The organism is Granulicatella sp. 20925_1_45, assembly GCF_041433555.1.
GTDB lineage: Bacteria > Bacillota > Bacilli > Lactobacillales > Aerococcaceae > Granulicatella.
In genome coordinates, this window is the sequence record NZ_JAPWBR010000002.1 from 57672 (window position 1) to 114965 (window position 57294).

The 57294-nt window shown below is 39.0% G+C and carries 65 protein-coding genes (2 of these 65 running past the window's edge); 11 read left to right on the forward strand and 54 right to left on the reverse strand.

The annotated features are described in order from the left end of the window. Window positions 1-722, reverse strand: the start of a protein-coding gene (locus tag O3798_RS01185) for a helicase HerA-like domain-containing protein (RefSeq protein ID WP_371462637.1). Its footprint begins 856 nt before the window's first position; 722 of the gene's 1578 nt are visible here — the first part of the coding sequence; the start codon lies at window positions 720-722; its stop codon lies off the left edge, out of view. Window positions 723-875: 153 nt separating this feature from the next. Here O3798_RS01185 and O3798_RS01190 point away from each other — a divergent pair, with 153 nt between their 5' ends. Then, the gene (locus O3798_RS01190; RefSeq protein WP_371462639.1) at window positions 876-1718 is read left to right on the forward strand and encodes a DegV family protein; all 843 of its coding nucleotides are present in this window, start codon (window positions 876-878) and stop codon (window positions 1716-1718) included. A 57-nt stretch (window positions 1719-1775) separates the two neighbouring features. Here the strand turns inward: O3798_RS01190 and O3798_RS01195 are convergent, their stop codons facing one another. After that, a complete protein-coding gene (locus tag O3798_RS01195; protein ID WP_371462641.1) occupies window positions 1776-3350 on the reverse strand; it encodes a peptide chain release factor 3 in 1575 nt (524 codons plus the stop codon). 138 nt (window positions 3351-3488) lie between these two features. Between O3798_RS01195 and nrdI the strand changes: the two genes are divergently transcribed. Then, a complete protein-coding gene (gene nrdI / locus O3798_RS01200) occupies window positions 3489-3944 on the forward strand; it encodes a class Ib ribonucleoside-diphosphate reductase assembly flavoprotein NrdI (RefSeq protein ID WP_048712524.1) in 456 nt (151 codons plus the stop codon). 43 nt (window positions 3945-3987) lie between these two features. Here nrdI and pip read toward each other — a convergent pair whose 3' ends face one another. The 10 genes from pip to sufC form a co-directional block, all read right to left on the reverse strand. Then, window positions 3988-4944, reverse strand: coding sequence for a prolyl aminopeptidase (gene pip / locus O3798_RS01205; protein WP_371462644.1), 957 nt, complete (start codon window positions 4942-4944; stop codon window positions 3988-3990). Continuing rightward, window positions 4941-5534: a uracil-DNA glycosylase family protein gene (locus O3798_RS01210; protein ID WP_048712529.1), complete on the reverse strand. Its 594-nt coding sequence runs from the start codon at window positions 5532-5534 to the stop codon at window positions 4941-4943. The genes pip and O3798_RS01210 overlap by 4 nt, the downstream gene beginning before the upstream one ends. A 116-nt stretch (window positions 5535-5650) precedes the next feature. After that, window positions 5651-6751 carry a hypothetical protein gene (locus tag O3798_RS01215; protein WP_048712532.1) on the reverse strand — a complete coding sequence of 367 codons (1101 nt, stop codon included), beginning with the start codon at window positions 6749-6751 and terminating at the stop codon, window positions 5651-5653. 2 nt (window positions 6752-6753) lie between these two features. Further along, window positions 6754-7647 carry an SPFH domain-containing protein gene (locus O3798_RS01220; RefSeq protein ID WP_048712535.1) on the reverse strand — a complete coding sequence of 298 codons (894 nt, stop codon included), beginning with the start codon at window positions 7645-7647 and terminating at the stop codon, window positions 6754-6756. Between the two features lie 17 nt (window positions 7648-7664). After that, entirely contained in the window at window positions 7665-8060 is a 396-nt protein-coding gene (locus O3798_RS01225; protein ID WP_048712538.1) for a hypothetical protein, read from the reverse strand. Between the two features lie 293 nt (window positions 8061-8353). Further along, window positions 8354-9748: a Fe-S cluster assembly protein SufB gene (gene sufB, locus O3798_RS01230; RefSeq protein ID WP_371462647.1), complete on the reverse strand. Its 1395-nt coding sequence runs from the start codon at window positions 9746-9748 to the stop codon at window positions 8354-8356. Window positions 9749-9763: 15 nt separating this feature from the next. Further along, window positions 9764-10204, reverse strand: a complete 441-nt coding sequence (gene sufU / locus O3798_RS01235; protein ID WP_048709563.1) for a Fe-S cluster assembly sulfur transfer protein SufU — start codon at window positions 10202-10204, stop codon at window positions 9764-9766. Beyond that, the gene (locus O3798_RS01240; protein ID WP_048709561.1) at window positions 10191-11423 is read right to left on the reverse strand and encodes a cysteine desulfurase; all 1233 of its coding nucleotides are present in this window, start codon (window positions 11421-11423) and stop codon (window positions 10191-10193) included. Before O3798_RS01240 ends, sufU begins: the two co-directional genes overlap by 14 nt. After that, a complete protein-coding gene (gene sufD / locus O3798_RS01245; protein WP_048709558.1) occupies window positions 11416-12708 on the reverse strand; it encodes a Fe-S cluster assembly protein SufD in 1293 nt (430 codons plus the stop codon). Before sufD ends, O3798_RS01240 begins: the two co-directional genes overlap by 8 nt. Window positions 12709-12718: 10 nt before the next feature. Then, window positions 12719-13489: a Fe-S cluster assembly ATPase SufC gene (gene sufC / locus O3798_RS01250; protein ID WP_371462650.1), complete on the reverse strand. Its 771-nt coding sequence runs from the start codon at window positions 13487-13489 to the stop codon at window positions 12719-12721. 157 nt (window positions 13490-13646) lie between these two features. Between sufC and O3798_RS01255 the strand changes: the two genes are divergently transcribed. Continuing rightward, the gene (locus tag O3798_RS01255; protein ID WP_048709574.1) at window positions 13647-14390 is read left to right on the forward strand and encodes a gamma-glutamyl-gamma-aminobutyrate hydrolase family protein; all 744 of its coding nucleotides are present in this window, start codon (window positions 13647-13649) and stop codon (window positions 14388-14390) included. 48 nt (window positions 14391-14438) lie between these two features. Here the strand turns inward: O3798_RS01255 and O3798_RS01260 are convergent, their stop codons facing one another. From O3798_RS01260 to O3798_RS01340, 17 genes are all read right to left on the reverse strand, one after another. After that, complete coding sequence (locus tag O3798_RS01260; protein ID WP_048709552.1) at window positions 14439-15452, reverse strand: acyltransferase; 1014 nt, start codon at window positions 15450-15452, stop codon at window positions 14439-14441. A gap of 170 nt (window positions 15453-15622) precedes the next feature. After that, window positions 15623-15988 (reverse strand): glycine cleavage system protein H, encoded by a 366-nt coding sequence (locus O3798_RS01265; RefSeq protein ID WP_048709550.1) that lies wholly within the window; start codon window positions 15986-15988, stop codon window positions 15623-15625. 1 nt (window position 15989) lies between these two features. Next, complete coding sequence (locus O3798_RS01270; protein WP_048709548.1) at window positions 15990-16343, reverse strand: arsenate reductase family protein; 354 nt, start codon at window positions 16341-16343, stop codon at window positions 15990-15992. After that, window positions 16340-17587, reverse strand: coding sequence for an FtsW/RodA/SpoVE family cell cycle protein (locus O3798_RS01275; protein WP_371462654.1), 1248 nt, complete (start codon window positions 17585-17587; stop codon window positions 16340-16342). The genes O3798_RS01270 and O3798_RS01275 overlap by 4 nt, the downstream gene beginning before the upstream one ends. Beyond that, window positions 17562-18443 (reverse strand): YihY/virulence factor BrkB family protein, encoded by an 882-nt coding sequence (locus O3798_RS01280; RefSeq protein ID WP_371462656.1) that lies wholly within the window; start codon window positions 18441-18443, stop codon window positions 17562-17564. Before O3798_RS01280 ends, O3798_RS01275 begins: the two co-directional genes overlap by 26 nt. Window positions 18444-18675: 232 nt before the next feature. Further along, window positions 18676-20034 carry an FAD-dependent oxidoreductase gene (locus tag O3798_RS01285; RefSeq protein ID WP_048709539.1) on the reverse strand — a complete coding sequence of 453 codons (1359 nt, stop codon included), beginning with the start codon at window positions 20032-20034 and terminating at the stop codon, window positions 18676-18678. A 268-nt stretch (window positions 20035-20302) separates the two neighbouring features. After that, on the reverse strand, window positions 20303-21634 hold the full coding sequence (locus O3798_RS01290; RefSeq protein WP_371462658.1) for a DUF2130 domain-containing protein: 1332 nt from the start codon (window positions 21632-21634) through the stop codon (window positions 20303-20305). A gap of 156 nt (window positions 21635-21790) precedes the next feature. Then, window positions 21791-22132 carry a thioredoxin domain-containing protein gene (locus O3798_RS01295; RefSeq protein ID WP_208451452.1) on the reverse strand — a complete coding sequence of 114 codons (342 nt, stop codon included), beginning with the start codon at window positions 22130-22132 and terminating at the stop codon, window positions 21791-21793. A gap of 64 nt (window positions 22133-22196) precedes the next feature. Next, window positions 22197-22409 (reverse strand): hypothetical protein, encoded by a 213-nt coding sequence (locus O3798_RS01300; RefSeq protein ID WP_048710992.1) that lies wholly within the window; start codon window positions 22407-22409, stop codon window positions 22197-22199. Window positions 22410-22418: 9 nt separating this feature from the next. Then, window positions 22419-22940, reverse strand: a complete 522-nt coding sequence (locus tag O3798_RS01305; RefSeq protein ID WP_175814909.1) for an isochorismatase family cysteine hydrolase — start codon at window positions 22938-22940, stop codon at window positions 22419-22421. 10 nt (window positions 22941-22950) lie between these two features. Continuing rightward, on the reverse strand, window positions 22951-23610 hold the full coding sequence (locus tag O3798_RS01310; RefSeq protein ID WP_371462660.1) for a YoaK family protein: 660 nt from the start codon (window positions 23608-23610) through the stop codon (window positions 22951-22953). Window positions 23611-23615: 5 nt separating this feature from the next. After that, window positions 23616-23897 (reverse strand): DUF1294 domain-containing protein, encoded by a 282-nt coding sequence (locus O3798_RS01315; RefSeq protein WP_371462662.1) that lies wholly within the window; start codon window positions 23895-23897, stop codon window positions 23616-23618. Continuing rightward, window positions 23897-24160 (reverse strand): glutaredoxin, encoded by a 264-nt coding sequence (locus O3798_RS01320; protein WP_371462663.1) that lies wholly within the window; start codon window positions 24158-24160, stop codon window positions 23897-23899. The genes O3798_RS01315 and O3798_RS01320 overlap by 1 nt, the downstream gene beginning before the upstream one ends. Before the next feature lie 15 nt (window positions 24161-24175). Further along, window positions 24176-24598, reverse strand: a complete 423-nt coding sequence (locus O3798_RS01325; protein WP_371462665.1) for a ribonuclease HI family protein — start codon at window positions 24596-24598, stop codon at window positions 24176-24178. Next, complete coding sequence (locus tag O3798_RS01330) at window positions 24573-24785, reverse strand: cold-shock protein (RefSeq protein WP_371462667.1); 213 nt, start codon at window positions 24783-24785, stop codon at window positions 24573-24575. The genes O3798_RS01325 and O3798_RS01330 overlap by 26 nt, the downstream gene beginning before the upstream one ends. Window positions 24786-24843: 58 nt before the next feature. Next, window positions 24844-25737, reverse strand: coding sequence for a hypothetical protein (locus O3798_RS01335; RefSeq protein ID WP_371462669.1), 894 nt, complete (start codon window positions 25735-25737; stop codon window positions 24844-24846). A 105-nt stretch (window positions 25738-25842) separates the two neighbouring features. Next, window positions 25843-26187, reverse strand: coding sequence for a DUF2187 domain-containing protein (locus O3798_RS01340; RefSeq protein WP_371462671.1), 345 nt, complete (start codon window positions 26185-26187; stop codon window positions 25843-25845). 263 nt (window positions 26188-26450) lie between these two features. On the opposite strand from O3798_RS01340, the gene O3798_RS01345 reads away from it, so the two are divergent. Further along, the gene (locus tag O3798_RS01345; RefSeq protein WP_048710985.1) at window positions 26451-26726 is read left to right on the forward strand and encodes a hypothetical protein; all 276 of its coding nucleotides are present in this window, start codon (window positions 26451-26453) and stop codon (window positions 26724-26726) included. 66 nt (window positions 26727-26792) lie between these two features. On the opposite strand, the gene O3798_RS01350 is transcribed toward O3798_RS01345, so the two are convergent. The 9 genes from O3798_RS01350 to rpsP form a co-directional block, all read right to left on the reverse strand. Further along, complete coding sequence (locus tag O3798_RS01350; RefSeq protein ID WP_371462672.1) at window positions 26793-28826, reverse strand: heavy metal translocating P-type ATPase; 2034 nt, start codon at window positions 28824-28826, stop codon at window positions 26793-26795. A 141-nt stretch (window positions 28827-28967) separates the two neighbouring features. Next, window positions 28968-29315 carry a 50S ribosomal protein L19 gene (gene rplS, locus O3798_RS01355; protein WP_048784034.1) on the reverse strand — a complete coding sequence of 116 codons (348 nt, stop codon included), beginning with the start codon at window positions 29313-29315 and terminating at the stop codon, window positions 28968-28970. Between the two features lie 166 nt (window positions 29316-29481). Beyond that, the gene (locus O3798_RS01360; protein ID WP_285252058.1) at window positions 29482-29829 is read right to left on the reverse strand and encodes a helix-turn-helix transcriptional regulator; all 348 of its coding nucleotides are present in this window, start codon (window positions 29827-29829) and stop codon (window positions 29482-29484) included. Beyond that, a complete protein-coding gene (gene trmD / locus O3798_RS01365; RefSeq protein WP_371462675.1) occupies window positions 29830-30570 on the reverse strand; it encodes a tRNA (guanosine(37)-N1)-methyltransferase TrmD in 741 nt (246 codons plus the stop codon). Between the two features lies 1 nt (window position 30571). Next, window positions 30572-31087, reverse strand: coding sequence for a ribosome maturation factor RimM (gene rimM / locus O3798_RS01370; RefSeq protein ID WP_005606733.1), 516 nt, complete (start codon window positions 31085-31087; stop codon window positions 30572-30574). Window positions 31088-31099: 12 nt separating this feature from the next. Further along, window positions 31100-31441 carry a hypothetical protein gene (locus O3798_RS01375; RefSeq protein WP_371462677.1) on the reverse strand — a complete coding sequence of 114 codons (342 nt, stop codon included), beginning with the start codon at window positions 31439-31441 and terminating at the stop codon, window positions 31100-31102. Continuing rightward, window positions 31441-32703 (reverse strand): DUF1576 domain-containing protein, encoded by a 1263-nt coding sequence (locus tag O3798_RS01380; RefSeq protein ID WP_371462679.1) that lies wholly within the window; start codon window positions 32701-32703, stop codon window positions 31441-31443. The genes O3798_RS01375 and O3798_RS01380 overlap by 1 nt, the downstream gene beginning before the upstream one ends. Before the next feature lie 652 nt (window positions 32704-33355). Further along, complete coding sequence (locus O3798_RS01385; RefSeq protein WP_048784039.1) at window positions 33356-33601, reverse strand: KH domain-containing protein; 246 nt, start codon at window positions 33599-33601, stop codon at window positions 33356-33358. Window positions 33602-33640: 39 nt separating this feature from the next. Continuing rightward, a complete protein-coding gene (gene rpsP / locus O3798_RS01390) occupies window positions 33641-33913 on the reverse strand; it encodes a 30S ribosomal protein S16 (RefSeq protein ID WP_048711556.1) in 273 nt (90 codons plus the stop codon). 200 nt (window positions 33914-34113) lie between these two features. Here rpsP and O3798_RS01395 point away from each other — a divergent pair, with 200 nt between their 5' ends. After that, window positions 34114-36648: a transglycosylase domain-containing protein gene (locus tag O3798_RS01395; RefSeq protein WP_371462684.1), complete on the forward strand. Its 2535-nt coding sequence runs from the start codon at window positions 34114-34116 to the stop codon at window positions 36646-36648. Window positions 36649-36755: 107 nt separating this feature from the next. Here O3798_RS01395 and ccpA read toward each other — a convergent pair whose 3' ends face one another. Next, on the reverse strand, window positions 36756-37757 hold the full coding sequence (gene ccpA, locus O3798_RS01400; RefSeq protein ID WP_371462686.1) for a catabolite control protein A: 1002 nt from the start codon (window positions 37755-37757) through the stop codon (window positions 36756-36758). Window positions 37758-37933: 176 nt separating this feature from the next. Between ccpA and O3798_RS01405 the strand changes: the two genes are divergently transcribed. Beyond that, window positions 37934-39016: an aminopeptidase P family protein gene (locus O3798_RS01405; protein ID WP_371462689.1), complete on the forward strand. Its 1083-nt coding sequence runs from the start codon at window positions 37934-37936 to the stop codon at window positions 39014-39016. Window positions 39017-39071: 55 nt separating this feature from the next. Here the strand turns inward: O3798_RS01405 and O3798_RS01410 are convergent, their stop codons facing one another. Together O3798_RS01410 and O3798_RS01415 are read right to left on the reverse strand one after the other, a co-directional pair. Continuing rightward, the gene (locus O3798_RS01410; RefSeq protein WP_371462692.1) at window positions 39072-39566 is read right to left on the reverse strand and encodes a YtxH domain-containing protein; all 495 of its coding nucleotides are present in this window, start codon (window positions 39564-39566) and stop codon (window positions 39072-39074) included. Between the two features lie 18 nt (window positions 39567-39584). Then, a complete protein-coding gene (locus O3798_RS01415; protein ID WP_371462694.1) occupies window positions 39585-39989 on the reverse strand; it encodes a DUF948 domain-containing protein in 405 nt (134 codons plus the stop codon). 147 nt (window positions 39990-40136) lie between these two features. On the opposite strand from O3798_RS01415, the gene O3798_RS01420 reads away from it, so the two are divergent. Then, window positions 40137-41006, forward strand: a complete 870-nt coding sequence (locus tag O3798_RS01420; RefSeq protein WP_371462696.1) for a mechanosensitive ion channel family protein — start codon at window positions 40137-40139, stop codon at window positions 41004-41006. A 318-nt stretch (window positions 41007-41324) separates the two neighbouring features. Here the strand turns inward: O3798_RS01420 and cbpB are convergent, their stop codons facing one another. The 10 genes from cbpB to zapA form a co-directional block, all read right to left on the reverse strand. Continuing rightward, window positions 41325-41801: a cyclic-di-AMP-binding protein CbpB gene (gene cbpB / locus O3798_RS01425; RefSeq protein WP_371462698.1), complete on the reverse strand. Its 477-nt coding sequence runs from the start codon at window positions 41799-41801 to the stop codon at window positions 41325-41327. Then, on the reverse strand, window positions 41791-42339 hold the full coding sequence (locus O3798_RS01430; RefSeq protein WP_371462700.1) for a YfcE family phosphodiesterase: 549 nt from the start codon (window positions 42337-42339) through the stop codon (window positions 41791-41793). Before O3798_RS01430 ends, cbpB begins: the two co-directional genes overlap by 11 nt. Further along, window positions 42336-43784 carry a glutamate racemase gene (gene racE / locus O3798_RS01435; protein ID WP_371462702.1) on the reverse strand — a complete coding sequence of 483 codons (1449 nt, stop codon included), beginning with the start codon at window positions 43782-43784 and terminating at the stop codon, window positions 42336-42338. The genes O3798_RS01430 and racE overlap by 4 nt, the downstream gene beginning before the upstream one ends. 482 nt (window positions 43785-44266) lie before the next feature. Next, complete coding sequence (locus tag O3798_RS01440) at window positions 44267-44992, reverse strand: hypothetical protein (protein ID WP_371462704.1); 726 nt, start codon at window positions 44990-44992, stop codon at window positions 44267-44269. A gap of 1 nt (window position 44993) precedes the next feature. Next, window positions 44994-45845 carry an ATP-binding cassette domain-containing protein gene (locus O3798_RS01445; RefSeq protein ID WP_371462706.1) on the reverse strand — a complete coding sequence of 284 codons (852 nt, stop codon included), beginning with the start codon at window positions 45843-45845 and terminating at the stop codon, window positions 44994-44996. Then, the gene (locus O3798_RS01450) at window positions 45845-46210 is read right to left on the reverse strand and encodes a GntR family transcriptional regulator (RefSeq protein WP_371462708.1); all 366 of its coding nucleotides are present in this window, start codon (window positions 46208-46210) and stop codon (window positions 45845-45847) included. Before O3798_RS01450 ends, O3798_RS01445 begins: the two co-directional genes overlap by 1 nt. Window positions 46211-46390: 180 nt before the next feature. Further along, window positions 46391-46702, reverse strand: a complete 312-nt coding sequence (gene trxA, locus O3798_RS01455) for a thioredoxin (protein WP_048713665.1) — start codon at window positions 46700-46702, stop codon at window positions 46391-46393. Between the two features lie 76 nt (window positions 46703-46778). Beyond that, window positions 46779-49136, reverse strand: coding sequence for an endonuclease MutS2 (locus tag O3798_RS01460; protein ID WP_371462710.1), 2358 nt, complete (start codon window positions 49134-49136; stop codon window positions 46779-46781). A 55-nt stretch (window positions 49137-49191) separates the two neighbouring features. After that, window positions 49192-49728, reverse strand: coding sequence for a CvpA family protein (locus O3798_RS01465; protein ID WP_371446431.1), 537 nt, complete (start codon window positions 49726-49728; stop codon window positions 49192-49194). Window positions 49729-49734: 6 nt separating this feature from the next. Further along, the gene (gene zapA, locus O3798_RS01470; protein ID WP_285252341.1) at window positions 49735-50091 is read right to left on the reverse strand and encodes a cell division protein ZapA; all 357 of its coding nucleotides are present in this window, start codon (window positions 50089-50091) and stop codon (window positions 49735-49737) included. 138 nt (window positions 50092-50229) lie between these two features. Between zapA and rnhC the strand changes: the two genes are divergently transcribed. Beyond that, on the forward strand, window positions 50230-51144 hold the full coding sequence (rnhC, locus tag O3798_RS01475) for a ribonuclease HIII (protein ID WP_371446432.1): 915 nt from the start codon (window positions 50230-50232) through the stop codon (window positions 51142-51144). 357 nt (window positions 51145-51501) lie between these two features. Here the strand turns inward: rnhC and O3798_RS01480 are convergent, their stop codons facing one another. From O3798_RS01480 to O3798_RS01490, 3 genes are all read right to left on the reverse strand, one after another. Further along, window positions 51502-52404 (reverse strand): magnesium transporter CorA family protein, encoded by a 903-nt coding sequence (locus O3798_RS01480; protein WP_371446434.1) that lies wholly within the window; start codon window positions 52402-52404, stop codon window positions 51502-51504. 121 nt (window positions 52405-52525) lie between these two features. Beyond that, entirely contained in the window at window positions 52526-54796 is a 2271-nt protein-coding gene (locus O3798_RS01485; protein WP_371462712.1) for a pneumococcal-type histidine triad protein, read from the reverse strand. A 135-nt stretch (window positions 54797-54931) separates the two neighbouring features. Then, window positions 54932-55972 (reverse strand): M42 family metallopeptidase, encoded by a 1041-nt coding sequence (locus O3798_RS01490; RefSeq protein WP_371446437.1) that lies wholly within the window; start codon window positions 55970-55972, stop codon window positions 54932-54934. A gap of 166 nt (window positions 55973-56138) precedes the next feature. Here O3798_RS01490 and O3798_RS01495 point away from each other — a divergent pair, with 166 nt between their 5' ends. From O3798_RS01495 to O3798_RS01505, 3 genes are all read left to right on the forward strand, one after another. Further along, window positions 56139-56579: a DUF1307 domain-containing protein gene (locus tag O3798_RS01495; RefSeq protein WP_371462714.1), complete on the forward strand. Its 441-nt coding sequence runs from the start codon at window positions 56139-56141 to the stop codon at window positions 56577-56579. A 99-nt stretch (window positions 56580-56678) separates the two neighbouring features. Further along, the gene (locus O3798_RS01500; protein WP_371462716.1) at window positions 56679-57122 is read left to right on the forward strand and encodes a DUF1307 domain-containing protein; all 444 of its coding nucleotides are present in this window, start codon (window positions 56679-56681) and stop codon (window positions 57120-57122) included. A gap of 78 nt (window positions 57123-57200) precedes the next feature. Continuing rightward, on the forward strand, window positions 57201-57294 hold the 5' end (the start) of the coding sequence (locus O3798_RS01505) for a DUF1307 domain-containing protein (RefSeq protein ID WP_371462718.1). 494 nt of this gene lie beyond the right edge of the window; only the first 94 of its 588 coding nucleotides appear in the window; the start codon lies at window positions 57201-57203; its stop codon lies off the right edge, out of view.

Genomic DNA, 57294 nt, shown 5'->3' on the forward strand with positions numbered 1-57294 from the left:
AACCATAGTAAGAATGTTGCGTATAATTTTGGTGTTTGGAATAATTTTTCAGACGCTAAAATATTGATGACCCCACGGCCATTTTGGTCTTGTTTAAATAAGTCATTGATTTCAAACGCTGGTTCACCGAAGAATTGGTCTCCACCTTGTTGTTCTAATACGAGTAAGCTACGTAAAATAGAACCAATTGATTGTTGTGCGATATTTCCGTATAAGTTACGTAATTCCCCAGCATGTGCGCCAACGTAATTTAACATTGCACGTAAGTCTTTAATGTCGATTAATAATAATCCTTGGTCGTCCGCTACTTTAAACGCAATGTTTAAAATACCTTCTTGAGTTTCGTTTAAACCTAATAATTGAGCTAATAAAATTGGTCCCATTTCTGAGATTGTAGTACGGATATTAATTCCGTTTTCCCCAAAGACATCCCAGAAAGCAACAGGATATGAGCTTGGTTCGAAGTCTTCTACATGAACTTTTGCCAAGCGTTCTGCAATCTTCTCAGTTACTTCGCCTTTTTCAGCAAGGCTTGCTAAATCCCCTTTAATATCTGATAAGAATACAGGAACTCCTGCTTCACTTAATTGCTCCGCTAATACTTTTAACGTTACAGTTTTACCTGTACCTGTAGCCCCTGCAATGACACCGTGACGGTTTAGTTTATTCGCCATAAATTGTGCTGGTTTTGAACCATATCCGAAAGAAATAGTTTGAGTCATAAAACTCCTCCTTTTATTTTTACACTTCTACAATATTACAGAAAGCGCTAAAATGCTACTAAAATGAAAGGAAAAATCTAGATTATTTGACTTGTTTTGATATTCAAAGTATATTTATTTAGAATAGAAATATAATTCAAAGGAGAACCCATGATGAAATGGAAAATTATTGCAGATTCTGGTTGTGATTTACGCGAAATCGAGAATCTTGCTCCAGATACACAGTACATTAACGTACCACTAACAGTTCAAGTTGGTGACAAACACTATACAGATGATGCCTCTTTAGATATCGATGCTATGATGATTGAAATGTATCAATCGAAAGACCAAACAGCTTCAGCTTGCCCTAGCCCAGATGCATTCCTTGAAGCTTACAAAGGTGCAGAAAATGTCATCGTCATTACGATTACGGGTGGCTTATCAGGAAGCCAAAACAGTGCGCAACTCGCAAAAAACATGCTTTTAGAAGAAGCACCTGAAACAAATATCGAAGTGTTCGATAGCCTTTCAGCAAGTAGTGAGATGGTTCTTTTCGTACAAAAAGCCAACGAACTCATCTCTCAAGGCCTCTCTTACGAAGAAGTCGTAGCTGCATTAAAAGATTATTTAGCAAGCACAAAACTATTATTTGTCCTTGCACGTGTCGATAACTTAGTGAAAAATGGTCGCTTAAACAAATTAGTCGGCGCCGTAATCGGAATGCTCAATATCCACTTAGTCGGAAATGCATCTCCAGAAGGAACTTTAAACCTTCTTCACAAAGCAAAAGGTCAAAAGAAAGCTGTCCAAGCACTTTGGGCTGAAATGAAGAAAAATGGTTACAAAGGTGGCCGAGTGGTCATTAGCCACTGCAGTAATCCAGAAATCTGCGGCTTAATTCAATCAGCCATTCATGGTGAATTCCCAGAAGCGGACGTTTCAAGCATTCATACAAGCGGTATCTGCAGCTATTATGCAGAACAAGGCGGAATCCTAATGGGATACGAGGCTTAAACTAAATAAATTCGAAAAGACTCTCTAATCACTCGATTAGAGAGTCTCTTATTTTTATTAAAACAATGCTTTTAATTCTACATCTGGATGTTTATCTTTGAACCAGTTTAAGGCAAATTGGTTTTCGAATAAGAAGACTGGTTGGTCAAAACGGTCGCGACATAATAAGTTTCGACTTGATGACATATTTGGATCCAGTTGTTCTTCGTCAATCCATCTGGCAATCTTGCTTCCAATTGGAGTCAAGATTACTTCGGCATTGTATTCATTTAATAAGCGGTATTGGAACACTTCGAATTGCAGTTGACCAACGGCACCAAGGATATATTCTCCTGTATGGTAAGTCTTGTACAATTGGATAGCTCCTTCTTGTACTAACTGCTCGATTCCTTTATGGAATGATTTTTGCTTCATCACGTTTTTTGCAGAAACTTTATTAAAGAGCTCTGGCGTAAATTGTGGTAGTGGTTCGAACTGCACAGCGTTCTTCCCTGAGTAAATCGTATCTCCGATTTGGAAGTTCCCTGTATCGTAGAGTCCAATGATATCGCCTGCTACGGCTGCTTTAACTGTTTCACGGCTATCGGCCATGAATTGCGTTGTATGTGATAATTTCATTTTCTTTTGCGAACGGTTCACGGTAATATCCATCCCTGGAGTAAATTCTCCTGAACAGATACGTACAAATGCGATACGGTCGCGGTGGGCTGGGTTCATGTTTGCTTGAATTTTGAAAATGAATCCAGTGAATTGTTCTTGTAGTGGGTCTACCAATTCTCCTGATTCAGTTTTCTTGGCAGATGGACTTGGCGCAAAATCAACGAATGCATCTAAGAATGTTTGAACCCCAAATCCTGTTAACGCCGACCCGAAGAATACTGGTGTTAATTTACCAGCCGCAATCTTCTCTTCATCGAATGCATTTCCTGCTTCTAATAAGAGTTGTGCATCTTCGATTGCTTGGCTATAAAGCGTAGATTGTTTGAAAGCATAATCGCCGTCCACTTCGCCATCTTCATTCAATGGTAAGAAGTCATTATCATCATTCTCTTCTGGATGCATCAATTCTACACGTTTGTTGTAAATGTCATATAACCCTAAGAATGTTTTTCCCATCCCCATTGGCCAGTTCATTGGATACGCGTCAATGCCTAATACTTCTTCTAGTTCCGCGATTAATTCTAGCGGTTCACGTCCATCACGGTCTAATTTATTGATGAATGTAAAGATTGGAATTCCACGCATACTACAAACTTCGAATAATTTCTTCGTTTGCGGCTCAATCCCTTTAGCACTGTCGATGACCATCACAGCACTATCCACGGCCATTAATGTACGGTACGTATCTTCTGAGAAGTCCTCGTGCCCTGGTGTGTCCACGATATTAATATGGTTTCCATCGTATTCCACTTGCATTACTGAACTCGTAACAGAAATCCCACGTTGTTTTTCGATTTCCATCCAGTCAGATTTTGCAAACTTCCCTGTTTTCTTCCCTTTTACGGTACCGGCCTGACGAATCGCACCCCCGTATAAGAGTAATTGTTCTGTAATCGTTGTTTTCCCAGCATCCGGGTGGGAAATAATCGCAAAGGTCTTGCGAGATTGTACTTCTTCTTTTAAGTGTGACATGAGTATCTCCTTCGTATTTATTCTCAAGTATTATAGCCGATTTTTACGATTTTTAAAAGTTTAAAAACACCCTCTAGAAGGATTTGAGAAAGTGCGGTATACTTATAGACAGTAAAATGTCTTTCAGGAGGTCGCTCAATGTCGAAAGAATTACCCATTATTTATATTAGTTTAACTGGAAATACACACAACTTTGTCACTCGTTTAAAAGACCATTTACGCTTTTTGGACCCCTCTTTAAACGTGACACTAACGAATGTGAAAGACCTTGTCAAAGGCCAAGAAGACTACTTTAAAGTAGGAAAACCATTCGTTGCGTTTCTTCCAACTTACTTAGAGGGTGGAAATGGCGTGGACAATGGAGACGTCGAAGTCTTAACGAATCCTCTAGGCGATTTCTTAGCCTATGAACATAATTACGCACATTGCTTTGGCGTCATTGGTAGCGGAAATCGTAACTTCAATAAGCAATTCTGCCTCACTGCTCGTCAATATTCTGAGCGTTTTGGCTTTCCAGTGCTCGATGAATTTGAGCTACGTGGAAGTAACCGCGATGTAGAGCGCATTGCTGCAATGCTTCTTGAAAAAATCTAAACACTTAAATAGGCCCGCAGAAAATTTCTGCGAGCCTTTCTTTTTATTTAAAATAGGTTTTGCATTTCTCACTAAAACCAACTAACGCTTCAATGGTTGCTGGTTCCATCGCGGTATGTCCTGCAGCTTGCGCAAAGATGAGTTCTGCGCCGTCGACTGCTTGAGCGAGTTCAAACGCAGCACTAGGCAAGCAATCCACATCATAACGACCATGGACAATATGCATTGGAATCCCCTTGAAGGCATCTGCATGATTCAAGATGTAATTATCATCCTCCACAAAGCAATGATGGTAGAAGAAATGACATTCCATTCGCGCAATCGTCAGTGCTCCGCGAATCCCCGCTTCATCCCAGACAATCAGCTCATACGGAATCAATTTCACGAGGCCATGTTCCCACTCTGCCCAAGCACGTGCAGCTTCAAGACAAATCGATTCATCCTCTGAAGTCAGACGTTTGTAGTACGCATTCACCAGTTCTCCTTGTTCTTCAACAGGAATCGATGCTTTAAACTTCTCGAAGTTCTCTGGATAAAAATGAGATGCTCCATCTTGGTATAACCAATCTACATCGCTTTGACGACCAAGGAAAATCCCACGAAGCATTAATCCTACGACGCGTTCACGATGTGCAATCGTGTAATGTAAGGCCAGCGTTGTCCCCCAGCTACCACCAAAGACAAGCCATTTTTCAATCCCTAGTGCTGTGCGGATTTTCTCCATATCGGCCACTAAATCATGCGTGGTGTTTTCTTCTAAAGACGCAAACGGCGTACTTTTTCCACATCCACGTTGGTCGAATTGGATGATGCGATAGAACTCTGGATCAAAAAATTGACGATTCGCTGGAGACGATGCCCCTCCTGGTCCGCCGTGTAAGACAACGACTGGATGTCCTAATGGGTTCCCTGACTCTTCTACATAAATCGTATGCAAGTCACTCACTGGAATCATGTGTTCCTTGTAGATTTCGATTTCTGGATATAATTCTGTTCTCATTTCTTGGCTCCTTTAATCACTTCTTGTACTCTCTTTTGAAATTCAGGTAAGACTTCTTTTTCAAACCATGGATTTTTGGCCATCCATCTACGGTTTAGAGGTGACGGATGTACGAGCGGAAACATCTTTGGTAAATATTCTTTATACGCCTTGACCGTTTCCGTTAAGTTTTTCTTCTTTGTCTCTTTTAAATAATAATCTTGTGCGTATTTCCCTACAAGAATAATAAGTTCAATATCTGGCATTAAGGCTAGCGTTTCTTCATGCCATTTCTCAGCAAAACCCTTGCGCGGTGGAAGGTCTCCAGATTTACCTTTTCCTGGATAATAGTAATCCATTGGAACCACTGCAAATAAATCGGATTGATAGAAGAAATCTCGAGTTACGCCCATCCAGCTTCTTAAGTTGTCGCCACTTTGGTCATTCCAAAACAAGCGACTCTCTTGCGCTTTAATACCAGGCGCTTGCCCTACAATCAGAATTTTCGCTTTTCGTGGTGCAGAAAATAAAGGCGCTATGCCTTCTTTTGTATACTCTGCATTTTGAGGATCTGCTTCAATTTTTTTGATTAATTCATCTAATTTCGTCATATAAATTCCACCCTTCTCACTTAGCATACTCCGATAGTACTTCTTGTGCAAATGCTTCACGACTTCATGCAAAAAAACACCTAACCTCACGTGTGAGATTAGGTGCTTCCACGATTTTATTTTAAGCGCGGTGTTTTCAAAGTACGAGGGAGTGTTTTGCTTGAAAGCACTCGTGGTAATGTGTGTGATTTTTCTTTTGATGCTGGACGGTATGAAACCGGTCTTGTAGCACGTGTATCAACATACATTTCTCTTGAAGTATTTGAACGACCTGAAGCCGATTGTAGCGCTTTTTTTGTTGCTTGTTTTTTCTCTTGTGAGCGAAGTTTTGGATCTGAAACTTTATTTCGCGGACGATATACACGTTGCGGTACAGCTTCTGTAGCGACTACTGGAGTGCTTGTGCCTTGTGCTCTAGCTGCAGGAGCATTCGCCCCATTTCTTTGAGCAGAACGCGTATTTCCAGTTCGAGCTCTACGATTATTCTTGCGCGCCTTATTTTGTTTTCCTTTAATTCCGAAGAAAACAGCGATGATAAGGACGATATAAAATATTCCCTTACCGAGTCCTTCACCAATTTTGTCCGTATCTAGTTGATCAAAGAAGTTATCAATCTGATCAAAGATATCTTTGCTTTCAGAGCCTTTTGAGTTCCCTTTCGAGTCACTCGCGTTTGAACTCTTTTCGTTTGAGTTTGTAGCTTTCTCAGCCGTAGTAGTTTCCACTTTGTCCTTGGCATTTGCTAAGTCTTCTAAAAATTTTGTTCGTTCTTTGTCAGTTGCCGTGAATTGAAACGCTTTTGTGACTTTCCCATCTTCGACATGAAGTAGATCATAATAGATAACATTGTGGTCTTCAATGGTCTCAACAAATGATTGAACTATGAGGCTATTATCTGTATCTTGATATACGTAAAGTCGAATACCGCCCTTCCCTGTTGGAAGGTTTTTAATTTGAACGGGAACTTTAATCTCTTTATATTGAGGATTATTATAAGTCAACTTAATCGTCACTGTCGCATTATAATCTTCCCCATCCACAAAGTTGATTTTTTGTTCAAAGGCGCCTTGTATCTTCATCTTTGTGGTGTCTACTGGTGGTGGAGTTTCAGCATTGACTGTTGAAACACGTGCAAAGGTTCCTACTAACAATAAAGTGGCAATCAGTACCGCAAGCCATTTCAACCCAAAGAAAGATTTGTTAGCTTGTTGTTTCATGATTATTTACCTGCTTCGTCCCAAACTTTACGACCTGATGCTAATGAAGCAATGTTTTCAGCAATTTTTGCGTTGCTTTGTCCATCCATTAATACAACTGTATTGTTTGGACCTTCAGCAAGAGCTTTTTTAGCGTCGATTGCTAAGTATTCTAACGCAGCAGCATTTAAGTTAGATTCGTTTAACGCATTGTTGATAGCTGTTAATTGAGCAACAGTTGCTTGAGTATCAATTGCGATTTTTTCAGCATGTGCACGAGCATCTGCTAATAATTTGTTGTTTTGAGTTCTAGTATCCATTTCAACTGTTTTTTGACGAGCGTCAGCAGCGATTAACGCAGCATCACGTTCACGGTCAGCAGTGATTTGTTTGTTCATCGCTTCAACGATGCTTTGTGGAGGAATTACTTCACCGATGTTTACACGGTCAATTGTAACCCCGTAAGAGTCTGTTTTACCGAATACACGTTGGTTTAAATCTGTGTTGATTTTGTTTGTACCACCAAGAATTTCAGCCATTGTCATAGTACCGATAATGTCACGTAATTCGTTTTGGATATCTAAAAGTAATAATCCTTCTGGGTTTGTGTTTCCATATAAGTATTCTTCAAGATTATCAACGTGGTATTTAGCTGAAGCGTCAATTGTTAAATTAACGTTGTCTTTTGTGATGATTTCTTGAGGATCTAAGTCTAATGAACGTTGACGCATATCTACAATGTAAGCAATGTTACGAATAATTGGTGTTACAAAGTGTAATCCTGGTCCTAATTCTCCAACATAACGTCCAAATGATTGAACAGCAGCTTTGTGTCCTTGTTGAACGATACGAATTGATTTGAACGCAATGATTAATAAGAGTAATACTACGGCGATAATTAAGATTGTTACTGGCATTTTAAATTTCCTTCTTTCTAAATAGTTACATATACTAATTTTTCTGGATTGATTTCCTCAATCACTTTTACATATACCAACCCATCCTCGTAGTCAATAACTTCAAGTGGTTGTCCTTCTTCGACTGACATAACATCCAAAATTTTATATGGATAGTTCCGTCCTCGGTAATTAAACGTTCCGAAGACTTGTTCGGAGAACGCCTTAAACTGTCCATGCAACAATGTTTTAATTGCATCGGGCCAGTTTTCAACTTTTTTCTGATGACTTTCGACTTCATTTTCGATGACCGACCGGAAATAAGTTGATACGTCTGTTGAGATAATCTTCAAAAATGCTTCTTTCAAAGAAGGCTCAATCGTAAAGTTAATCCGTTCAGTCTTATTTTCGTTCGACCATAGTTGTTTTCTCATACCCATTCTCCTTTCTTTATATCTCTTGATGAACATATTATAACACGTTCTGAATATAATACAAGTGTAATATCTCGTAAAATGTAAAATTTTCACCTAAAGTGCATTTTTGTTCAAAAACATTGATATATCAAGGATTATTTTATATGAAAATATCCAAAAATCTGAGCAAATAATATTAAGAAACTATAAAATTCCAAAAACATAATATATTTTGTGTTGTTTACCTATAATTTTCTTTTAGAAAAAAAGCCAAGAAACATAGATTTATGTTTCTTGGCTTCTATTATTTTCTATCCAACTGACCCTTCCATCTCGTACGCGATTAAACGATTTAGTTCAACAGCATATTCCATTGGAAGTTCTTTTGTAAATGGTTCAACGAATCCCATAACGATCATCTCTGTTGCTTCTGACTCGCTAATTCCGCGACTCATCAAGTAGAACAATTGCTCTTCTGATATTTTTGACACTTTCGCTTCATGCTCAAGTGCAACTTTATCATTATGAATTTCGTTAAATGGAATCGTGTCTGATTTCGACTTGTCATCCATAATAATCGTGTCACATTCGATATGCGAAATAGAATAATCTGATTTCTTCCCAAAGGTTACTTGACCACGGTAGTTTACCGCTCCACCATCTTTCGCAATCGATTTTGAAACGATTGAACTTGAAGTATGTGGCGCATTATGAATCATCTTCGCACCTGTGTCTTGGTGTTGGCCTTCTCCTGCAAATGCAATTGATAACATTGTACCCTTCGCGTATGGTCCTTCTAGGAAGACGGATGGATATTTCATCGTTGTCTTCGCTCCAAGGTTTCCATCGATCCACTCAACAGTTGCATGAGCAGCAGCTTTGGCACGTTTCGTTACTAAGTTATACACGTTATCCGACCAGTTTTGAATCGTTGTATAACGGCAGTAGCCACCCTCTTCAACGAAGATTTCTACGATGGCTGCATGCAAGCTGTTTGAAGAATACGTTGGTGCTGTACATCCTTCAACGTAGTGCACGCTCGCTCCTTCGTCTACGATGATAAGCGTACGTTCGAATTGTCCCATGTTTTGGTCGTTGATACGGAAGTACGTTTGAAGCGGCACATCACATTTCACACCTTTTGGCACATAGATGAACGTTCCACCAGACCATACAGCTGAGTTTAACGCAGCTAATTTGTTGTCTGTTGGTGGTACTAGTTTTGCAAAATACTTTTTGAATAATTCAGGATACTCTTTTAACGCTGAGTCTGTATCTGTAAAGATGATTCCAAGTTTATCGAACTCTTCTTTCATATTATGGTAAACCACTTCAGACTCGAATTGCGCAGAAGCTCCAGCTAAATACGCACGCTCTGCTTCTGGAATTCCGATTTTCTCGAAAGTATCTTTAATCTTCTCAGGAACATCATCCCAAGAACGTGCTGGCTTATCGCTGGCACGTTTGAAGTACGTAATCGCATCAAAATCAATGTCTGATAGGTCCGCACCCCATGTTTGCATTGGCATATTTTCGAATGTCTTCAATGATTTTAATCGGAAATCAAGCATCCATTGTGGCTCGTTTTTCACTTGTGAAATCGTACGAACGACTTCTTCGCTTAATCCCATTCCTGTTTCATAAACAGGTGTTACATCCTCATGAAAGCCATATTTGTAATCGGCTAATTCAGGAACTCCACTCATTTTGTCACCACTTTCTTATGCTTTTTCATTTTCTACGGCACGTTCTAATGCTTTCCACGCAAGAGTGGCACATTTAATACGTGCTGGGAATTTTTGAACACCGGCAAGTAACGCCGCATCCCCTAAAGGTTCTTCATCCACAGTTTCACCCTGCACTAGACTTGAGAAATCTTCTGCTAGAGCGACTGCTTCGTCAACTGTCTTTCCAATAATGGCATCACTCATCATGCTGGCACTCGCCATACTAATCGTACAGCCATGTCCGTCAAAGTGAACATCTTCAATCACGCCTTTGTCATTTACAATCAGTTGCAATTGCAACACATCTCCACACGTTGGATTATTAAATTCAATCGTTGGAATGCTCGCATCATCTACTAATCCTTTATGGTGTGGATGAGACGAATGATCCAGAATCACCTGACGATAAAGCTGATCTAATTTAGATAAGGCCATATTGGAAAAACTCCTTTACTTTTTCTAATGCTTCTAAAAACTGTTCTGCTTCTTGAAGCGTGTTATAAATATAAAAACTTGCACGGCATGTTGCCGGTACATCGAGCCATCGCATCAAAGGTTGCGCGCAATGATGTCCTGCGCGAACCGCAAAGCCTTCCATATCAAGCGCCGTTGCGACGTCGTGTGGATGGATGCCATCGATTGTAAAACTAATGACTCCAGAATGTTTTTCTGGGTCACTTGGCCCATATACCGTCACACCTTGCATCTCTTGCATTTTCGGTAAGAGATAGTCGACAATTTCTTGTTCGTGCTGATGGATATTCTCCATCCCAATTTCTTCTAAATAATCAATGGCAGCAGCCAGTCCAATGGCCCCTGCGATATTTGGAGTGCCTGCTTCGAATTTCCACGGCAATACATTCCATGTACTCTCTTGGTCGTACACAAAATCAATCATTTCACCGCCGAATTCTACAGGGTTCATCTCTTGAAGAAGTGCTTCTTTTCCATATAAGACGCCAATGCCTGTTGGAGCAAGCATCTTATGTCCACTAAAGGCATAGAAGTCACAGTCTAACTCTTGGACATTCACTCTTTGGTGTGGCGCTGCTTGAGCACCATCCACAACAAGGATGCCTCCTACTGCGTGAACCATTTCAGCTACACGCTTCACATCTGTTACTGTTCCTAGCACGTTTGAAGCATGGTTTATTGAAACGATTTTTGCCTTTTCGGTTAAAGATGATTCGGCTGCTTCAAGGTCTAATTCGCCCTCTTTCGTTAACGAAAAATAACGTAAGACGGCTCCTGTTTGTTTGGCCACTTGTTGCCAAGGCACCACATTCGAATGATGCTCAGCAGGGCTAATCCAAATTTCGTCTCCTTCTTGGAGGCGATTCGGCGCAAATCCTTGCGCAACCCAGTTTAAGCTAGTTGTCGTTCCACGCGTAAAGAGCGCTTCTTTTGTGCTACTAGCGTTGATAAATTTCGCTACTTTAGCTCGAGATGCTTCGTATAAGTCAGTGGCTTCCTGAGCTAGTGTATGCACCCCACGATGAATATTGGCATTATGAGTTGCGTAGAATTTCTCAACAGCTTCTACAACCTGACGTGGCTTTTGCGTTGTAGCTGCATTGTCTAAATAAACAAGCACTTCATCGTTAACTTCACGCTTTAATATTGGAAAGTCTTCTCGAATCGTTTTACTAATCATAGCTAGCAACCAACTTTTGTTCAATCATATCGACAAGTTCTTTTTGAAGCTCACTTGAAGGGATTGAACGAATAACGGCTCCTAAGAATCCACGAATCACAAGGCGTTTTGCCTCGGCTTCTGAGATTCCACGGCTCGTTAAGTAGAATAATTGTTCATCATCCACTTGTCCCACACTCGCTGCGTGCCCTGCCGTTACTTCATTTTCATCGATTAAAAGAATTGGGTTTGCGTCTCCACGTCCGCCTTCTGAAAGCATCAGTACACGGCTTTCTTGTTGCGCATCTGCGAATTTCGCCCCTTTAATAATATGTCCAATTCCGTTAAAGGTTAAGGTTGATTTATCTAAAATAACACCATGTTGCAAGATATGTCCGACTGAATGCGGCGCATAGTTTGTCACACGAGTATCGATTCCTTGAACTTGGCGTCCTGTAGAAATACCTATCACATTCACTTGCGAATGAGATCCATCTCCGCGTAATTCAGAGTCGAAGTCCGCAATCACATTTCCGTCATTCATAATGCCAAGCGCCCAGTTAATCGTTGCATCTTTTTCAAGATATCCACGACGGTTCACATACGCATCTGTTGATTGACCTAACGTATCAACGGCCGCAAATTGAACTTTCGCTCCTTGTTTTGCGATGACTTCTACTACAATGTTGGCTGTATTCTTTTTGTCGCCCACACTTTCAAAACGTTCCACATAAGAAACAGAGCTGTTTTCGTCTGCCACGATTAACACGTGCTTCACGAACGCTTCGTTCACTAAGTTATTTTGAACGAAATGAGATTCAATAATATCTTTTACGTCTACATTTTTTGGAATATAAATAAATACTCCTGAGTTGACCATAGCAGCGTGGTAAGCCGTTAAGCTATCTTCATCGACTGGTACTGCTTTTGTCATATAGTAAGGTTTTACGAGCTCTGGATATTGCTCCAGGGCATCGAATAAATCCATCACGAGAACGTCTTTCAATGCTGTTTCAACATTCATTTCTTCCCAGTATGATACCGCGCCTAGTTGTACAATTTTTGCACTTCCGGCTGCTGTTGGAATCACTTTTGGAAGTTCTTCAATCATTGAAGTTCCATCACCGATTGCTGATTGGAATAAGTTCCAACGGTGGAATTTCACACGTTCGATAAAAGGTAACTCTAGCGTTTTAGCAAGTTCTAACCCTTTTAAACGTGTTTGTAGAAACCACTCTGGTTCATTCTTTGTAAGAGAGAATGCGGTGATTTCTTCTGGTGTTATGGTTAATTTTGTCTCTGCCACAATCTCACTCCTACTCTTGATGTTCAATCTTGATTCCTAATTCTTCACTGATTCCTTTGTATCCTTCAGCTTCTAAGCGACGAGCAAGAGAAGCATCTCCTGTCATCACGACACGTCCGTCCATCATAATATGCACCACATCTGGTTCAATGTAGTTTAAGAGACGTTGGTAGTGTGTAATAATTAATGAACCAAAGTTGTCTCCACGCATTGCGTTTACTCCACGAGAAACAACTTTCAATGCGTCGATATCTAACCCTGAGTCGATTTCGTCCAGAATCGCGAATGTTGGTTCAATCATTAATAATTGAAGAATCTCGTTACGTTTTTTCTCCCCGCCTGAGAAGCCTTCGTTTAAGTAACGTTCTGCCATTTCTTCTGGCATGTCTAATAGAGACATTTTTTCATCTAACTTCTTGATGAATTCACGAACTCCCATTTTGTCGCCTTCCTCACGGCGAGCGTTGATTGCTGAACGCATAAATTCTGCGTTTGTCACCCCAACGATTTCACTTGGATATTGCATCGCTAAAAATAGACCTGCACGAGCACGTTCGTCTACTTCCATTTCTAAGACGTTTTCGCCGTCTAATAGGATTTCTCCTTCTGTTACTTCATAGCTTGGATGGCCCATAATGGCTGCAGAAAGTGTTGATTTCCCAGTTCCGTTTGGTCCCATAACTGCGTGAATTTCTCCAGTGTTAATCGTTAAATTAACGCCCTTCAAAATTTCTTTGTCTTCGATCGATACATGTAGATTTTTAATCTCTAAAGTTGCCACGATTCATTCTCCTTTATAATCATTCTATTCTGTATTATTTTATCCTAATTGAGAACGATTCGCAAATAGCCGCGCTTTGAAATCGTGTAATAATGCTTTTCATTTTCATGAAAATGAGGTATGATGGAACATATTTTTAAAAGAAAGGCTGATGCACATGCAAACTTATCCACTTATTGGTATTGCAGGAAATCATCGCCAAGATAACACGGAAGAAGATCGCTACATTTTATCGTATGCGCCACATGGTTTTGTCCGTGGTCTTGAAAAAGCAAAAGCGATTCCTGTCATCATTCCCATCAGTAACCCAGAATTAGCAAAAGAATTCATCTCACGGGTTGATGGACTTCTATTAGCGGGTGGACAAGACGTTTCTCCATTGTTGTACGGTGAAGAACCGCACTTAAACCTGGCACGTACTTATCCTGCTCGTGATGCGTTTGAAATTGAGCTCATTAAAGAAGCTTATAGACAACGCAAACCAATCTTTGCAGTGTGTCGTGGCTTACAAATTCTAAACGTCGCTCTTGGTGGAACACTCTACCAAGATATCGAATCACAATACGAAAATATTTCTGTGAAACATACACAAAAAACAATGCCAAGCCAACCAACACATACGATTCAAATCGCAAGTGGCAGCGAGCTTTCTCGCGTTCTTGGAACAACGACCCCAGTGAACTCTTACCACCACCAAGCGGTTAAACAATTGGCCTCTGACTTTGTTCCAGTTGCTTGGAGTACGGATGGACTGATCGAAGCGTTCGAATCTAAATCTAAGGACCAAAGTGTAGTTGCTGTTCAATGGCATCCTGAATTATTAATTGAAGATAGCAATGTGATGCAAGGTTTATTTGATAACTTTGTGGAGCGTGTCATTCGATTCAAACAAAATGCATAATAAAAACAACGAGTTTCTCAAATTTAGAAAAACTCGTTGTTTTTTATTCTATAATGAAATTTTTTTCAACAACTTGTTAATGAACCATGCAAAAGAAATACTAAATATCAGCACTAGTGCTGTGTATACCATATCATTGATTGTAGAGCTGACAAAGTACTTACCAAAGATAGCCATAAACAGCCCATGAATCATATATAATTCAAAGGAGATTTTCCCTATAAAATTTAAGTATTTATTGTCAAAGTTAAATTTCTTAATGAAAAGCAGAAAATAGAATGTAAAAATAACATTATCTATATTAGCAATCAAAGCATAGCTGTAACTATCCACGATATTTAGTTTAGAGATTATGAAATCATAACGATGAGAGATAAATAACAGTATGGTAAAGAGAATTAATAGAGCAAAATAATGATTATTTACAAATGAATCAATTTTATTTTTATATTTCGCCCATAATAACCCTACTGCGAAAGGTAAAGAACTGTTATACCACCAAAAACCATAATTCAACTGTATCGCTACAAAAATATAACATAATATAAGTAGTAAATTTATAAATATAGCTACCTCAGATTTTTTAAACAATTTAAACGATACATAAAAGAATAAATACATTAATATAATGATATTGACGAACCATCCATTAATAATTATTGTACTTCCTTTTAAAAATAGATTTATAAAGTACTCAATATTAATGGTTTGACCATTCGCTACTCTATATACTAGATATATCAAAGAAATAAAAAGAAATGGCACTAAAATTCTGGACAATCGTTTATATAGAAATCCATTCATATAATTAGGCTTATGTTCATTCTGATAATAGAGCCCATATCCTGATAAAAAGAAAAATATCGAAACAATATAAGTTCCCATATATGCAAAATTTGAAAATTCACTTCCAGTTGTGACCCATTGTGACAAATGATGGAAGATGATTCCTAATGCTAGAAATCCTTTTAATCCTAACGTAGATTTTACACCTAAATAATCATCATTCATCGGTAGTAGATAAATTAGTACTGCTATAAAAAATAAAATTATTATATCCATCTTATTACTCCTATGCACACATCTATTATTAACGTATCCTTTTTTGAAGACTCTCTAACCTTTGATATATAGAATATTAGAAATAGAGAAACGCCATAACCATACAAATGATTATGGCGTTTCCGTAAATACGTTTAATCTCTATATAAATATTTCTTTTAAATGTAGCTTTATTTCACTTCACATTGGTCACATGGAAGGTCTTCGTCTAATAAAGCGTTAAATTCCGCTTCGTCTACTCCATTTAAACGAACAATCCAGTTCTTCGCTTCTGCTAATTCATTTAAGAATTCTGGATTCTCTTCAAGTTCATCATGGAAAGCCACGACAGTTCCGCTTAGTGGAGCTAGTAATTCAGTCACTGCTTTTGCAGCTTCGACACTAATAATCGAATCTTCTGGAGAAACGGATTCACTTTTTAGTAATTCAACAAAGCTCACGTCTCCAAGATCATCTTGACCCTTTGGTGAAAGACCAATCACATATTCTGAACCGTCTTGTTTAATCCATAATCCATTTTCACTATATTTTTTCATCTTATCTCTTCCATTTCTCTTCGTAAACTTCTTCTTTAAAACCGAATGTAGCTTCGCCATTATCCAACACAAGTGGACGTTTGATAAGCATGCCATTCCTAGCGAGCAACTCTGAAGCTTCTTTATCGCTCATTTCAGGAAGTTTATCTTTTAGGCCAAGTGAGCGATACAATTCACCACTCGTATTTGCCATTTTCTTCCACTCTAAATTTTGAGCCTTTTTAATTTTCAATAGTTCTTTGGCTGTTGGTGGAGTTTCACGAATGTCTTTTTGTTCAAAGGTTACATCATTTAACTCGAACCATTTTAACGCCTTTTTACAAGTCGTACATTTTGGGTGAACATATACAATCATTTTCCATCCTCCTGACGTAAACGTAGCATTGTCGCATCTTGTTGATTCGCTCCAAATGCAGCATCTTCATCTTCAAAAATTGTACTCTTGAAGTGATAACGCATCGACATAATGAGGCCAATCCCCATCATATTTCCAAGTAAGCTTGATCCCCCTTGAGATATGAACGGTAATGGAATCCCCGTTAATGGTAAGAGTCCGATTGTCATCCCGATATTTTCAACCACGTGGAATAAAATCATCATGATAACGCCGGTTGCGATATACGTATAAAACTCATTTTTCGTATCGAAGCAGACACGAATCATTTGATAAATCAAAATAAAGTAAATAGCGATTAGGAATGTTCCGCCTAAGAATCCGAAGTTCTCTCCGATTGTCGCAAAGATTAAGTCGGACTCACGAACTGGTACATATACATCAGATACGCCGAACCCTTTCCCAAGCATTCTCCCTGAACCAATAGCCTTCAAGCTTTGGAATAATTGGTATCCATTTCCGCCTTGGTCTCCATATGGATCTAACCATGAATCGATACGCGCAAATTGGTAATTTTTAAATCCAATATTTAATAAGATTTGACGGTTGTACACTACTAAGTAAATAAGGAGTGCTCCGATTAATCCAACAACAATAATAATTGGGAGTAGGATTTTCCAGCTAATCCCTGACATAATCAGAACTCCACCTAGAATCATTAAGAATACAAGTGTTGTCCCTAAGTCATTTTGCAAGATAACGAGCACTAACGCTGGTGCTGCCCATAAAATCAATTTGACGAATAGTTGCCAGTCTGTTTGATTCGTCTTATATTTCGTCTTCATATTATGAGAAGTGGCTACTTTTGCCAAAATCAAAATATAGAAGATTTTCACGACCTCAGAAGGCTGGAATGAAAAAGTTCCAAATCTGAACCAACTCTTCGCACCTGTATCCGCAAATGTCGCGCGGTCATAGAAAAACAGAACGGCGAGTAGCATGAGGAGTCCAAAGATATAGCCCCAAGTTGTCAGTTTCCATAACTGCTCCGAATCGAATTGCATAATGACGACAATCGCCACAACCCCTACCATGTACCATACAACTTGCATGAGTACCATTCGAAGAGAGCTATTTCCAGCGATTAAATACGTTGTCGAGAATAAAGTTGCGATACTAATAAATGCTAATAATAATACAGGAAGGATGACGCCATAGTCGATTCGTGAATCTTTATCGTCATACATTAAGTTTTTCTTTTTCATCCGTTACTCCTTCAGTGTCTTTTTTCGGGTGTCTAAAGCGGTAAACAATCACATTTAACACGCCCCCTAAAATCATTACATTGGCAATAAAATACAGCCAAATCATAAATATAATCAATGTTCCAAACGCACCATTAGCCGTAAAATTGCGACCTGCGTAATGAATATAAATCGAGAATAATTGCGAAATTAATACAAAACCAATAGTGGTAAATAAGCCCCCCGGAAAAGCATACAGGAATGACCACTTCACATTAGGAATTGAATAGTACATAAAACTCATCAATAAAAAGACGGTTCCAAATAAGATTCCCCATTTTAAAAAAGAAAGATCTAAAATAATCGATGCTAAGTTGAGGGAGAAGAACTCACCCACTAATCTTAACACTTGTTCTCCAAAGATGAAGACAATCGACACCGCAAATACGATTAAAATAGCTGCCATCGCAATTACAACGGCAAAGAATCGTTCAAAAATAAAATTTCTTCTCACCGGTGCCCCGTATAACACGTTTAGTGAGCGTTGAATACTACTAAACATTTGAGAAGCCGGCCAGAATAAAATCACTAAACCAATAGAAAGTGCGCCCCCATTGAAGGTCCCTAAGTAATTTCGAAGAATTGGAAATAGGACTTCAGTGATGTTGTCCGGTAAAATTGTTTCTAATGTTTTAAACATTACATCGATAGGAATAGGTAATAATGGAAGAATATTGGCAACTAGCATAACCATTGGAATAACAGACAATAACATATAGTAAGCCATCGCTGCTGATTCAACACCAATATTAACATGCATTAAATCTTCTTGAAAAATCTGCCATAGCTTTATTCCAAACTTTTTTAGTCGTTGCACGACCTTCCTCTCCTTTCCTTTAAAACCTAGACACAATACTCTTATTATATCTTATTTATTGTATCATAATTGCCTCCTTTTTTCTTGTTGAAAGAAGTGATTTTTACGCTTTCTAAAAAAATTAATCGTTCTCCTTCTCTCCACAAAAAAATCCCAAAATTCACTTATAAGTGAATTTTGGAATCCTGACATCAAAAAAAGAGGATGCAAGCATCCTCTTTTCTAAAAGTTATTATTTACCTTCTGCTAATACGCGTTCTTGTTCAACAGCAGCTTGTCCTAAGATGTTTAAATAGTTCCATGGACGGTCGAATACTGGTTGGAAGAAGAAGTCTACATAAGCTAAGTCTTCGATTGTCATTTTGTTTTGGATTGCTAATGACAATGTGTTTGCAGAAGCTGTACAGTCGTATTTAGACATTACTTGTCCACCTACGATACGGTTTGTACCTACTTCGTAAACTAATTTCATGTAGATTTTTTCGTATGTTGGCATGAATTCTGGACGGTGGTTATCTACCACGTATACAGAACGTACATCTAATCCAAAGTGAGGTGCGCTACCTACGTTAACCCCAGTTGAACCAATGTTCCATCCGAATAAGTGTAATCCAGATGTTGATTGAGTTCCACGGTATTTCACTTTGTGACCGTTGATGTTTTTACCTACTAATGAACCCATACGTACAGCGTTAGTTGCTAATGGAATGTATGCATGTCCTTCGTTAGGGTTGTAGTTAACAGCACAGCTGTCTCCTGCAGCATATACATCTTTAACAGATGTTTCCATGTAGTCATTAACGATGATAGCACCGTTAGGCATAGTTTCTAATTGGTCTTTCACTAAGTCGTTGTTTGGACGGAAACCAACACATAAGATAACCATGTCAGCTTCGTATTCGCCACCTGAAGTTACAACTTTGTTTACAACGCCGTTTTCGCCTTCGAATGATTTAACCATTTCGTTTAAGCGAACTTGTACGCCACGTGCACGTAAGTCTTCTTCTAAGATATCAGTGAATTCTGGGTCTAAGTATTTGTTTAAGATACGGTCTAAACCGTCTACTAATGTTACTTCTTTACCTTCTAATGCAAAAGCTTCAACTAATTCGATACCGATGTATCCACCACCGACAACAACGATTTTCTTCTTGTCGTTTTTCTTAGCAAAGATTTCTTTTGCTTGGTTGTAGTTTTTACATAATTGAACGTTTTCTAATTCACGTCCTGGAATTGGAGGAAGAATTGGCCATGATCCAGTTGTAAGTACTAATTTGTCAAATGAATCAGTCTTTTCTTCGCCTGTCTTTAAGTCTTTTACTGTTAATGTTTTACCAACAGTATCGATGCTTGTTACATCGTGTTCCATACGAACAGTAGCTCCTAATGAAGCTAATTCTTCTGGACTAGAATAGAATAGTCCTTGAGGGTCTTTAACAACTCCTCCTACGTATAAGGCAATCCCACAAGATAAGAATGAAACATTATCATTTCTTTCGTATACAACGACTTCTGTTCCTGGATTGTCATTTAAAATTGTTTTAACTGCAGCAGTACCCGCATGAGTACATCCAACTACTACAACTTTCATGTATTTTCCTCCTATAAACCTGTTTGTTTATTTGTGCTAGATAAGAATTATTATTATCTATACCTCTATATGGTACACATTACACCCTAAAAAAGCAAACGATATCATTTGGTGAAAATGTTAATTTTTTCTCGTTTTTTCAATCATTTCCAACTGTTCATTATCGGTGGCCATTTTCACGTTTCTTTATTCTAAATGAGAACAGTTATCGTTATTTCATCATTAAAAAAAACTCTACTCCGTATTACTACGGAATAGAGCTTTGTATTTAGGATTCGTCCGAGTTTAGCTCTTCAAAGCGTTGTTTCATCGTCGGATTGTTCTTCACGAGTTTCTTCACGGTTAGGTCTTCCGCTTTATTATTGGCTAGGCGTAAATTATTTTCAGAAGAAAGCAATGCGGCTTTTGTCTTCTCCAGACTCTTAATCGTCTTGTCGATTTCATCAATGGCCGATTGGAATTTCTTACTTGCAAGTTCATAATTACGCGCAAATCCTTTTTTGAAGGTCTCAAGGTCTTCTTCAAAATGCGTAATATCAATATGTTGGTCACGCATCAAGGCTAACTCTTGTTTATATTGCAACGAATTTAATGCGGCATTACGAAGCAAAGTAATGATTGGAATAAAGAACTGTGGACGCACCACATACATTTTCGGATATTGGTAGGACACATCTACAATCCCTGTATTATAGAGTTCATTATCCGCTTCAAGTAAGCTCACGAGAATTGCGTATTCGCATTGTTTTTCATGACGGTCTTTATCCAACTCTTTAAAGAAGTGTTCGTTTTTCTTCTTCGTTGCTGTCTCGTCATTTTCGTTTTTCATTTCAAACATGATGGATAGAATTTCAATGCCATTCTCATCATATTCACGGTAGATATAGTCACCCTTGCTTCCCGTTTTGGCATCATTGTCCTTGCCAAATTCTGCGCGCGGGAATGCGGTCATGCGAAGACGATTAAATTCGATTTCGCAATGTTGTTCAAGGCTTTCTCCCACCATCTTCGTTGATTGTTTCGCCTTGAAATCTTTATAGAACGCAATCGCTTCGTCTTTTGCCTTTAACTCTAATTCGAATTGGTCTTTCTTTGAACGTAATTCTAATTCGTATTTTTCTTTTAGGGCCGTTTGTTGCACTTCTTGTTCTTTTTGTTGTAACTCTTTTTCTTGTTTCAATTCAAGAATCGTACGTTCTTTCGCGTGTAAATCTTCTTGGAATTTTTGTGACAATTCTACTTCTTTGAATTGGAGTTGTTGTTTTAATTGGTCCAATTCTGCTTGGAGTGCACTAAATTCTTTCTCTTTTTGATGGAGTGCTTCTTGCACATTCTTTTCTTCTTTAACATCCGCATTCTTCAATGCTAATTCAAGCGAAAGAATCTTCTGTTCAAAGTTCGCACGTTCCTCATCATATAGACGCTTTTCTTGCTCTTTTGCGAGTGCCTTTTCCGTCTCAAATTGTTTCTTCGCAAATTCCAACTGCTTATGAACATCCTCTGCAAATTCCTTATTGCGTACTTGACTCACAATATCTGCATACGAGTTCTCATCAATCGTAAAGACCGTTTGGCAATATGGACATTTAATTTCGTTCATCGAACCCCTCCTTTTTATTTCTATTTCATTCTATCACAATATCGAATTTGAGCACAGACCCAAAATAAATCATTACCATATATGGTAATGAACTATTTTTTTGCATGCAAAAACTCTCCGCGAATCACTTTCACGGAGAGTCTCACTTTACATTTATTATCCAATAAAGGCTTTGATTTGTTCCACACTTTGTGATGAGTCACAAACCACACGTACTTCGCCATCACGAGCGACTAATAAACCAGGTACTGTTGGCATATTGTATTTCGCACGGAAAGCTGCTAAAGATTCGCTAGCTCTATCTTCTGAATTGATGAAGTACATTTCTTTCCCTAATGCTTCACGCACTTCGTTGATTTTTGGAGCAAAGCGACGGCAGTATGGGCAAGTTGGACGTCCTACGAAAAGAACGACTTCCTTTCCTTCTGCGATTAACGCTTCTACTTTTTCTGCTGATGTTTCCACAAATTGGCTTACTTCTTTTTCAAATTGTTCCATGATATTCCCTCCATTCATTTTCCTTCATTATGACAACGAAAAAAGAGTAGCGCAACAAATGTGCCTACTCTTTCTTATCTTTAGGATTGATTTCTTTATATTTTTTACGAATGTATAATAAGCGGCAAATAAACGCTCCTAACATCCCGAGTGCAATCCCGCCAATGACATTGTCAATAATCATCCCAATTCCAAATCCGATAGCAATCCCAATCACCATGATAAGATTCAATACGGACATTTCTCTAATTCTGTCTTTTGGATTTTGTTCTCTCATCGCTACCTCCTACTCAACGACGTTAATATGACACATCTTCATGGCGCTTAACGCGTTATCGTGTGACGCTGGCGTTACTCCTGCGCAGGCACTTGCAACGACATTCACTGGTACATTGACAAAATGCGCTTTAGCAAGAAGTGCATTACTAATCACACAAATATCTGTACAGATTCCAATGAGTGTAATGCTTTCTAAATCTCGCACTTCTTTTTGAATGAGTTCCATTAATTTTTCTGATCCAAATGTTGGTTTTTCAACGCCTTTTGCATGACGACTCTCTAAGGCTTTTTGGATTTGTGGATTTAACTCCCATCCTTTAGACCCTCTCACGCAGTGCACGACTGGCAAGTGACGTCCTTCCTCTGTTTGAAGATAGTCTTCACTATGAGTATCTAGTGTATAAAATACCTTTCCATCGAAATTTTCAATCACCTCAACGGCATGGTCGATAATGGCTACGGCTTCTTTTGAGCCAAGCACTCCATCGACAAAATCATTTTGCATATCCACTACAACTAAAGCTTTCATTGTTTTCCTCCTATTTATGTAAAAATGCTTTACGGAAACTAAAATAATACAATCCAACGAGAATATATCCAATTCCTACAGCGATGATTGTTGCTGCCCCAAAGGATTGAAATAGCTGGTATGAAACCGTGACACCAATTCCAAAGAACAGCATGCTCGTAAAATAAAAGAGCACTTTCCAACGATCCTTAATCTGACCGCGTATCAATCGCCCAAGAACCACGCCAATATCCGTTAAATAACCGGTAAAGTGAGATGTTCGTACGATAATTCCATGGTAGTAAATGAACATTCCATTTTGTGTTCCGACAACAAACGAGAAGAAATATAACCATTTCTCGTCGCGTAATCCAAACAGAAATAATAGAAGCATCATACTTCCGAACATCATTAATAATACTCCATACCGTTTTGTCGGTTCAAATTTTTTCTTCGAAAACAGAAATCCCGACAAGACTCCGCCGCCAGAAAAACAGAGAATCATTCCTAGTAAATGGAGCATTGTCCCCCATTCTTCTTCATTGAAGGACAAAACAAATTGCGTAATATTCCCAGTAAAGTGCGTTGTTGGCGTGAAAAATAGTAATAGTGTGACAACATTGACCATTCCCGCTAACGTACTAAGAAGTGCAATCCAAACATCAAAATAAAAACGTTCTTGTTTTTCCATGAGCCCTACTTTCTAAGCCATATACTATAATAAAGGATTCCCCAGATTGCGATATTCAATAGGAATGTCCACATAAAATAGTGTTTCCGCTTTTTATGGTTAAAAATCACTAACCCAAGTAGCCCACCAAAACCTCCACCAAACAAACCAATCCCAAGCAATATTTTTTCCGGAACGCGCCACTTTCTCATGACGGCACAAAGCTTATCAAAGCCCATCAATACAAATAGCAGCCCATTTATTCCAAAAAAGTACAGTGGAATGACGTTATTCTTTAAGTCTTCCACTACTTGGCAAACCTTTCTTCGAGGTCGCTCACTTCAAAAATATACTCTCCACCATCGACAAGACACGGAACTCCCACCATTCCCTGTTCTTTACGTGGAGTAAATACTTCTTCAGTATCTCGTACTCTCAAGAATTCTTTTAAGTTTCTCATGCTCGCTGTAATATCCACTTCACGAGCGGTTACGCCCAGTCTTTCCATTGCCGCTTTAAACGGTGCTGTATCTGGACATAAACTACTAAAATAGAGTGTTCTTTCGTTCATTTCATTTCTCCTTTACTACTTTCCAATCGTTTGTTGGAGGGCTTGTCTTGCTAATTGATCCGCACCTCTATTTTCACTTTCAGGAATCCACTTTACAAATAATTGCGAGAAGTCTTTCAGTTTATTCTGGATTTCCTTTAAAACGATTCGATTTGCTTCTTTTTTCGTATATCTTTTCGAAATGGCATCAGCAGTCACCTTGGAATCAGTATGCATGAAGATTAATTCTTCCTGAAGCCCTTCCTCTAACAACCAACCTAACGCCCAATTGATAGCTGTGAATTCCGCTAAATGATTATCCATTTTTTCTTCCACAGAAATCTTAAACGGCAATTGTTCGCCATCTTTTAGCACGAGGACTCCCAATCCTACGTCTCCGGGATTTCCATTCACGGCCGCGTCTGTATAGACTTTAATCATTTCCGACAATGACCACATGCGTCGCCTGAACGCCGTGCGCTCCTCTTGTAATTTCAAAAGTCACCTGTTGGCCTTCTTTCAACGACTTGAATCCTTCTTGTGCAATCCCTGTGAAATGCACAAAAATATCTTCATCCGTTTTTGTATTTTTGATAAATCCATACCCTTTTTCGTTGTTAAACCATTTTACAATTCCACTTTCCATGTGAACTCCCCCTTTAATGTACCTTTATTATACTGTGTTTTCTCTTATTACACCGAAACTATGCCTTCAATGTACGAATAAATGTCTCATCATTCTCGTACAAGCTTAATAATAAATTCTCTCGTTGTAGCTGTTCCTCTATCCATTCCGCACCATCACTGAAATAACGGTCTATAAATGGACTAACGCGAAGAAAATCTGATTGCGCCTTTTGCAATAACAGTTCTTTCATCTCTTCTTCCAAAGCGTTTTGCGTATCAATCAGTCGTTCAATTTCCACAAATACTGGATGATCATAGACCGAAACCACTTCTGATTGATCGACTTCGACCACCTTTTCGCTAAACGCATCATAGTATCGAATCTTTGAAGTCTTCCCATCCGTTAACCAACATTCTATTAAGAACCCTTTCCAAAACAGTTGTGTCAAAGGGCTCATCAAAAACGCTTCGATAACGGTCCATTTCAATGGTGTTTGCATCAACATCAAGGTTGTTGCCATATAGTCATTCTGCTCTTCGGTTAATGGCTCGTCTTTTTTCAAGCGTTCACTTAATTGTTGTAGCTTCTCGACTTCTGCTTGCGTAAAGCGATTCTTTTCCTTTTCGCATAGCAATGTACACTCTAGAACCTTATCCATTCCAAGTGCAGCAATCACATTTTCGTGAACCAGCCAAGCCTCTACTTGTTTAAATTGCTCATTTTGAATCGCTACTTTTATTTTCCACATCCAGTAGCTAGATTCACTCGGCAGCTTTAATTGATCTTCTTCGATATAATACGTCAGGTCATCCCACCGATTCGCCTTCTCAAGCAATTGGAAAAACTCTTCAATCTCATCGATATACTCATTCTTCTGTACTTTTTCTTCAAAGGCATCGATGGCATTCTCCACAAACGTTTCGAATTCTTCTTCTGAAAGTACTTCTAGTTGTTTCTTTTCCTCGCTCATACACGTCTCCCCTGTCTTATACCTTTCCATTATACTTTAAAGGCGGGCAATTAGAAAGCACACAAATAAAAAAAGGCTCATGACAATTCGCCATGAACCTAACCTTTATTCTTCCTCTAGTGGTAGAAATTCTACAATATCTTTGAAATTAACAACCGTTCGCGATTCACAAATATCTTTCATGCATGTATTGGATTCATTCCAATCAATCACAACGATGGCACTATTCGCCAATAATTTATAGATAATCCCAATCATTTCTTGTTCTCTAAAAGTAAATCGAATGCGATTGCCGACTTCCGGACGAATCGATTCTTTTACTTGCAGAATAATTCGAACCCCTTCATCATAGGAGACCCCTAACAAATGCGCAATTCTCGATTTGCTCGTCCCTTTTCGAAGTTCTGTTTCCACAGTACTCTTGACATCTTTCGTGACACGTTTCGCCATTGCTTTCGCCTCTTTTCACGCCTGGCCAAAATCCTACACTACACACTCATCAAATTTATTATATCACAAATCGGTCCTTCTGTGGGCTAAATTTACTAATTTTCTGATTTAAAGGCTTTTCTTTTATGAAAAATTGACGCCTTTCATAAATAAAATTTGCTTTTCGGCGACTTTTTCAGGAGTTTTTGCTCATTCGTGAACATATATTTGTAAAACGCATACATTTCCACTATACTTTAAATGTAATGAATGGAGGGATTTTAATGTTAGACCAATCAATCACGATTTTAAAATATGAGTACCATATTGCGCCGGGAAGTTATTTCCACGTGGAGACACCTTGGGTAAAGGATGTTAGCGAGATTAAAACGGTCATCATTGATCAAGATAATGTATTTACGAAGATGTTAAGTATTTACCCTAATAACTTCGTAATGTTTTTAGAGCAATTCCCTGAATATAGTATTTACCGGACAAATGTTCCGCTAGAACTTATTCCAACCGGCGATTCATACCGCGTTTGTTTTGATCAAGCGTGATTACAACTGCAAAAAAGCAGAACTTGGACAATCTTATTTCTCTGCGTCCGAGTTCTGCTTTTTCATTTATTCTTCTATGGGTGCGAGTAAGCGTAGTCCGTTTAAGAGTACTAAAATCGTACTTCCTTCATGTAACATAACTCCCCAGCCGATGTTTGTTAATCCAAAGAAGTTAAGGACTAGGAGCATCACAACGATTGACATCGCAAAAATCATATTTTCTAAAATCACACGATGTAATTTCTTACTAATCTTATGCGCCGAAACGAGTTTTTGTAAGTCGTTTTTCATGATGACGATATCACTTGTTTCAATCGCAATATCTGTCCCATTTCCCATCGCAATACCGACGTCTGCTGTCGCAAGAGCTGGCGCATCATTCACGCCATCCCCCACCATCGCTGTTAATCCATAGCGTTCTTTTTGAGACTGAATCTTTTCTAATTTTTCTTCAGGCAATACATTGGCAACAACTTCTTGTACTCCAAGCTTCATCCCAATCATTTCAGCCGTTTCTCTTGAATCCCCTGTGATCATTGTTGTATGCACCTGTTGACTCTTGAAGTAATCGAGCACCGCTTTTGACGCTTCGTTTGGAAGGTCCATGAACGCCATCAAACCAACAATTCTATTGTTTTTTACAACCGTTACAACTGTCTTGCCTTCGCTTGCCCATTCTTTCATACGAGACGCAACTTCATTAGAGCGGTCAACGGTGTCCAGTGGTTTAATAATATGAATTTCTTCGTTTCGAACGACACTTCGAACACCTTGTCCGACAAGTACTTCCACTTCAATTTCTTCTTCAAGCACTGTCCAGTCGCTGAATTTTTGAACGACTGCTTGCGCCAGTGGATGCGTCGATTGTTTTTCCATCGCAACCACTGCTGGAATCATTGTTTCATCTTCAAACCAGTAATCTGTCAACTCTGGAGTTCCTTTTGTCAAAGTACCTGTTTTATCAAATGAAATCACGCGTAGGTCTTGTAATTGAGAGATGGCTGCTCCACCTTTTGCTAAAATTCCCATTTTAGATAAACGAGACATCGCTGCTAAAGTTGCTGGAACGGCACTTGCTGCTAAGGCACATGGAGATACCCCGATAAGGTAAACCATTCCACGGTAAAGTGTTGTATTTAAATCCCATTCCATTAAGAAATATCCAAATAATAGGAAGATTGGCCAAAGGATTAAAACGGCATTTACATAAATTGGTTCGATTTTTTGAATAAAGGTCGCTTGCTTGTTCATTGAACCTTGAGCATTTTCCACAACCTTCATAATTTTCGCAAAGACCGTATCCGTACTTTCTGCAGTTACTCGCATTTCGATACGGCTTGATAAGTTCACTGTACTCGCGAACACTTCATCTCCCTCGCCTTTTGAACGAGGCATGCTTTCACCTGTAATGGTCGCTTCATCAATCGATGTTAATCCTTTTGTGATGACTCCATCGATTGGCACTTGATCGCCATGCAATACTTCTAATGTATCCCCAACTTTTAAGCTAGCCACGTCAACGACAACCACTTCTCCATTTTCTTGGATGAGACGTGCTTGCGTTGGATTCATTTGTAATAACGCTGTTAGCGACTTACGGCTTTTCTCTTCAACATATTCTTCAAGGAAGTGTGCTCCCGCAAAAATTAAAATCAGTAGAGCTCCTTCTTCCGCATTTCCAATTAACACTGCGCCAACTGCCGCAAGTGTCATTAAAATATGCACATTCGGTTGGAATTTTCCTTTCTTTTTGGTTTTTTCAATAGTATCTTCAACACCTTCCATCGTTACATGGTAACCTGAAAGGATGACAGTTAGAATGAATAGAATATTCGCAATCCCGTTCCCCATATATTGAAGAACCATCCCGATAATGTAAAGGACTAGTCCTGCAATATAAAAGATAACTGCTTTACTATCATCGTGGTTGTGACCTTGACGATGTCCATGTTCATGATGGTGCTCATGCTCGTGATCGTGGTCGTGATCTTCATGATGCAAGTAATGATCTTGGCATGTTTCTCCTTCATGAGTTTCTTCTTTATTCAAAAGGTGTTCAAATTTATGTTTTAGGTTATGTGTTAGCTCTTTGAAATCCATGATATCTCTCCTTACTATTTCTTGTTAATCACATAATACATGAATGAACATTCATGTGTCAAGAGATATCTTAAAATTATTCTAAATTATTTTTAGATAAAAAAAGAGACTGGCCGAAGCCAATCTCTTTTGGTGTTTCTATTAACGACGACGTTCTTGGATACGTGCTGCTTTACCACGTAAGTTACGTAGGTAGTATAATTTAGCACGACGAACTTTACCGTAACGAACTACTTCGATTTGTGCTACACGTGGAGTGTGTAATGGGAATGTACGTTCCACACCAACACCGTTAGAAACTTTACGTACTGTGTAAGTTTCGCTGATGCCAGCACCACGACGTTTGATAACAACGCCTTCGAAGATTTGGATACGTTCGCGAGTTCCTTCAACAACCTTAGCGTGAACACGTACAGTGTCACCAGGACGGAATGAAGGGATATCTGAACGTAATTGTTCTTGAGTTAATTCTTCGATTAATTTGCTCATGTTTTTTTCTCCTTCCAACAAACATTCATGACTTGGCATTTTTCCAATCAGCGGAATATCGTTATCTCTGAGTGAAGTCTCACTCACTCGAAATATACTATCATACTTGCCTATCAAATGCAAGCAAGATTATCAATTTTTTTGACGATTTTTCTCCATAGAAAAACTACGAAGAATGCTCTTCACAGCAGTGTTCGCTTGCTAAGTTATAGAGTTCTAATACGTGGTGATCTTCAAGCGAATACCACACGTGTTTTCCGACTTTTTCTGCCTTCACGATATGATGTGCACGAAGTTTTTTCAACTGATGGGAAATCGCAGACTGCTCCATCCCGGTACAGTTCATTAAGTCTTCTACACATAATGGTTCGCGCTGCGTCAATAGCGTAATAATATTGAGTCTTGTTGCATCCCCAAGCAACTTGAAGAGCTGCACCATTTCACTACGCCCTTCGTCCTTAGACAACAGTGCTTGAAATGCTTTAATTTCTTCTGCATTTAGATGTTCCGTCATCTAGCATCCCTCTTCCTCTTTTACTTCTTGTAGTAACTTTGCTTCCTCTTTTGAGAGTTCATACTTTTCTAGTAAATCCGGTCTTCTTAAATACGTCTTACGAAGCGACTCTTTCATTTGCCACTGTGCAATTTTTGCATGATTGCCGCTAAAGAGAACTTCTGGAACTTCCATTCCTTTATATTCTCTAGGACGTGTATATTGTGGGTGTTCCAGTAATCCTGTCGAATGCGAATCCCCAACAGCAGACGCGTCATTTCCTAATACATCTGGCAAGAGTCGCACCGTGGCATCAATCATCACAGTTGCGGCTAATTCCCCACCGGTTAAGACGAAATCTCCAATCGAGTATTCATCCGTCACAAGCGTACGAATGCGTTCGTCATAACCTTCATAGTGGCCACAAATAAATACCAAATGTTCTTCCTTCGACAACTCTTCGGCATCCTTTTGCGTAAATGTCTTTCCAGCTGGGTCCATTAAAATCACACGTGGCATCGTCTCAGGAGAACGCTCACGAATCGAAGCAAGTGCTAAGTCGATTGGCTCTACTTTTAGCAGCATCCCAGCTCCACCACCGAATGGATAATCGTCGACATGATTATGTTTATTGTTTGAAAACTGACGGAAATCCGTTGTCTCAAATTCAATTTTCCCAGCTTCAATGGCCTTCCCGATAATCGATTGCGTCATCGGTCCTTGTACCATTTCAGGGAATAATGTTAATACATCAATCTTCATCTTAATCGATCAACCCTTCCAATAAATGGATATAAGCTTTCTTTTCTTCTTTATCAACTTTATAAACGACTGGTTCAATAAATGGAATCAAGAGTTCTTTCTTTCCTTTTTGTTTTACAACCCAGACATCATTTGACCCTGGAGAAAGAATTTCAGTGACTTTCCCAAGTACTTCGCCTTCATCCGTTACGATTTCAAGTCCGATAATTTCGTGGTAGTAAAACTCATCATCTTCAAGTTCTGTCAACTGCTCCTCGGCTACCTTAAGGAGACATTCTTTGTATTTTTCAACATCTTCGATACGGTTCATTCCTTCGAACGTTAACAAATCAAAGTTTTTATGACGACGATGACTAGCCACCGTCACAAACGTTAGGAACTCTCCATCTTTAAAAATGGCTAATTCTGTCCCTTTTTTATAACGTTCTTCAGCAAAATCTGTCGTTGAAATCACACGTACTTCTCCACGAAGTCCTTGTGTATTTACGATTTTTCCTACTTTATAAAAAGTTGTCATTCCATTACCTCCTTAAAAGAGTCGTTCTACAATAATCTTAAGCGTCTCATCCGTTACTTCAATATCGTAATCATCAATACATTGACCAAGGATGCAATAGTTTTTATCACGATTATGCGATCCCATCAACGAACTGTACATCGAATCTAATTCTAAGTGTTTTTCTACAGATAATCCTACTTCTAATAAATCTAAGTCTTCCGGTAATTTTGTATACGGCGCTGTGCACGTAATCGTTGCTTTTTCATGCGGTACATACACGACATGCGCTGTTACATCATACAATTCGTGATATAAATAGTAGTCCACCATTTCCTTCACGATACGTTTCACAAAATCCTTTTCTGTTGCCATTATCCCTCAGCCTTTCTTTCGTTTATATCTTGACGAATTCCTTCAAAAATTTCAAAAATTGGTACGAGAACTGCTGCAACGAATCCTCCCGCGAATCCATTGTTATAAAGGTTTAATCCACCATGCATTACAACCACGTGGCTCACAAGTGTAATGTGTACAAACCCTGCAATCACCCCAGCAAGCGGTCCATAATATCCGCTCACCGGCGCTAATGTCGTTCCAAAAATCGCAGCCACAAGTGCACTCGTACTTGCCACGTCAACTCCTGTTAAGTAGCAGCCAATCATAATCCCTACTAGAACAGGAACCGTATTTTTCACTTGATTCCCGAAGGCTCCAAAACTCATCGCTCCGATAATACTACCGACAATCGGACCATTGAGTTGCCCACCATTAATCATCACATAACCTAATAGGATGAGCCCCATAATACTCATATTGAATGTCACTGTAGCCAAGTTTGTCATCTCTACGAAGTCACTTGGCAGACGTCCTGATAGTTTCAAGAGTAATTTAAAGTGATATTTTTCTTTCTTTTTAAAATGAAGATAGAAACTTGTCGCAAGTAAAACCACACAAAGTCCAATTAAGATTCCATATAAAATCAGCGGACTTTCTGTATTCGCAAGCGTCTTTGTTTCTACTTCGATTTCAAATGCATTTAGAAATCCTAGGACGACCATCCCAACGATTCCAGCTGTAAACCCAACGTTATACAAGCTGAACCCTTGATGGAACCCTAAATATTGCGTTGATAATTGTGGCAAGATAAATCCAATAAAGATTCCAAGCGCATACGCCACAAGAATGCTCCAACCACTTGGCAAAGCTCCTCCAAAAGCAAGGAAAGAAACAAGTGGTCCTAATGCCGACCCAAACAATCCGACAATGACATAATTTCGATAATTCTGCTTTGTGACTTTTGCATAAATCCATACGCCTAGCATAAACGGAATACTGTTAAAAAGGTTTTTCCCGAAGAATGAGAATCCTGCAAGCATCCCCAAACTCCCAATAACGGTTCCGTTAACAGGAATTTCTAATTTCTTATAACTATAAATATTTATCAGAAGCATAATAGCCACATTCAATAGCGTACTTCCGACAGACGCAATTTGCATATAATCCGTAAACAACTGACTTGGCGAAATTAATATCGTAATCATTCCATCAAGTAGTCTCTGTGGTGATTCAAGACAAAATGCAAGTAACATCAAAATAGCGGATAGGCCAAATAAATAATAATATTGTCGATTCATTTGTTCTTTTAATATCGGCTTTTTCTTCATAAGGTCTTCCCTTCAACTATAATTTTACTCACTTATCATACCAAACTCACGAAAAACAATCAAAAACCCGAGTACTAACAACAATAAAAGAACACTCGTTATACCGTATACGGTATAATGAGTGATACCTTATACGGTATCACCCACCTTTTCTTCCACTCTAACTCAACGCAGAAATCCATATACTGTAGCACTAACAATTTTAAGCACCTCGTTCAAAGCACACACCTTTTTCTGTCTCTTCCCCCGGTGAAGCCTTGCAGAAATCCAACTTTTTTTATAGTACCAACGATTACAAGGCGCTCCATTCCCAGCACACACCCTCTTCTGTCTCTTCCCCCGGCAAAGCTTTGAAGAAATCCAACTTTTTTATAGTACCAACGATTACAAACCTTTCGGATTCTATACTAGCAGTACTAGGGGATAGCATTCAAAGTGAATTATGGACTCTTAAAAATTTATTTTTTAGAGTCCATTTGAATCTTGAAAGAGATTGAGACCATAGGCTCAATCCGGTGCCCTAGTACAGCTAGTATAGAGACAATCCGAAAGGATTGACGTAATCGTTGGTCTAATTATGTATAACAAAAAAAGCCTTGGATTTCTCCAAGGCTTCGTCCTATTAATCTAGGTTCTCAATACTAAGACGCACACGTTTTGGTCCGCGAGTACGAACACTATAAGTAATCGTACGGATTGCGCGAGCCACACGACCTTGTTTACCGATCACACGACCGATATCTTGAGGATTCACGCGTAAAGTATATTCCATGAATTCATCTGATTCAGAGATGTCGATACGAACATCATCAGGGAATTCAACTAATGGTTTAACCATTGACAATACTAATTCACTAATCTCAGGCATTCTTTTCACCTCTCCATCGAATTGTCGACTTTATAGAAATTACTTAGAAAACTTTGATTCGTGGAATTTCTTCATGATACCTTGTTGTGATAACAAGTTACGAACTGTATCAGAAGGTTGCGCACCGTTTGCTAACCATTGTAATGCTAATTCTTCATTGATTGAAACTTCAGCTGGGTTTAATAGTGGGTTGTATGTTCCGATTGTTTCGATGAAACGACCATCACGTGGTGAACGTGAATCAGCTACAACAACACGGTAGAAAGGACTTTTCTTAGAACCCATACGTTTTAAACGAATTTTAACTGCCATAATTTACACCTCCATGTATTAATCTCACAGTTACATAGTTTAGCAGATGGAAGGATGCTTGTAAAGTATTTTCTCTTTACACCTTTAACTTTTTTTGTAAAAAACGCTCTAAACCCTACTCCCACTAGCAATAAATAGTAATTTTCATCGTTTTTTGATATAATGGACAAAAATATGTATAAATGAAAAGAGTTGAACTTATGTCAGAACAGAACCAAACTCCAGATTGGCGCGAGGCTCTACTTTCTATTTGGAACAAACCGATTCTTAAAAATATGCGTTTTATTTTTAATATTGCTTATTCAGTCCTTAAAAACATTTTCGTAATCGCAATTCTAGCACTGATGCTTATTGGTGTATTCGGAGGCGGGATTGGACTTGGATACTTTGCAAGTTTGACTTCCAATGAAGAACCTCTTACTCAAGAACAAATGAGTGATGCCATCGGAAATCTCAACTTAATCTCAAGTTTCTACTATCAAGATGGAACGAAGATTTCAGATGTAAATACTGATGAGTTACGTATTGTAAAACCTTTATCAGAAATTTCGCAATATGTAAAAGATGGAATCATCGCAACAGAAGATAGTTCATTCTATGATCATAACGGGATTGTTCCTAAGGCTCTTATCCGTGCCCTCTTACAAGAAGTTGCTTCTTCTGATTCAGGCGCAACGGGTGGATCTACCTTAACACAACAATTAATTAAACAACAGATTTTAACAAGCGAAGTTACTTTCAAACGTAAAGCCAATGAAATTCTTTACGCATTACGTCTTGAAAAACACTTTACAAAAGACCAAATCTTAGAAGCTTACTTAAATGTTTCTCCGTTTGGACGTAATCATAACGGGTTAAATATCGCCGGTATCGAAGAAGCCGCTCAAGGTGTCTTCGGGGTTTCCGCAAAAGATTTATCATTACCACAAGCAGCGTATCTTGTTGGGATGCCTCAAAACCCAATTGTTTACACACCGTATACAAACATCGCAACGATGAAAGAAGACGTGTCTGCTGGTGTAGAACGTATGAAGACTGTTCTATTTAGTATGTATCGTGAAAACAAAATTACTAAAGAACAATACGAAGAAGCGCTTGCGTACGACATTACGATGGACTTCCTTCCTCCAAAAGAGCTCACTTCAAACCGTCAATCATACTTATATCAAGCTGTTCATCGTGAAGCGGTTAAAGTCTTAATGACAAAAGCAGCTGAGAAAAACAAATTGACGTATAACGATGTGAAAAACGATTCAGAGTTATATAGTAAATACTATAATGAAGCTGAGCGCGAATTAAGCTCTTCAGGTTACCGTATAACATCAACTGTTGACCAAAAAGTATACGATGCGATGCAAAAAGCCATTGCTGAAGGCGGGGACTTAATCGGACCAACGTATAACACTCAATATGTTGATCAAAGTACTGGTGAAACTAAAACTCAAAAAGAGCCAGCTCAAAACGGTGCTGTGTTAATTGAAAACAAAACAGGTCGTATTCTTGGTTTCGTCGCAGGTCGTGACTTTGAAGCCAACCAAGTGGACCACGCGTTCTCAACACACCGCTCTCCTGGTTCAACCATCAAACCAATCTTGGTGTACGCGCCAGCGATTGAAAACAACTTAATTTATCCAGCAAGTATTGTTCCGGATACGAAGATTAGTATCGCACAAGGAAACGGAACTTACTGGCAACCAACCAACTATGGTAACTCAATTACGAACCAATTCTTAACGGTTCGTTACGCACTGTTCAAATCATTAAATAACCCAGTAATTAAGATTTACCAAGCAATGCTTCAAAAAGGCATTAACGCTGGTGAATACTTGAAGAAAATGGGGATCACTGAAGGTATCGGTGAAGATGAATATCAAAATATCGCCCTTTCAATCGGTGGTACGAGAACAGGTCCTTCTGTAAGAGAACAAACAAGTGCCTTCTCTACACTGGCAAATGGCGGTGAACACCACGAATCATACTTAATCGAAAAGATTGAAGACTCTCGTGGAAATGTGATTTACCAACACGAAGATAAATCAGAGCGCGTCTTCTCAGATGCAACAGCGTTCTTAACAACAAATATGTTACAAGATATTGCAAGCTCTACTATCTTCTACAACATTAAAGGAAATATGGGATTCAGTTCTGATTTAGCTGGTAAAACAGGTACTTCAGAAAACGAGATTGATAACTGGTTTGTAGCTTACACTCCAACAGTTACTCTTGGTTCATGGATCGGATATGACAACTTCTATAACGCTCGTTACGCCATCACTGGTGGAGACGGATACGGCGAACCAACGATGCGTAGTCAACGTCAATGGACGAACTTGATGAGAGCTGCATACGAAGCAAACCCTGAATTGATTGGTAAAGAAACAAGCTTTACGCAACCAGACTCTGTTTATCGTGATTCTGTCGTATCAACAACTGGTACAAAAGCAGGTTCATTTAAAGCAGAAAACGGTGGTACTTATTCAATCGGTGGTTCTATGACAACAGATTGGTTCAAGAAGAACTTCCCTCCTATGAATCCAAAATACGACTTTATGGTAGGTGCAACTCCAGAAGAATTAAATCGATTCTGGAATAAATCTTCATCTTCTAGCGATAAGAAAAAAGAAGAGGAGAAAAAGAAAGAAGAAAAGAAACCTGAGACAACTCAAGCACCAACAACTCAAGCGCCAGCAACTCAAGCGCCTACTCCTCAACCTCAAACAACAAAAGCACGTTAATCTAAATAACAGAAAGGCTGGATAATGTCCAGCCTTTCTGTTATTTCCTTCTATTCTCTATAGTATAAAAAACAGCCTATTCTATGTGATAGGCTGTTCGTTTATTCTTACTTTGTTGTGTTTCGTAACTCAATCTTGTAAGGTAATGTGATTTCAGATTCTACAATCTCTTCTTTATTCATAATCTTTGTCAATAGACGCATTGCTACGGCACCAATGTCATATAAAGGTGGTGCAATTGTTGAAAGAATTGGACGTGTCATCTTCGTTAATTTAGAGTTATTGCTTGAGATGATTTCGAATTTCTCAGGAACCTTAATTCCTAAGTCGATTAATCCATTTAATAATCCTACTGAAGTTTCGTCGTCTGTTACGATTGCAGCTGTTACGCCAGCTTTATGAATACGTTCTGCTACAGATTCACCTGCATGGTATGTCAATGGCACTTCGTATACTAATTTCGGATCGAATTTAATACCCGCTTTCTCTAAAGCTGCTTTATATCCTTCTAAACGTAAATCTACAGAAGCAACATTTTTCAACGCAGCTGTTACGAAAGCCACTTTCTTATGTCCGTTTTCAATTAATGTTTCAACCGCTTCTTGAGTCGCTTCTTTATAATCAATATTGACAGACGCAATTTCATGTTCAGCATCCATTGTTCCTGCTAAAACAATTGGTGTTTTAGAACGAATGATTTCAGTGCGTAATTCAGGTGTTAAATGGTTTCCCATATATAAAATACCATCTACTTGTTTTGACAATAATGTGTTTAACACTTGAATTTCTTTATGATTATTTTGGTCAGAGTTCGCTAGAATAATGTTGTATTTATACATTGTCGCAATGTCATCAATCCCACGCGCTAAGCTCGCAAAGTAAAGGTTTGTGACATCTGGAATGATGACTCCAACAGTCGTAGTTTTTTTACTTGCAAGTCCACGAGCAACGGCATTTGGACGATAATCTAATTCATCGATAACATCTAGCACTCTCTTACGAGTCGCTGGTTTTACGTTAGGGTTCCCATTTACTACACGTGATACTGTAGCCATGGATACATTTGCTTCACGAGCAACATCATAAATCGTAATTGTTTGCTTTTCCATCTACAAATCTCCTTTGTGCATCTTTTCATCTATTCATAGGGTAGCACTTTCATAAATCTTTTGCAAGCGTTTAACAACAATTTTCATATAATTTTTGAAACTATTTACATCATTGATGCAATAATATGCTACAATAGATTCAAGGAGATGAAATTATGAAACTAAACGCTACTTTTATGCAATTGGAAAGTGAAATGAAAGAAAAACAAAATCCGATTGTTTTTATCCAAAATCCAGAGACCATTCGTCTTTTGACAAAATTCTCAACAGAACCACATGAACGAATTGTAGCCCTGGTATATACACCTGGTGCTACTCCACTACTCTTCGTTCCTGCATTAGAACATCAAGTCGCTCAAAAAGCTGAGCCCGGCTTTATCGTGAAGAGTTATCAAGACCATGAAGATGGTTGGAAACTCTTATCCGATGCGATTAAAGAACACTTCCCTACAGAGCTTAATTTCGCCGTGGAAAAAGTGGACTTCTCACTCTTTGCAGCTGAACAATTGCAAAAGCACTTCCCTGGTATTCAGTTCTCAGTTGACTTAACACCAATCGTACAACAACTTCGTCTCGTAAAAGACACAGAAGCCATCGATAAACTCGTCTACTCAGGAACCTTTGCCGATAAAGCCATTGAAATTGGAAAGAAGGCCTTGAAAGTTGGCATTACAGAACGTGAAGTCGTTGCCATTATCGAATTCGAAATGAAAAAACTAGGTGTCTCTCAAATGAGCTTTGATACAATGGTGCTCTTTGGAGACCACGCTGCGGATCCTCATGGCGAACCTGGAGACCGTACCCTTAAAGAAAACGAGTGGGTCCTCTTTGACCTAGGAACGATGGTCGATGGTTACGCAAGTGACATTACTCGTACGGTCTTCTTTGGAAGTGAAAGCGCGAAAGACCCACGCCATCAAGAAATCTACGACATTGTCCAAAAAGCGCACGATACAGCTATCCAAGCAGTAAAACCTGGCATGAAAGCTAGCGAAATTGATAAAATTGCTCGTGACATTATTGCAGAAGCGGGATATGGTGAATACTTCATCCACCGCCTTGGACACGGCATTGGTCAAAGCGTTCATGAGTTCCCTTCGATTATGGAAGGAAACGATATGGAACTCGTTGAAGGAATGTGCTTCTCTGTTGAACCTGGTGTGTATATTTCAGGTGACTACGGCGTTCGCATCGAAGACTGCCTAGCCGTTACAAAAGATGGCGCTAAACTCTTCACAGCCGTTAAATATGAATTCTAATCAAAAAATAAAAGCCTGGGGAAGTTCCCCAGGCTTTCGTTGTTTATAAATAAAATTAAGCTTCTTCTTTAACGTCTTCAGCTTTTTCTTTAACGTCTTCAGCTTTTTCTTTAACGTCTTCAGCTTTTTCTTTAACGTTTTCTGCTAATTCAGCAACCACTTCAGCTGATTCTTCTTTGTGTTTAGCAAAGTTTCCTTTTACTTTATCAACTGTTTCGCTAAATTGGCCTTTTAAGTTTTCAGTGTGTACTGCAACTTGGTCTTTTAAGTTAGCTGCTTGTTTAGAAACTTGTTCTTTTAAGTGTCCAGCTTGTTCTTGTAAGTTAATGCGAATATCTTGTGTTGAAGTTTTAGCTACTTCTGCAAATTCAACACCTTTTGCACGTGCGATTTCACCGTATTCTGATAATTGTTCTTTATAGCGATCTGCTTCTTTCGCTAAATCTTCACGTAATTCTTTACCTGATTTTGGTGCAAATAATAAAGCTGTTACTGCTGCTGCAGACGCTCCGATAAATGCTCCTAATAAAAATCCACCTGATTTACTCATGTTCAACACTCCGTTTCATTATTTTACTTTTTTCTTCTTTGAAAGAATCGTTCTTCCAAAATTAAATGCCGCAACTGCACGGCTTGTTTTTGAAAGCTTCACTGCTTTTGTTGCTAGATTACGAGATGATGTATTTACATCAGAAATCGTCACACCTAAATCGCCTGCCGCTATAAACAACGGATTGGTCACTCTAAGTTTGCCGTTCACGTCATCTACAAGTACATTTGCTTTATTTAATAATCCTTCAACTTCAATTGAAAGACTATCAACATCTTTTGTAATGACTTCTAATGAATGATTCACGTTATCAACGGTTTTATTTAATCTTGATAAAATCGGTGATACTTTCACAATTACAAAAACCACTAATGCTAATAAAGCACATGCAGCAATTAATGCAGCAATCTCAATACCTGTCATTGAGCCATTCCTCCAATCTTATAGTATAAATTAATGATAACACTTTCTCATGAAAAATACCATAAAATTATTACTGGAAACTGCACTACTTTCAATCATTTTTTACATATGGTACACTTATTTTATTACTAATAAAGGGTGACAAATATGCACAACGTCTTATGGATAGATTCCATTTCAAATTTCTTCAGCAATTACTGGAATTCCTTTGATTGGGAATCCATTTTATCGAATATCTTTACGAAATTATTATCACTAATCTTATTATTCCTAGTTTTCTACTTTGGAAAGAAGTTTCTACATTTTCTATTTAAGAAAACCATTCTTTCCTCTGTAAAAGTCGTTCGTCAAAGCGAAAACAGACAAAAGACGATCGTGAAGCTCTTAGAAAATATGCTCGATTATTTCCTATACTTCATCTTAATCTACTGGATTCTTTCCATTATCGGTGTTCCAATCTCTAGCTTACTTGCTGGTGCTGGAATCGCTGGGGTTGCACTTGGTCTTGGCGCACAAGGTTTCCTATCAGATGTGATCAACGGTCTCTTCATCCTACTCGAACGCCAATTCGAAGTTGGAGACGCGGTTCTTATTAACAACATCGCTGGAACTATTGCGAGCGTCGGTGTCCGTACTACACAAGTTCGTGGATACGACGGAACACTTCACTACATTCCAAACCGCAATATCACAGTCGTGAGTAACCAATCTCGTGGAAACATGCGTGCTTTAATCGAATTACCTTTAAATAGCAACGTGGATTTAAAATCCGTTTACTCAGTCATTGAAGCAATTAATAACCAATACACAAGAACCGACGAAGCTCTAACGGCTCCACCAAAAATCGTTGGCCCACAAACCAAGCCAAATGGTCAATTTGTATTCACCATCGCTCTAATGACAAAAAACGGTTTGCAACAGGCTACCTACCAACGCTATTTAACACTTTATCAAGAGGCACTGCTAAAACAAGGCATCGACCTCTCATCACCTGTCATCCCATATACAACCAACTAAAAAAGAAGGCCTCGCGCCTTCTTTTTTGTTTCCTTATAATCCACTCCATAGGATGCACCACACCCTATTCCCTCTCCTCTCGTTCTTACGGAATGGTACATAAACTCCCTTATTATAGAAAAAGCTACAGCGATTCCGAGAAATTCTATAATAGCAATAATGGGAACTTGCATAAAATGCGAATTAAAGGGCGTAAGGAATTTATTCCATACGCCCTTTTTGAGGCTTTTAAAGCGAGAGACGAAAGACTCGAGCTGGTGCCCCATTATAGCTATTATCTAGAATTCCTAAAAAGGAATCGCTGTAGCGATTATAGTTTTATTTACTATTTTCTTTTTCCACAAAATCATATTCGCGGGTGAGTTCATGTACCATGAAGTTGATGCGCTTTAAAAGCTCCTTCCTCGTCACAATCCCCACAAACTCATCCTCCTCATTCCCAATACAAATAAAACTCTCATCCACAAGTTCATTTAACACATCTTCCACTTGCGTATCCTGATGAATGATTGGAAACTCCGTACGCATAACTTCACGCACTTTGTATTTTCCTAACTGATTCATATGAATTTGCTCCACACCCGTGATTTTATGTAAAATCATCGCCAGTGAAATCAGACCTACAATTTTATTTTCCTTGTTCAGTACAGGAATGAGTGAATAACGCACATTCGTCAACACAAGCATCGCGTGTTCCAAAGTATGGTCTTCTTGAAGGATAGCTACTTTTTCTGCATCGATAAAAAGCTTATCGCGATCTTCAAGTAGTAACTCTTGGATTTTCTTATGAATCAAGCGTATACCCTCCCTCATTAGACCACGTATAGTCTAAAACGAGTCCATCTAATACTTCGTGTTTCGTTGTGTAATAGGTTAAGCGTAATTTGTCTTTTGAAAGAATATCCAGCACTGCATACGTCGGTGTTCCTTCATAGCTACCACGCGGATAATTCGTTGACCCTGAATTGATGCAAAGCACCCCGTTAACATTCTCCGCATTTAGTTTATGCGTATGTCCGTAAAATGCAACACGCGCGCCCATTTCTTTAGCCGCATTTGCTAAATACTCACGACCGGTGTTCACATATTCGAAGTGGCCGTGCGCTACAAAGAAATTGATGCCTTCTAGCGTAAACACTTCAGAACGTGGATATTCTGGATCATAATCGCAGTTTCCTGTTACGCGAATACAATGCGATAGACGTTCATCTTTATAAGGAAATTCTGAGTCTCCTGTATGCACGAATGTCACATCGCGCCCTGCATAGTGGTCGAAGATTCTCTTTAATGTTAACTCTTGTCCATGGTTATCACTGACAACGACAATTTTCATAATGATTCCTCCGTTTGATTTAACTCATGAGTCCATTTTTCCCACTGGCTAACAAGCAATTCGATGGCTTTCGCACGGTGGCTAATTTTATTTTTAATATCCATTCCCAGTTGCGCAAATGTCTTACCGTACTCAGGAATAATGAATAATGGATCATATCCAAATCCGCTATCCCCAGCTGGTAGAGTCGCGATTTGACCTGGGCATTCTGCTTGAACCACAAGTGATTCACTATTTGGTGCAGCTAACACTAAGCAGCAAGTGAAATGAGCTGAGCGCTCCTCTCCAACGAGTCCGCCAAGTTCTGATAAAAGCTTCGCGTTATTCGCAGCATCACTCTTTGGCTCTCCAGCAAATCGTGCTGAATACACACCTGGTTGCCCGTCCAAAGCATCCACGCACAGACCAGAGTCATCTGCTAAGACGATTGTTTGTAAGGCAATCGCAATCGTCTCAGCCTTCAAGCGTGCATTTTCTTCAAAGGTTGTTCCAGTCTCTTCCACTTCTTCTAATTCTGGGAAATCTCGAAGGGTCTTTACAGAATATCCCTTTGGTTCAAAAATCTCTGCAAACTCTTTGGCTTTACCAACATTATTCGTCGCAATCACGATTTCTTTTTTCAATTCAACTGGTTTTACTTTTTCTTTAAGTGTCACTTTCTTCACCTTCAGACCTGTTCGATTCAACCAGTTTTCAGCAATCTCTTCAAAAAGACTTGCTTCTCCAGTTGTATAAATTTCAAGAGTTGGTTTGGGATTCGATTCAGGCGTTTCACTTAATTTGCAATAATCTAATAACGCGCTCACGCTTGAAACTGTTTCTGCCCCTGAGTCAATCAATGTAACATTTGCTCCTACCACTTTTTGAATCGTTTGACGAAGCAATGGATAATGCGTGCAGCCTAGAATGACTGTATCAATCTTGGTTCCTTCTAATGGGCGTAAGGTTTCACGAACGACTTCTTCTGCTTCCTTCGTATCTGATTGATTACTTTCAACAATCGGTACAAATTTCGGACAAGCAATATCAAAGACTTCAATATCCTTATTCTTGTCATGCATGGTCTTTGGATACACTTTACTAGCAATCGTCGCGTTTGTTCCAAGTACACCGATGCGGTCATTCTTCGTTTGCTTGATAGCTGCAAGGCTACCTGGTTGAATCACTCCAACGACTGGAATCGTTAATGTGTTTTGTAATTCTTCTAGCACCACTGCAGTCGCGGTATTACAGGCAATCACAAGCATTTTAATATTTTTCTCTAGTAAAAATTGCACCATTTCTAATGTATATTGGCGGATTTCTTCAACTGGTCGTGTACCGTATGGGCAACGTGCTGAATCGCCAAGGAAGATCATGGATTCGTTTGGTAATTGTTTGAGGGCTTCTTTGAGGACAGTAAGACCGCCAACGCCCGAATCGATAAACCCGATTGGTCTTTTCATGGTTTCTCAACCTTTCTTTCTTTAGTCTTCTATAGTATACCATAGTTCGCGTAACGCTGATTCAAAAGTGGTTTGGTTTATGAAAAAGTTAACCAACTAATAAACTGCTTGTAATCACCTTCGGTGTACGAATGAAAAGAATTGAATAGTCTTACACTACATGCCTTTATCGGATATCTTCATAGTGTTTGTAATAGCTGTATCGTTTCGAGCCCTGGTCTCTCACCTACTGAGCCTCAAAGCAGTAGTAAGGAATAAATTCCTAACTACTGCTAATTCGCATCAGTTACTCTCGCTATTACTCACACTATAGAATCCGATAGGCACTTCGTTTGACTGATTCAATCCTTTTCATTCGAAAAAATAGACTGTTTATCTTTTATAATACGGCCCTGCAGAACTAATAGACTAAAAAGAAAGGAGAGAAACCTCCGCCCTAAACAAAAAAAGAACTCCTGAGTACAGGAGTTCTAGGATAGATTTTATTCTGGAGCGATGCTTTGGTGTTTTCTTGTCACGAGAATTTGAAGCACCACTAGAATCACTAATGCGATAGAGATAGATTCTACTTTATGTGTTGTAATAAGGTTGATGAATTCTTGAAGAGCTTTTACAAATTCAGGCATTTGGCCATCACTAACTCGTCTAAAAGCACTTCCACCAATTAATGCAGAAAGCATGAACACTCCTGATAATACGAAAATGCCTGTCTTTTGATTAATTTTATTAAGAACAATCCCAATAACATTTGCGATTAGGTGAATCAGAACAACCTTCACGAAAAGAACTGCGATGCTGATAACGATATTTTCTGGGTCAAATAGGTCCCCTAAAATCGATTGAATCGTTACTGATCCTAATGAAACTCCATTTCTTAGTGGAATTAATAAGGCGTAAATGAGTGTGATGATTCCAGAATCGACAAGCGTTTGAATGAATAAGCTTTCTATTTGTTCTTTTCTTGTTAATCCTAATTGGCTTTCTAGACGGAATTGTTCAACGATATATCCAATTCCGATGAGTAATAGGATAATTGCAATTTCATTATCGAAGTAAATTGGGAAATAAGTACCGAATGTGCTAAGGTCCCCATTTGCAAAAATCTTCATTAAGAAACTTGTAATAATCCACCAAGCTCCTAAGAACATTAAAATTGTTTTCCATCTTCTAGCTAATCCCATGCTGACAACTGATAATAAACGGTTCATCTTATTCATTCTCCTTTCGTGTGATTGAGATAAAGTAATCTTGTAATGTTAATGGAGAAAAGTCTAATCCTGGTTGTGCTTCTCCAATAGCACCAATCACCACGCTTCTTGTAAAGTTTCCGATTTGTTCTGTTTCAAGAACTTTCTTATCGGCAACATATTCTTGTACCAATGAGGATGCCCCACTAACAACGTATCCTTTACGAAGAACATCTTCGACCAGTACTTCTTCTGTGACCAATCCGTCTTTAATAACAATCACTTTTTCTAAAATTGAAGCAACTTCTTCGATTAAATGCGTTGCGATGACAAATGTACGAGGACGGCGCGCATACGCTTCGAGTAATTTCTTATTGAAGAGTTGGCGGTGGTTCGCATCAAGCCCAAGCACTGGTTCATCTAAGAAGATGTATTCGCTAGGGTTCGCAAGCGCCAAGATAATCTTCATAATGCTTTTATATCCTGTTGAGGCTTTTGAGTATTTTTGCTTCACATTCACATCGAACACTTTGATAAGGTCTTCTGCGAATTCCATATCAAATTCTGGATAAGTCACTTTATAGATAGCAAGGAGATCTTTAAATCTATATTCTTGCGGGAACCAGTTATCAGAACTTGATAAGTACACTTCATGCATCGCGCTTGCTGTCTTATGAAGGTCCACTCCGTCAAGAGTGATATCCCCGCTTGTCTTTTCGATACGGCGAGCAATCATATTTAGCACTGTACTCTTTCCGGCACCATTTCGTCCGAGCAACCCGATAATACTTTCAGGTTCAATCGTGAATGTTGCTCCTTTTACCGCTTCTTTTTTTAAAAACTTCTTCTTTAAATCTTTGACTTCGATACTCATTATTGGAAGCCTCCTTCGATGATTTTTACTAATTCGTCTTTCGTAATACCGAGCGCTTGTGCTTCTTTTAAGAAGTTTGGCACCATTTGGTTGGCAAATTCATTTTGCTTCTTGCTTAAGACAATTTTTCTGGCCCCTTCTGCTACAAACGTTCCAAGACCTCTTCGTTTTTCAAGTATTTGTTCGCTCACGAGTAAGTTCATTCCTTTCAATACCGTTGCTGGGTTGATTTGATATCCTGTGGAAATCTCAGTTGTCGACGGTACTTGATCTCCTTCTTTGTAGACTTCATGGAAGATTTCTTCTTCCAATTGATTGGCTACTTGTTGAAATAATGGGATATCACTTTGAAAATCAAATTTCATAACGCACCTCCTTGTTCATGATCACTTTGTGTTAATTGGTTAGTTACTTGTGTAACTAACTATAAGACTAAAACAAAAATTTGTCAACACCTTTTCGAAAAAATTTTTTAACAAAATAAAAAAACGCCTGACATACCAAGGAAAAACCTTGATATATCAAGCGTTCGGAGACTTTAGATTTTATAAATATTTTTCTAAAATTTCTTCTAAGTGTTCTTTAGCATGGTAGCCAACCACTTTATCAACGACTTCGCCATCTTTTTTGATAAGCAATGTTGGGATACTCATAATGCCAAATGCACGAGCTGTTTCTGGGTTTTCGTCAACATCTACTTTTGTAAAAGTTACTTTGTCTCCCATTTCTTCATCTAATTGGTCGATTACTGGACCTTGCATACGACATGGGCCACACCAAGTTGCCCAGAAGTCTACTAAGACTACTCCATTTTTAGTTTCTTCTGCAAAGTTTTTATCTGTTAATGATTTTACCATTCGAATCATCCTTTCCTTTTTCTATAAACTTAGTATAGCAATCCCCCGGAAGGTGACCAACTATTCTGCTCACGGTTTACTTAAAGGTTACGATGGTCGCTCCATTTCCACCCGTATTCATCGGTGCAAATTCAAAACTTGCGACAGAACGGTGGCTACGTAGCACCTTATGAACTCCTTGTTGGATGGCCCCTGTTCCACGTCCATGAATAATCGTTACGCGTGGATAGTTCGCAAGAATCGCAGCATCTAGATATAACTCTAGATCCTTCATCGCTTCTTCGTATCGTTTTCCGCGAAGGTCTAATTCAGAAGAGACGTGACTAGCACGCGCACTTTTGACGATCACTTGTTGCTTGGCTACTTGCGCCTCGGCGATTGGAGAAAGATCCTCAACGGCAATCTTCATCTTGATGATTCCCATTTGAACCACCCATTCCTTGTCGTTCACCTTCTCAACAAGCGTACCACGTTGGCCAAATGACAGAACTTCGACACTTTGTCCGACTTGCAGCGCCTTCTTTGCTTTTTCCTTGCGAAGTACCTTGTTTTTCTTCAAGGCTTGCTCATGCTTCAAGTCTTTCAACGCCGTTTTCTTCTCAATCATTTCATGCTCTTTAACAGTACTTTGCTTACTTCTTAATTGAAGCTCACGAATTTCAGATAAAATCTTATCCGCATCATCTTGGCTCTGTTCAATTAACGTATTCGCACGTTCTTTCGCCTCTTCTAAGAGACGTGCTTTATTGGCTTGGAATTGTTCTGTTTCGCGTTGTAAGTCCTCAAGTAACTGCGTACTCAATTCTAACTGATGGCGCATCTTGTCGGCATCACGCTGCGCACGGCGACGTTTTTGCTCGAGGTCACTAATCATCGCATTCAAGTCTTGGTCTTCTTCGGATAGAAGTCCGCGCGCTTGGTCGATAATGATACTTGGTAAGCCAAGACGTTTTGAAATATCAAATGCATTACTACGACCTGGTACGCCAAGTAAGAGTTGGTATGTTGGTTGAAGGGTATCCCCATCAAATTCCATACTCGCATTAATGGTTTTAGGGCGGTCATAGCCGTATGCTTTCAACTCTGGATAGTGCGTTGACGCAATCACATAACTTTGCTTACTTGCAATATAATCAAGGATTGCGATCGCAAGTGAAGACCCTTCTTGTGGGTCTGTCCCTGAACCAATTTCATCGATTAAAATCAAACTCTTATCGTTAATTTGTTTCAAAATAGACACGATATTCGACATATGAGATGAGAATGTCGATAGGTTTTGCTCAATCGATTGTTCATCTCCGATATCCGCAAAAATCTCTGTAAAGACTCCCACTCGGCTATTTTCAGCCGCAGGAATATACAGCCCAATCTGTGCCATCAATTGAATCACACCGACCGTCTTCAAGAGAATGGTTTTACCACCCGTATTCGGCCCTGTAATGACAATCGCTTGATATTCTTCACCAAGAATAATATCGTTTGCCACAGCCTTCTCACGCTCTAAAAGTGGATGCCATGCTTGCCAGAGGGCTACGTAATTATTAGCGTCGATAATTGGCTCTGTTGCTCTCAATTCATGAGCGTACAGCGCTTTTGCATTCACTACATCCAGACGTGCCAATACATAATGGTTTTGATGCAGTGAATTCGTATAAGGCATGAGTTTTTGAGACAATTCCCAAAGGATACGTTCTACTTCGCGCTTCTCTTGGATTTGATACTCACGAAGCTTGTTGTTTAAATTCACGACTGCTTGTGGCTCCATAAAGAGCGTTTGCCCCGTTGAACTTTGGTCATGGACCGTTCCGCCAAAGACTGATTTATACTCTGCTTTTACAGGAAGTACATAACGGTCATTACGAATTGTGATAATCGTATCGCTTAAATATTGCGCATTCTTTCCTGTAAGGTATTGATCCATTTGACGACGAATATCTTGTTCCGTCTTTTGAATCCCCACACGAACCCCGTGTAAAGTTGGAGACGCGCTATCTAAAACATACCCATCTTCACGAATAGAGGCTTCTAGTTCGCTTGTCACCTCTGGAATACTTTCAAGCTTTTCGACCAAACGAGGCACACGTTTTAGTGCAATTTCCTCTTCTTCGACTTTTTCAAAGAAACGCTCAACCTCATGCGTTGTTGTTAACACACGTAGGATATCACTTAATTCGCGTCCATTCAGCCCTGCTTCTAGCTCTAGACGTTTCAAAGCAAAACTAATATCTTTCAATCGTGGAATTGGAATCCCTTGTTTGAGACGGAGTAACTCCACTCCATCAGTTGTTTCTTCGATTTTATGTTGAATGGCCTTTGCATCGACTTCAATCGGAAGTTCCTTAATCATTTGCTTTCCTTTTTCGGAAGTCGCATATTCGGCCAGTTGTGTTCTAATTTTGGAAAATTCTAAAACCTTTTCGATTTTCGAATTCATAACAGTCCTTCTTTCTTAAAAAACGTGGAACAAGTTTGTTCCACGCTTCGAGGTTTTATTTAGGTAATAACCAACTTGAAACGATTGGCGTTACAATTGGTGTTTTTGTGATGATGAAGTTTGGCAATCCACCTTCGATAATTTTTTGTGCTGGTGCCAGCGGAATCATCGCTACTGCGTAAAGTACAAAGTAAATGAATAAGTAGTTCATCAGGAATCCAAGTGCCGCTCCACCGATCGTATTGAATTGTTTCAATAGCGGTAAGAATGTTAATTCGCTAGCGACATATCCAAGGAATCGAACCACTAACCATCCTAGAATCATGATGACTAGGAATGCAACCAATTTATAGAATGATTGGTCGAGTGACATCGCTTGGGCTTCTGTGAAAATCGCTAAGTGATTTCCAGGAATGTATGATGGATATGGGATGTACACCGATAAGAACTTCGCGAGTCCTTCGTAAGTGAACATCGCAACTAGGAATGTGATGAAGTATCCTGCGATATACACGAGTTCTAAAGTTAATCCTCGGCGCATTCCAGTATACACACCAACTAATAAATAAAATAAAATAATTAACGTTACCATTGAACCCTACCTTCTCAACAAATCTTGTTGTAATTCAAATTGTTTTTCTAATTCTTGTTTTCTATTTGCATCAATCGAAGGGCGTTTATGTTGAACGGAGCGCAATTCTTTTTCCAACTGCTCTACACGTTTCTTCAATGCGACCACTTCTTCTTGCTTTTCAAATTGATTCGAGATGGCGTTGATGGCTGCAAGAAGCGCCACTTCTTCCGTCGACAATTTGTCAGATACTCGAGTGATTTGGTCTAATTGTTCTTGTAAGACACGCACAATACTTTGCATTTCTTGTTGCGACTTACGACCAATAATCGTATAAGATTTCCCTGAAATCGTTGCTTTTACTCTTGTTTTTGGTTGATTCACAAAAGACCCTCTCACTTTCTCCATAATATCACCTTATTTTACCATTTTTCATTTAAAAAATACACTAATAATCCACTTTTTTAGAGAGTGGACGGATGAAATTTGTCATGGTATGCTAAAAAGAAAAGGGGGAACGACATGAATTCATTAACTTTAATTTTATCACCTGAGCAAATTGCAACACTTGGAGCAACCTACGCTTCATACATGCAATCTCCTCCACCACACGCAACATTGCGTCTAAAGATCGACGGTTTATCGATTACGGCCTATAAATCGGGTAAGGTTCTCTTCCAAGGAAAAGGCATTGAAGACTTTATCCAAAAGAACCACCTCGAACAATCGATGGATGTCACTACAAAGAAAGCCCTCGAAGAGTCGACTCTTCCAGAAGGTTTTGCGACTTGGAGCATCATCGGAAGCGATGAAGTCGGAAACGGCGCTTACTTTGGTCCACTGACGGTTGCGGCGGCTTATGTTTCAAAAGAAAATATCGCAACATTAAAAGCGATGGGCGTTCGCGATTCTAAAGATATGACGGACGAACAAATTAAGGCTCTCGTTCCAAAAATCAAAGAAGCTGTGCCTTATAAGTTATTAACGCTTTGGCCAGAGAAATATAACGAAGTCCAACAAGTTAAAAATCTAAACGAGATGAAGGCGCTGCTTCATAACCAAGCGTTCCGTCTCTTAAGCGAAAAACTCGCTCCTGAGGTTCCAGAAGCGTACTTAATCGACCAATTCTGTAAACCAGACTTGTATTACCGTTATCTCAAAGGCCAAGACCTTGTCGATAAGAAGAAAACATACTTTATTACAAAAGGCGAAAGTCACCATATCGCCGTTGCGGCAGCATCCATGATTGCCAGATGCGCCTTCCTTGATGGCCTAGACTCTCTAAGCGCTGAATACGGATATGAACTCCCAAGCGGTGCCGGTGCCAACGTCGATAAAGCAGCAGCCACTATTTTAAAACACGGTGGCATGGAACTCCTCGGTAAAGTGGCCAAACTCCACTTCGCCAACACCGAAAAAGCTAAAAAATTAAAATAGTTTTTCTCTTCCAAAATGAGGTTAGATAGGCTCTTCGCAGATTTCCAAAAACACTCCTACTGGATAGGAAGTAGTTTTTTACGTGCTTACCCAGCAAATGATTACGGAGAATCTTGTGGATTTTATTGTAGCAGTAACGTGAAAAAGCAAAAAATGCGAATTAAAGGGAGTTAGGAATTTATTCCTTACTCCCTTTTTGAGGCTTTTTAGGCGCAAGACCAAGGCTTGCGCCGGTGCAACGTTACAGCTACAATAAACAAATCCGCAAGGATTCGTAGTAATCATATATCTGAGCACAGATAAAAACCTAGCACACACAAACAAACACCTTCCTATCAAGTAGGAAGGTGTTTTGGGTTAATCTTTCATAATGCGCTTGATAATCTGCGACACGCCTATCCAACCGAATGCGATAATCAAAAGAATGATCGCCCATCCGTGTCTAAACTCCGTAAATGGAATCTGCACATTCATCCCAAAGAATCCCGTCACAATATCCGGAATCGTCATTAAAATCGAGATGCCCGTTAAGAATTTCATCGTGTCGTTCAAGTTATTATTCAATACATTGTTATACGTGTTTGCGATTTGATGCAAGATTTGAAGATGTAACTCTGTCATCGCTACTAATTGATTCGCTTCGATGATGTTATCTTCCAACTGCTCTCTTTCAGAATCGTCGAGTTCCTTGAAGGCTTGTTGCGTCTTCAGTTGCTCTAATACTACCGCATTTTGCTTCGTCGCAGAAACTAAATACATCCCTTCAATCTCCAAGTCAGATAAACGGAACAAATTATCCTTTGTGGTTTTCTTTCGGAGCAATTTACTAATATTTTGTTGTTCTTTATTTAACTTTTCGATAACTGGGAAATAGTTTTCCGAAATCGCAAATAAGCTATGCAATAAGAAATTAAATACGCTCCAATGCATATTCTCTTCCAGCTCTTCACGAATTTGATCAATAATATATTCATTTTGCGCATTGGAAATCGTGACGATCTGATTTTGTCGTACGATAAACGTCAACGGAATCGTATCGTAATGATTTTCTTCGCGCGATAAGTTGAGGACATTATAAATGACCACCAAAGTCTTCGTTCGGCGATTATACTCCATATGCGCGCGTTCGTTTTTATCCAGCGCGTATTCAATCATCTCATCATCAATTTCATACGTATCGTAAATGGATGAATATTCACTGATTAAATCTGAATTAATGTTAATCCAAGTATTGTTTTCGCCAAAATGCATGACTGCCATTTAAATCCCTCCTTCAACTAGAATGCTGTATTAGTATACCATAAATACCGCTAAACCACCTATTCATAGGAAACAAAAACACGCAACTCTTCTTTTTCAAAGAGTTACGTGCTTAAAAGTTCTATTGTTCAACAGTTGTTGTTTCTACTGTTGTAGCGGCTTCTGTTGTAGCGGCTTCTGTTGTAGCCGTTGTTTCTTCTGTTGTCTCTACAGAAGCGGTCGTACTTTCTGTTGTTTCTGTTGTTTCTGTTGTTTCTGTTGTTTCTGTCGTTTCGCTTTGTGTCGTTGTTGTTTCTTCGGATGGTTTTTCCTCTGAAGGTTTTACATCTAGAATAGAGCTCTTCGGAGTGCTGTTATCTTTATCCGATTCATCTAGCGCCATTTCAGCGAAGTCTTTTGCTTCTTGAAAAATGCTTTGTTCTTCCTCAGAAGCTGGCGTTAAAATTTCTTTTAGATTCTTTCCGATTGTTGCATCGACTTTACCATCGGATTTCGCATGAGATTCCTTAATCGCTAATTTTGCACGATAAGACTCGATGATAAGTGATTCAACAGGTGTCGTCGCAAAGTTCAATCGTGAACCCATATAACGCTTAATTAAGCTTGCCACTTCTTCACGAAGCGTAGCAGGTAATTCTTGGTCTAAAACGTGTTGTGTTAAGAAGTATAAGTAACGCATTCCTTCAATACTAATACGGTCGTTGGCATCACGTAACGCTTGTACTAATGAACGAATCGCGTTCACTTGCTCTTCTGTATTGGATGCACGCGCTTTTGAAGCTAAGTCTTTTAACTCGTCAGCCGTTACGCCGTAGTCTTGTAAGTTCAACTCACCAACCATACGAACCGTTTCTTCGTGAGTCGCGTTCATCTTTTGTTCTTCAGGACTTACTTCTTCTGCAGCGACTGTCTCGTGATTAATCGTTTGCGCCTCGAAGCGTTCCAATCCTTTGACGAATCCTTCTGTTGAGTTCCCTTTTAATTGCACTTGTTCTTTATATTCGTTCAAGGCTACTAAAATACGGTTGAATGTCACTGGATCATCTTTGTATTTTTCACTGGCACGCGCTTTGACTTCATCGATTTTGGCAAAAACGTCATTCACATTCACATCTCCTGCCACAAATGGAGGCACAATGACTGGAAGTTTATTTTTCTCATAGGCTTCGATACCATCTTTGTTGACGATATTCATGGAGTGACTATGGTCACCGTGCGGAATATCGAAGCGTCCATTCACAATACGAATCGCTGTACGAGAAATCCCCATACGTCTTGCAATTAAATCAATCTCCTGAGAAAGTCTCACTTCTGCAGGAATCGATGGGTCAGAGTTTGGCACTTCAAAACGTTTCAATGGAATCACCCAAGGATGAATATGGTTCTTATCTTGCCCTTGTTCCATGTTTTGGAAGGCAAATACTTTTCCGACATACTCGCCTTTGTCATTTGTTACAGACTCGAACTTAATCGTATCTCGTTCTACGCCGTAAGCATAGACAATGTAGTCTAAATATTTTTGAATCTCTGGCGATTGTAATGTCCACCCCTCAGCTTGCGGTGTCGCAATATCTGTTGCAGGAGGTGTTACAGGTTGTGTGCTTGCTGTACTTGGACTTGATGGTGTCACAGTCCCGATTGTACTAGCGACTCCTGTGTGGTTGCCACCAGTCGACGGTCTTGAAGTTGGTTCATCGTCAAATGTATAAGAAGCACTACCATCTCCACAGTCTAATACATCGTGGAAATGGTCTCCATGTGGGATGCGTAATAATTTACACGTTCTCTTCTTGCCGTTTTCATCTTCTCTAGTCACGGTCTGAGCGTTTGCTAATTGTGAACGGTAAATAAAATGAAAGTGATCTCCATGGCGAACTACGAAGCCTAACTCATTTTCACTAACAATATCGTTTGGATTGAAGACGTAATTGTCTTCTACTTCTCTAGTCACTGTCTGTGCGTTTGCTAATTGTGAACGGTAAATAAAATGAAAGTGATCTCCGTGTCGAACAACGAAACCTAATTCATTTTCACTCACAATATCGTTTGGATTGAAGACATAATTGTCTTCTACTGTGCTCGTTGTCGCACCTGGTTTTTTCTGTTCGTAAATGGCATCTGCCGGTGGCGCACCATATACAAAGTGATAATGGTCTCCGTGTTTTTTCAAATACCCATTCTCGAAGACTTCTCCGACAATTGTCTTTGGTTTATTGTCTTTAATTTCTTTCGCTGCCTGTTCGTATTTTGCCATACGCTCGGCATCAATGGTTGTCTCCTCGGTTGTTGTGTCAGTCGATGCAGCTTGTTGCTGTGTTAATACGGCGCCTGACGCAAAAAGCAATCCAAGGGCTACTGCTCCTCCTAAAATCGCCTTTTCTTTTTTGTTCATAAATCTCCCACTTTCTAAATCGTAAGTTTTACGTTTTAGAGTATACTCTTTGATAGAACCCTTGTCAACAAAATTCTTCAAAAATTTTTCAAACCCAAAAAAAGCCTTCCCAAACACTGTTGGAAAGGCATCCTATTAAGCTTCTACTAATGAACTTAAAAGGTAAGCATCGACTAACTGTTGCGTTGCTTCAACCGAATCAAGATGCGTTCTTTCATAAGAGTGGCTTGATTCAATTCCCGCACCGAGTAAGGCGTGTTTCACTTCTGCTCCAGCACGCATTGCTGCTGAGGCGTCACTTCCATAATAAGGATAAATATCTAATTTAAATGGAATATTCTTCTCCTTACATAGAGATACAAGATGTTGACGGAAATCAAAGTTATAAGGCCCAGAACCATCTTTCACACAGACAGAAACGGTGTATTCGTCTGTTTGTTGGTCATCCCCCATCGCACCCATATCCACGGCTAAGAATTCGACTGCTTTTTCTGGGATGCTACTGTTAGCTCCCGTTCCAGTTTCTTCAATACAACTGAACATGAAGTGAGTCGTTACTGGCAACGTGATGCCTTCTGATTTGTATTTCTTTAATAAGGTTAATAAAATCGCTGCACTCACTTTATCATCTAAGAAACGGCTCTTGATGAATCCTGTTGGTGTGATGACAAAACGTGGATCAAAGGATACAAAGTCCCCTACTTCAATTCCTAATGCACGTGTTTCGGCTTCGTTTGTCACTTTCGCATCCAAACGAACTTCCATATTATCTTGGCTACGCTCCACCGTTCCCGCTTCACGATATACGTGTACGCTTGTTTGATGTAATAAAATTGTTCCAGAAACAGTGGTTCCATTGCTAGCAACGTGAACTGTACAGTTTTCTCCTTCTATCATATTCCAAGCAAATCCACCAATACGGTCAAGTTTTAAGCGTCCATCTGGTTTTACTGCACGAACAATCGCACCAAGTGTATCAATATGTGCCGTTACCACACGTTGTTGCATATCTATTACTCCAGGTATTGTTACAACCACTAATCCTTTTGCTGTACGTGTTGGCTCATATCCCATATCTTTTAAGACATCGATTAAATAGTCTTGCACATCTTTGGTATAGCCAGTTGGTGACGGAATTGCCACAAGTTCTTTCAAGAATTTTACAGTTTGATTCATACTTTTTCCTCCATTTCACTGTAAGATTAGTATAGCACATTTCAAGTAAATTCAAACCGTTAGCAATTGTCAACCTTCATTGGCACCCATTTTTGTAAAAAGGCTTGCATATTAGAATTATTAGATTTATAATATATGTATATTACAACTTGAAAGGATGTATTTCATGAAAAAAGCAATGAAATTATTCGCTGTGTTATTTACAGCATTATTCGTACTATTAGGATGTGCGAAAGAAGAAACTGCTACATTCGAACTAAAGCGAGAAGGTGTTGTTTCTACTTTAGTTTATTACTATAAAGGAGACGTTGTTACTAAACAAACAGCAAAATCTGAAATTGATTTAAAAAAACTTCCAATTTCAGAAGAAGAAGCACTTAAAAAATTCCAAGAAAACACTGATTTGTACAACTCAGTTAAAGGTGTAACTGCTACTCAAGAAGTTAAAGATGGCATTGTTACTCAATTTGTGACTGTAGACTACACTGTTGCTAAACTTTCTGATTTAAAGAAAGCCATCCCAAGTGATTTTGCTGGTCAAGGTGATAAAGTAAGCTTTAAAGCTTCTAAAGAAGCACTAATCAAAGCTGGCTATACTGAAAAGTAATAATTAAATAAGCAAGACCGGTAAAGAGCTCTCTCTTGCCGGTTTTATGATACATAACAAAAAGTTATGAATATATTACAAACCAAAAGGATGAAGTACATGAAAAAAGCAATGAAATTATTCGCTGTGTTATTTACAGCATTATTCGTACTATTAGGATGTGCGAAAGAAGAAACTGCAACATTCGAACTTAAGGATGAAATGCAGACTTCAACATTAACTTATTACTATAAGGGAGACGTCGTAACAAAGCAAACTGCTGAAAGTAAATACATTATCTCTGAATTACCAATCTCTGAAGACGAAGCAATGGCAGAGCTTAAAGAACAAAATGATCAATACACTACTCTCAAAGGGATCACTGCTAGTCTAGAATCAAAAGACGGAATTATTACTCAAACTGTAACGATTGACTATTCCGTTGCTAAAGTGGAAGATTTGAAAAAAGCTTTCCCAGATGAATTCTCTGGAGAAGGTAATGTGGTAAGTTTCAAAGCTTCTAAAGAATTGATTGAACAAGCTGGATATAAAGAAAAGAAATAATTAAATAAGTAAGTAAGACCGGTAAAGAGCTCTCTCATACCGGTTTTACGATACATAACAAAAAGTGAGGTAAAAATCATGAACAAAACAACAAAAGCATTCGCACTTCTATTCACAGCTGGTCTAGTATTAGCAGGTTGTGGACAAAAGCAAGACTCAACTACTACTACTC

Excerpts from the sequence above, each read along its gene's own strand:
- O3798_RS01190 (WP_371462639.1), top strand. The coding sequence starts at position 876 with ATGAAATGGAAAATTATTGCAGATTCTGGTTGTGATTTACGCGAAATC.
- O3798_RS01195 (WP_371462641.1), bottom strand. The coding sequence starts at position 3,350 with ATGTCACACTTAAAAGAAGAAGTACAATCTCGCAAGACCTTTGCGATT.
- nrdI (WP_048712524.1), top strand. The coding sequence starts at position 3,489 with ATGTCGAAAGAATTACCCATTATTTATATTAGTTTAACTGGAAATACA.
- pip (WP_371462644.1), bottom strand. The coding sequence starts at position 4,944 with ATGAGAACAGAATTATATCCAGAAATCGAAATCTACAAGGAACACATG.
- O3798_RS01210 (WP_048712529.1), bottom strand. The coding sequence starts at position 5,534 with ATGACGAAATTAGATGAATTAATCAAAAAAATTGAAGCAGATCCTCAA.
- O3798_RS01215 (WP_048712532.1), bottom strand. The coding sequence starts at position 6,751 with ATGAAACAACAAGCTAACAAATCTTTCTTTGGGTTGAAATGGCTTGCG.
- O3798_RS01220 (WP_048712535.1), bottom strand. The coding sequence starts at position 7,647 with ATGCCAGTAACAATCTTAATTATCGCCGTAGTATTACTCTTATTAATC.
- O3798_RS01225 (WP_048712538.1), bottom strand. The coding sequence starts at position 8,060 with ATGAGAAAACAACTATGGTCGAACGAAAATAAGACTGAACGGATTAAC.
- sufB (WP_371462647.1), bottom strand. The coding sequence starts at position 9,748 with ATGAGTGGAGTTCCTGAATTAGCCGATTACAAATATGGCTTTCATGAG.
- sufU (WP_048709563.1), bottom strand. The coding sequence starts at position 10,204 with ATGGCCTTATCTAAATTAGATCAGCTTTATCGTCAGGTGATTCTGGAT.
- O3798_RS01240 (WP_048709561.1), bottom strand. The coding sequence starts at position 11,423 with ATGATTAGTAAAACGATTCGAGAAGACTTTCCAATATTAAAGCGTGAA.
- O3798_RS01255 (WP_048709574.1), top strand. The coding sequence starts at position 13,647 with ATGCAAACTTATCCACTTATTGGTATTGCAGGAAATCATCGCCAAGAT.
- O3798_RS01260 (WP_048709552.1), bottom strand. The coding sequence starts at position 15,452 with ATGGATATAATAATTTTATTTTTTATAGCAGTACTAATTTATCTACTA.
- O3798_RS01265 (WP_048709550.1), bottom strand. The coding sequence starts at position 15,988 with ATGAAAAAATATAGTGAAAATGGATTATGGATTAAACAAGACGGTTCA.
- O3798_RS01270 (WP_048709548.1), bottom strand. The coding sequence starts at position 16,343 with ATGATTGTATATGTTCACCCAAAATGTACGACTTGTAAAAAGGCGTTA.
- O3798_RS01275 (WP_371462654.1), bottom strand. The coding sequence starts at position 17,587 with ATGAAAAAGAAAAACTTAATGTATGACGATAAAGATTCACGAATCGAC.
- O3798_RS01285 (WP_048709539.1), bottom strand. The coding sequence starts at position 20,034 with ATGAAAGTTGTAGTAGTTGGATGTACTCATGCGGGTACTGCTGCAGTT.
- O3798_RS01290 (WP_371462658.1), bottom strand. The coding sequence starts at position 21,634 with ATGAACGAAATTAAATGTCCATATTGCCAAACGGTCTTTACGATTGAT.
- O3798_RS01295 (WP_208451452.1), bottom strand. The coding sequence starts at position 22,132 with ATGGAACAATTTGAAAAAGAAGTAAGCCAATTTGTGGAAACATCAGCA.
- O3798_RS01300 (WP_048710992.1), bottom strand. The coding sequence starts at position 22,409 with ATGAGAGAACAAAATCCAAAAGACAGAATTAGAGAAATGTCCGTATTG.
- O3798_RS01305 (WP_175814909.1), bottom strand. The coding sequence starts at position 22,940 with ATGAAAGCTTTAGTTGTAGTGGATATGCAAAATGATTTTGTCGATGGA.
- O3798_RS01310 (WP_371462660.1), bottom strand. The coding sequence starts at position 23,610 with ATGGAAAAACAAGAACGTTTTTATTTTGATGTTTGGATTGCACTTCTT.
- O3798_RS01320 (WP_371462663.1), bottom strand. The coding sequence starts at position 24,160 with ATGAACGAAAGAACACTCTATTTTAGTAGTTTATGTCCAGATACAGCA.
- O3798_RS01325 (WP_371462665.1), bottom strand. The coding sequence starts at position 24,598 with ATGTGGTCATTGTCGGAAATGATTAAAGTCTATACAGACGCGGCCGTG.
- O3798_RS01330 (WP_371462667.1), bottom strand. The coding sequence starts at position 24,785 with ATGGAAAGTGGAATTGTAAAATGGTTTAACAACGAAAAAGGGTATGGA.
- O3798_RS01335 (WP_371462669.1), bottom strand. The coding sequence starts at position 25,737 with ATGAGCGAGGAAAAGAAACAACTAGAAGTACTTTCAGAAGAAGAATTC.
- O3798_RS01340 (WP_371462671.1), bottom strand. The coding sequence starts at position 26,187 with ATGGCGAAACGTGTCACGAAAGATGTCAAGAGTACTGTGGAAACAGAA.
- O3798_RS01345 (WP_048710985.1), top strand. The coding sequence starts at position 26,451 with ATGTTAGACCAATCAATCACGATTTTAAAATATGAGTACCATATTGCG.
- O3798_RS01350 (WP_371462672.1), bottom strand. The coding sequence starts at position 28,826 with ATGGATTTCAAAGAGCTAACACATAACCTAAAACATAAATTTGAACAC.
- rplS (WP_048784034.1), bottom strand. The coding sequence starts at position 29,315 with ATGAGCAAATTAATCGAAGAATTAACTCAAGAACAATTACGTTCAGAT.
- O3798_RS01360 (WP_285252058.1), bottom strand. The coding sequence starts at position 29,829 with ATGACGGAACATCTAAATGCAGAAGAAATTAAAGCATTTCAAGCACTG.
- trmD (WP_371462675.1), bottom strand. The coding sequence starts at position 30,570 with ATGAAGATTGATGTATTAACATTATTCCCTGAAATGGTACAAGGACCG.
- rimM (WP_005606733.1), bottom strand. The coding sequence starts at position 31,087 with ATGACAACTTTTTATAAAGTAGGAAAAATCGTAAATACACAAGGACTT.
- O3798_RS01375 (WP_371462677.1), bottom strand. The coding sequence starts at position 31,441 with ATGGCAACAGAAAAGGATTTTGTGAAACGTATCGTGAAGGAAATGGTG.
- O3798_RS01380 (WP_371462679.1), bottom strand. The coding sequence starts at position 32,703 with ATGAATCGACAATATTATTATTTATTTGGCCTATCCGCTATTTTGATG.
- O3798_RS01385 (WP_048784039.1), bottom strand. The coding sequence starts at position 33,601 with ATGCCTGAGATTAGTGAATTAGTATTGTCAATGGTTAAACCATTAGTT.
- rpsP (WP_048711556.1), bottom strand. The coding sequence starts at position 33,913 with ATGGCAGTTAAAATTCGTTTAAAACGTATGGGTTCTAAGAAAAGTCCT.
- O3798_RS01395 (WP_371462684.1), top strand. The coding sequence starts at position 34,114 with ATGTCAGAACAGAACCAAACTCCAGATTGGCGCGAGGCTCTACTTTCT.
- ccpA (WP_371462686.1), bottom strand. The coding sequence starts at position 37,757 with ATGGAAAAGCAAACAATTACGATTTATGATGTTGCTCGTGAAGCAAAT.
- O3798_RS01405 (WP_371462689.1), top strand. The coding sequence starts at position 37,934 with ATGCAATTGGAAAGTGAAATGAAAGAAAAACAAAATCCGATTGTTTTT.
- O3798_RS01410 (WP_371462692.1), bottom strand. The coding sequence starts at position 39,566 with ATGAGTAAATCAGGTGGATTTTTATTAGGAGCATTTATCGGAGCGTCT.
- O3798_RS01415 (WP_371462694.1), bottom strand. The coding sequence starts at position 39,989 with ATGACAGGTATTGAGATTGCTGCATTAATTGCTGCATGTGCTTTATTA.
- O3798_RS01420 (WP_371462696.1), top strand. The coding sequence starts at position 40,137 with ATGCACAACGTCTTATGGATAGATTCCATTTCAAATTTCTTCAGCAAT.
- O3798_RS01430 (WP_371462700.1), bottom strand. The coding sequence starts at position 42,339 with ATGAAAATTGTCGTTGTCAGTGATAACCATGGACAAGAGTTAACATTA.
- racE (WP_371462702.1), bottom strand. The coding sequence starts at position 43,784 with ATGAAAAGACCAATCGGGTTTATCGATTCGGGCGTTGGCGGTCTTACT.
- O3798_RS01440 (WP_371462704.1), bottom strand. The coding sequence starts at position 44,992 with ATGAACCGTTTATTATCAGTTGTCAGCATGGGATTAGCTAGAAGATGG.
- O3798_RS01445 (WP_371462706.1), bottom strand. The coding sequence starts at position 45,845 with ATGAGTATCGAAGTCAAAGATTTAAAGAAGAAGTTTTTAAAAAAAGAA.
- O3798_RS01450 (WP_371462708.1), bottom strand. The coding sequence starts at position 46,210 with ATGAAATTTGATTTTCAAAGTGATATCCCATTATTTCAACAAGTAGCC.
- trxA (WP_048713665.1), bottom strand. The coding sequence starts at position 46,702 with ATGGTAAAATCATTAACAGATAAAAACTTTGCAGAAGAAACTAAAAAT.
- O3798_RS01460 (WP_371462710.1), bottom strand. The coding sequence starts at position 49,136 with ATGAATTCGAAAATCGAAAAGGTTTTAGAATTTTCCAAAATTAGAACA.
- O3798_RS01465 (WP_371446431.1), bottom strand. The coding sequence starts at position 49,728 with ATGGTAACGTTAATTATTTTATTTTATTTATTAGTTGGTGTGTATACT.
- rnhC (WP_371446432.1), top strand. The coding sequence starts at position 50,230 with ATGAATTCATTAACTTTAATTTTATCACCTGAGCAAATTGCAACACTT.
- O3798_RS01480 (WP_371446434.1), bottom strand. The coding sequence starts at position 52,404 with ATGGCAGTCATGCATTTTGGCGAAAACAATACTTGGATTAACATTAAT.
- O3798_RS01485 (WP_371462712.1), bottom strand. The coding sequence starts at position 54,796 with ATGAACAAAAAAGAAAAGGCGATTTTAGGAGGAGCAGTAGCCCTTGGA.
- O3798_RS01490 (WP_371446437.1), bottom strand. The coding sequence starts at position 55,972 with ATGAATCAAACTGTAAAATTCTTGAAAGAACTTGTGGCAATTCCGTCA.
- O3798_RS01495 (WP_371462714.1), top strand. The coding sequence starts at position 56,139 with ATGAAAAAAGCAATGAAATTATTCGCTGTGTTATTTACAGCATTATTC.
- O3798_RS01500 (WP_371462716.1), top strand. The coding sequence starts at position 56,679 with ATGAAAAAAGCAATGAAATTATTCGCTGTGTTATTTACAGCATTATTC.